General features: G+C 63.9%; 55 protein-coding genes (2 of these 55 cut by a window edge). 26 read left to right on the forward strand and 29 right to left on the reverse strand.

Annotation, left to right across the window (positions count from 1 at the left end):
- The 7 genes from M2267_RS20875 to M2267_RS20905 form a co-directional block, all read right to left on the reverse strand.
- On the reverse strand, positions 1–658 hold the 5' portion of the coding sequence (locus M2267_RS20875) for an ABC transporter permease (protein ID WP_429116736.1). The gene continues 491 nt to the left of window position 1, outside the view; 658 of the gene's 1149 nt are visible here — the first part of the coding sequence; its start codon is at positions 656–658; its stop codon lies off the left edge, out of view.
- Positions 655–2385 (reverse strand): ATP-binding cassette domain-containing protein, encoded by a 1731-nt coding sequence (locus tag M2267_RS20880; RefSeq protein ID WP_429116738.1) that lies wholly within the window; start codon positions 2383–2385, stop codon positions 655–657. The genes M2267_RS20875 and M2267_RS20880 overlap by 4 nt, the downstream gene beginning before the upstream one ends.
- Positions 2382–3389 carry a secretion protein HlyD gene (hlyD, locus tag M2267_RS20885; protein WP_429116741.1) on the reverse strand — a complete coding sequence of 336 codons (1008 nt, stop codon included), beginning with the start codon at positions 3387–3389 and terminating at the stop codon, positions 2382–2384. Before hlyD ends, M2267_RS20880 begins: the two co-directional genes overlap by 4 nt.
- Positions 3386–4087, reverse strand: coding sequence for a CerR family C-terminal domain-containing protein (locus tag M2267_RS20890; protein WP_429116744.1), 702 nt, complete (start codon positions 4085–4087; stop codon positions 3386–3388). Before M2267_RS20890 ends, hlyD begins: the two co-directional genes overlap by 4 nt.
- Positions 4088–4266: 179 nt before the next feature.
- Positions 4267–5433, reverse strand: coding sequence for an HPP family protein (locus M2267_RS20895; RefSeq protein WP_402322241.1), 1167 nt, complete (start codon positions 5431–5433; stop codon positions 4267–4269).
- 146 nt (positions 5434–5579) lie between these two features.
- A complete protein-coding gene (locus M2267_RS20900) occupies positions 5580–6938 on the reverse strand; it encodes a sensor histidine kinase (protein ID WP_429116747.1) in 1359 nt (452 codons plus the stop codon).
- Positions 6935–7609 carry a response regulator transcription factor gene (locus tag M2267_RS20905; RefSeq protein ID WP_043613363.1) on the reverse strand — a complete coding sequence of 225 codons (675 nt, stop codon included), beginning with the start codon at positions 7607–7609 and terminating at the stop codon, positions 6935–6937. Before M2267_RS20905 ends, M2267_RS20900 begins: the two co-directional genes overlap by 4 nt.
- Positions 7610–7880: 271 nt before the next feature.
- Here M2267_RS20905 and M2267_RS20910 point away from each other — a divergent pair, with 271 nt between their 5' ends.
- The 4 genes from M2267_RS20910 (at position 7881) to M2267_RS20925 (ending at position 11782) form a co-directional block, all read left to right on the forward strand.
- On the forward strand, positions 7881–9593 hold the full coding sequence (locus M2267_RS20910; RefSeq protein WP_043613360.1) for a phosphoethanolamine transferase: 1713 nt from the start codon (positions 7881–7883) through the stop codon (positions 9591–9593).
- 142 nt (positions 9594–9735) lie between these two features.
- Positions 9736–10107: a hypothetical protein gene (locus M2267_RS20915; protein WP_429116751.1), complete on the forward strand. Its 372-nt coding sequence runs from the start codon at positions 9736–9738 to the stop codon at positions 10105–10107.
- Positions 10108–10322: 215 nt separating this feature from the next.
- Positions 10323–10994, forward strand: a complete 672-nt coding sequence (locus M2267_RS20920; RefSeq protein WP_205236605.1) for a metallophosphoesterase family protein — start codon at positions 10323–10325, stop codon at positions 10992–10994.
- 113 nt (positions 10995–11107) lie between these two features.
- Positions 11108–11782, forward strand: a complete 675-nt coding sequence (locus M2267_RS20925; RefSeq protein ID WP_429116754.1) for an HAD family hydrolase — start codon at positions 11108–11110, stop codon at positions 11780–11782.
- A gap of 60 nt (positions 11783–11842) precedes the next feature.
- On the opposite strand, the gene M2267_RS20930 is transcribed toward M2267_RS20925, so the two are convergent.
- Positions 11843–13432 (reverse strand): ABC transporter substrate-binding protein, encoded by a 1590-nt coding sequence (locus M2267_RS20930; protein WP_429116756.1) that lies wholly within the window; start codon positions 13430–13432, stop codon positions 11843–11845.
- Positions 13433–13598: 166 nt separating this feature from the next.
- Positions 13599–14285: a GntR family transcriptional regulator gene (locus M2267_RS20935; protein WP_043613592.1), complete on the reverse strand. Its 687-nt coding sequence runs from the start codon at positions 14283–14285 to the stop codon at positions 13599–13601.
- A gap of 239 nt (positions 14286–14524) precedes the next feature.
- Between M2267_RS20935 and M2267_RS20940 the strand changes: the two genes are divergently transcribed.
- From M2267_RS20940 to M2267_RS20955, 4 genes are all read left to right on the forward strand, one after another.
- Positions 14525–15556, forward strand: a complete 1032-nt coding sequence (locus tag M2267_RS20940) for an amino acid ABC transporter substrate-binding protein (RefSeq protein ID WP_192449757.1) — start codon at positions 14525–14527, stop codon at positions 15554–15556.
- Positions 15557–15731: 175 nt separating this feature from the next.
- Positions 15732–16880: an amino acid ABC transporter permease gene (locus M2267_RS20945; protein ID WP_429116759.1), complete on the forward strand. Its 1149-nt coding sequence runs from the start codon at positions 15732–15734 to the stop codon at positions 16878–16880.
- 3 nt (positions 16881–16883) lie between these two features.
- Positions 16884–17990 (forward strand): amino acid ABC transporter permease, encoded by a 1107-nt coding sequence (locus tag M2267_RS20950; protein ID WP_429116761.1) that lies wholly within the window; start codon positions 16884–16886, stop codon positions 17988–17990.
- The gene (locus tag M2267_RS20955; RefSeq protein WP_429116764.1) at positions 17983–19428 is read left to right on the forward strand and encodes an amidohydrolase family protein; all 1446 of its coding nucleotides are present in this window, start codon (positions 17983–17985) and stop codon (positions 19426–19428) included. Before M2267_RS20950 ends, M2267_RS20955 begins: the two co-directional genes overlap by 8 nt.
- A gap of 10 nt (positions 19429–19438) precedes the next feature.
- On the opposite strand, the gene M2267_RS20960 is transcribed toward M2267_RS20955, so the two are convergent.
- Positions 19439–20026, reverse strand: a complete 588-nt coding sequence (locus tag M2267_RS20960) for a YqaA family protein (protein WP_192449761.1) — start codon at positions 20024–20026, stop codon at positions 19439–19441.
- Between the two features lie 129 nt (positions 20027–20155).
- A complete protein-coding gene (locus tag M2267_RS20965) occupies positions 20156–21064 on the reverse strand; it encodes an AraC family transcriptional regulator (protein WP_429116768.1) in 909 nt (302 codons plus the stop codon).
- Between the two features lie 97 nt (positions 21065–21161).
- Between M2267_RS20965 and M2267_RS20970 the strand changes: the two genes are divergently transcribed.
- The gene (locus M2267_RS20970) at positions 21162–21914 is read left to right on the forward strand and encodes an SDR family oxidoreductase (RefSeq protein ID WP_429116770.1); all 753 of its coding nucleotides are present in this window, start codon (positions 21162–21164) and stop codon (positions 21912–21914) included.
- 20 nt (positions 21915–21934) lie between these two features.
- Here the strand turns inward: M2267_RS20970 and M2267_RS20975 are convergent, their stop codons facing one another.
- The 3 genes from M2267_RS20975 to M2267_RS20985 all read right to left on the reverse strand — a co-directional run bounded on the left by M2267_RS20975 (position 21935) and on the right by M2267_RS20985 (position 25967).
- Positions 21935–22744 (reverse strand): phosphate/phosphite/phosphonate ABC transporter substrate-binding protein, encoded by an 810-nt coding sequence (locus M2267_RS20975; protein ID WP_429116889.1) that lies wholly within the window; start codon positions 22742–22744, stop codon positions 21935–21937.
- A 132-nt stretch (positions 22745–22876) separates the two neighbouring features.
- Positions 22877–25156 carry a methyl-accepting chemotaxis protein gene (locus tag M2267_RS20980; RefSeq protein ID WP_429116771.1) on the reverse strand — a complete coding sequence of 760 codons (2280 nt, stop codon included), beginning with the start codon at positions 25154–25156 and terminating at the stop codon, positions 22877–22879.
- A 163-nt stretch (positions 25157–25319) separates the two neighbouring features.
- Positions 25320–25967, reverse strand: a complete 648-nt coding sequence (locus M2267_RS20985; protein ID WP_429116773.1) for a TetR/AcrR family transcriptional regulator — start codon at positions 25965–25967, stop codon at positions 25320–25322.
- 133 nt (positions 25968–26100) lie between these two features.
- On the opposite strand from M2267_RS20985, the gene ligD reads away from it, so the two are divergent.
- From ligD to M2267_RS21015, 6 genes are all read left to right on the forward strand, one after another.
- Positions 26101–28572 carry a DNA ligase D gene (gene ligD / locus M2267_RS20990; protein WP_429116775.1) on the forward strand — a complete coding sequence of 824 codons (2472 nt, stop codon included), beginning with the start codon at positions 26101–26103 and terminating at the stop codon, positions 28570–28572.
- A gap of 26 nt (positions 28573–28598) precedes the next feature.
- Positions 28599–29483, forward strand: a complete 885-nt coding sequence (locus tag M2267_RS20995; RefSeq protein WP_429116778.1) for a Ku protein — start codon at positions 28599–28601, stop codon at positions 29481–29483.
- Complete coding sequence (locus tag M2267_RS21000; RefSeq protein WP_429116781.1) at positions 29483–30568, forward strand: tetratricopeptide repeat protein; 1086 nt, start codon at positions 29483–29485, stop codon at positions 30566–30568. Before M2267_RS20995 ends, M2267_RS21000 begins: the two co-directional genes overlap by 1 nt.
- 1 nt (position 30569) lies before the next feature.
- Positions 30570–31211, forward strand: coding sequence for an alpha/beta hydrolase family protein (locus tag M2267_RS21005; RefSeq protein ID WP_429116783.1), 642 nt, complete (start codon positions 30570–30572; stop codon positions 31209–31211).
- 13 nt (positions 31212–31224) lie between these two features.
- Positions 31225–31998 carry an exodeoxyribonuclease III gene (xth, locus tag M2267_RS21010; protein WP_429116785.1) on the forward strand — a complete coding sequence of 258 codons (774 nt, stop codon included), beginning with the start codon at positions 31225–31227 and terminating at the stop codon, positions 31996–31998.
- Between the two features lie 163 nt (positions 31999–32161).
- A complete protein-coding gene (locus M2267_RS21015) occupies positions 32162–32368 on the forward strand; it encodes a TOBE domain-containing protein (protein ID WP_043613318.1) in 207 nt (68 codons plus the stop codon).
- A gap of 58 nt (positions 32369–32426) precedes the next feature.
- On the opposite strand, the gene tsaA is transcribed toward M2267_RS21015, so the two are convergent.
- Genes tsaA through M2267_RS21035 form a run of 4 tightly spaced genes read right to left on the reverse strand, consistent with a single transcriptional unit; the run spans position 32427 to position 35812 of the window.
- Positions 32427–32948, reverse strand: coding sequence for a tRNA (N6-threonylcarbamoyladenosine(37)-N6)-methyltransferase TrmO (gene tsaA / locus M2267_RS21020; RefSeq protein ID WP_429116788.1), 522 nt, complete (start codon positions 32946–32948; stop codon positions 32427–32429).
- Positions 32923–33747, reverse strand: a complete 825-nt coding sequence (locus M2267_RS21025) for an ABC transporter ATP-binding protein (RefSeq protein ID WP_429116791.1) — start codon at positions 33745–33747, stop codon at positions 32923–32925. Before M2267_RS21025 ends, tsaA begins: the two co-directional genes overlap by 26 nt.
- The gene (locus M2267_RS21030; RefSeq protein ID WP_429116794.1) at positions 33744–34751 is read right to left on the reverse strand and encodes a FecCD family ABC transporter permease; all 1008 of its coding nucleotides are present in this window, start codon (positions 34749–34751) and stop codon (positions 33744–33746) included. Before M2267_RS21030 ends, M2267_RS21025 begins: the two co-directional genes overlap by 4 nt.
- A gap of 23 nt (positions 34752–34774) precedes the next feature.
- The gene (locus tag M2267_RS21035; protein WP_429116797.1) at positions 34775–35812 is read right to left on the reverse strand and encodes an iron ABC transporter substrate-binding protein; all 1038 of its coding nucleotides are present in this window, start codon (positions 35810–35812) and stop codon (positions 34775–34777) included.
- Between the two features lie 224 nt (positions 35813–36036).
- On the opposite strand from M2267_RS21035, the gene M2267_RS21040 reads away from it, so the two are divergent.
- From M2267_RS21040 to M2267_RS21080, 9 genes are all read left to right on the forward strand, one after another.
- Positions 36037–37806 (forward strand): cytochrome c biogenesis protein DipZ, encoded by a 1770-nt coding sequence (locus M2267_RS21040; RefSeq protein WP_429116892.1) that lies wholly within the window; start codon positions 36037–36039, stop codon positions 37804–37806.
- A gap of 141 nt (positions 37807–37947) precedes the next feature.
- Complete coding sequence (locus tag M2267_RS21045; RefSeq protein WP_429116800.1) at positions 37948–38142, forward strand: hypothetical protein; 195 nt, start codon at positions 37948–37950, stop codon at positions 38140–38142.
- 63 nt (positions 38143–38205) lie between these two features.
- Positions 38206–39531 carry an acetamidase/formamidase family protein gene (locus tag M2267_RS21050; protein WP_429116803.1) on the forward strand — a complete coding sequence of 442 codons (1326 nt, stop codon included), beginning with the start codon at positions 38206–38208 and terminating at the stop codon, positions 39529–39531.
- Positions 39532–39866: 335 nt separating this feature from the next.
- Entirely contained in the window at positions 39867–40664 is a 798-nt protein-coding gene (locus M2267_RS21055) for an SDR family NAD(P)-dependent oxidoreductase (protein ID WP_429116806.1), read from the forward strand.
- Positions 40665–40746: 82 nt separating this feature from the next.
- Positions 40747–42090 carry an epoxide hydrolase family protein gene (locus M2267_RS21060; RefSeq protein WP_429116809.1) on the forward strand — a complete coding sequence of 448 codons (1344 nt, stop codon included), beginning with the start codon at positions 40747–40749 and terminating at the stop codon, positions 42088–42090.
- A gap of 66 nt (positions 42091–42156) precedes the next feature.
- Positions 42157–42795: a VOC family protein gene (locus M2267_RS21065; RefSeq protein WP_429116811.1), complete on the forward strand. Its 639-nt coding sequence runs from the start codon at positions 42157–42159 to the stop codon at positions 42793–42795.
- Positions 42796–42883: 88 nt separating this feature from the next.
- The gene (locus M2267_RS21070) at positions 42884–43825 is read left to right on the forward strand and encodes a GlxA family transcriptional regulator (RefSeq protein ID WP_112772191.1); all 942 of its coding nucleotides are present in this window, start codon (positions 42884–42886) and stop codon (positions 43823–43825) included.
- Between the two features lie 152 nt (positions 43826–43977).
- Positions 43978–45030 carry an alpha/beta fold hydrolase gene (locus M2267_RS21075; protein WP_429116814.1) on the forward strand — a complete coding sequence of 351 codons (1053 nt, stop codon included), beginning with the start codon at positions 43978–43980 and terminating at the stop codon, positions 45028–45030.
- A gap of 269 nt (positions 45031–45299) precedes the next feature.
- Entirely contained in the window at positions 45300–45716 is a 417-nt protein-coding gene (locus M2267_RS21080) for an organic hydroperoxide resistance protein (protein WP_429116817.1), read from the forward strand.
- Positions 45717–45898: 182 nt separating this feature from the next.
- On the opposite strand, the gene M2267_RS21085 is transcribed toward M2267_RS21080, so the two are convergent.
- From M2267_RS21085 to M2267_RS21110, 6 genes are all read right to left on the reverse strand, one after another.
- Positions 45899–47227 (reverse strand): HAMP domain-containing sensor histidine kinase, encoded by a 1329-nt coding sequence (locus tag M2267_RS21085; RefSeq protein WP_429116820.1) that lies wholly within the window; start codon positions 47225–47227, stop codon positions 45899–45901.
- Positions 47224–47964 (reverse strand): response regulator, encoded by a 741-nt coding sequence (locus M2267_RS21090; RefSeq protein ID WP_043626678.1) that lies wholly within the window; start codon positions 47962–47964, stop codon positions 47224–47226. The genes M2267_RS21085 and M2267_RS21090 overlap by 4 nt, the downstream gene beginning before the upstream one ends.
- Positions 47965–48174: 210 nt before the next feature.
- A complete protein-coding gene (locus tag M2267_RS21095) occupies positions 48175–48414 on the reverse strand; it encodes a tautomerase family protein (RefSeq protein WP_429116822.1) in 240 nt (79 codons plus the stop codon).
- 64 nt (positions 48415–48478) lie between these two features.
- A complete protein-coding gene (locus tag M2267_RS21100) occupies positions 48479–49192 on the reverse strand; it encodes an SDR family NAD(P)-dependent oxidoreductase (RefSeq protein WP_429116824.1) in 714 nt (237 codons plus the stop codon).
- 143 nt (positions 49193–49335) lie between these two features.
- The gene (locus tag M2267_RS21105; protein WP_429116826.1) at positions 49336–50268 is read right to left on the reverse strand and encodes a LysR family transcriptional regulator; all 933 of its coding nucleotides are present in this window, start codon (positions 50266–50268) and stop codon (positions 49336–49338) included.
- A 97-nt stretch (positions 50269–50365) separates the two neighbouring features.
- Entirely contained in the window at positions 50366–51394 is a 1029-nt protein-coding gene (locus tag M2267_RS21110; RefSeq protein WP_429116828.1) for an NAD(P)H-dependent flavin oxidoreductase, read from the reverse strand.
- A gap of 226 nt (positions 51395–51620) precedes the next feature.
- On the opposite strand from M2267_RS21110, the gene M2267_RS21115 reads away from it, so the two are divergent.
- Entirely contained in the window at positions 51621–51815 is a 195-nt protein-coding gene (locus M2267_RS21115) for a hypothetical protein (RefSeq protein WP_043626665.1), read from the forward strand.
- Positions 51816–51828: 13 nt separating this feature from the next.
- Here M2267_RS21115 and chrA read toward each other — a convergent pair whose 3' ends face one another.
- The 4 genes from chrA to M2267_RS21135 all read right to left on the reverse strand — a co-directional run bounded on the left by chrA (position 51829) and on the right by M2267_RS21135 (position 55553).
- A complete protein-coding gene (gene chrA / locus M2267_RS21120) occupies positions 51829–53235 on the reverse strand; it encodes a chromate efflux transporter (protein WP_429116829.1) in 1407 nt (468 codons plus the stop codon).
- Between the two features lies 1 nt (position 53236).
- Positions 53237–54058 carry a chromate resistance protein ChrB domain-containing protein gene (locus M2267_RS21125; protein ID WP_429116831.1) on the reverse strand — a complete coding sequence of 274 codons (822 nt, stop codon included), beginning with the start codon at positions 54056–54058 and terminating at the stop codon, positions 53237–53239.
- Between the two features lie 286 nt (positions 54059–54344).
- Positions 54345–55103 (reverse strand): alpha/beta hydrolase, encoded by a 759-nt coding sequence (locus M2267_RS21130; protein WP_429116833.1) that lies wholly within the window; start codon positions 55101–55103, stop codon positions 54345–54347.
- Between the two features lie 183 nt (positions 55104–55286).
- A complete protein-coding gene (locus M2267_RS21135; protein ID WP_429116835.1) occupies positions 55287–55553 on the reverse strand; it encodes a hypothetical protein in 267 nt (88 codons plus the stop codon).
- 154 nt (positions 55554–55707) lie between these two features.
- On the opposite strand from M2267_RS21135, the gene M2267_RS21140 reads away from it, so the two are divergent.
- Positions 55708–56037: a YciI family protein gene (locus M2267_RS21140; RefSeq protein WP_429116838.1), complete on the forward strand. Its 330-nt coding sequence runs from the start codon at positions 55708–55710 to the stop codon at positions 56035–56037.
- On the opposite strand, the gene M2267_RS21145 is transcribed toward M2267_RS21140, so the two are convergent.
- Positions 56034–56044, reverse strand: the 3' end of a protein-coding gene (locus M2267_RS21145) for a sulfate/molybdate ABC transporter ATP-binding protein (protein ID WP_429116840.1). Its footprint extends 1138 nt past the window's final position; the window shows 11 of its 1149 coding nt (coding positions 1139–1149); its start codon lies off the right edge, out of view; the stop codon is at positions 56034–56036. The genes M2267_RS21140 and M2267_RS21145 overlap by 4 nt on opposite strands.

Raw genomic sequence — 56044 nt, forward strand, 5'->3', positions numbered from 1 at the left:
CCTCCATCGTTCCGCGCTCCCATTCGCGCGCAACGACGAGGGAGGTGAGCAGCGTTCCGACCAGCGTCATGACGATGGCGATCGAGCCCGGCACCAGGAAGTTCCGGCTGGTGAGTTCCGGATTGAACCAGAAACGCTGCTCGGCGGAAATCGCAGGCGGCCGGCCGGCGCCATCGCTCAGCCGCTGGCGCTCCCAGTTGGCAACGGTCGCCTGCGCATAGTTCTGGACGAAGTTCGCCGTATTGGGATCGGAGCCATCGACGAGCACTTGCAAGGCGGGGTGCCGTCCTGCCGTGTAGTCGGCGACGAAGCTCTTGGGGATGACGACGATGCCGCGCACCCGGCCTAGCACCAGGTCTTCCTCGAACTCGCGGCGATCCCGACCGATCGCCACCGTGAAATAACGCGAGGCCTGGAAACCGGCGGCGAGATCGCGCGTCAGCGGCGCTTCTTCCTCGACGACGAGGCCGATGCGGGTCTGCGTGGTGTCGAGCGAAACGCCGTAACCGAAAAGAAACAGAAGGATCATCGGCAGCACGAAGGCGATCAGGATACTACTCGGGTCGCGAACGATCTGATAGCTTTCCTTGCGCACCAGCGCGGCAAAGCGTCTGGCTCTCGTGGCCCGACTTTCGGTCGTTGCGGCGCGCGCGCTCATGCGGCCTCCTTCTCCTCCGAGCCCTGAACCAGGGCGATGAAGGCATCCTCCATCGTCGGGTCCGGATGCTCGGGGCTGGCGACCTGCGCCTTCAACTCGTCCGGAGAACCCAGCGCGATCGACCGGCCGCGATAAATCAGCGAAATGCGGTCGCAGTACTCGGCCTCGTCCATGAAGTGGGTGGTGACGAGGACGGTCACGCCTTTCTCGACGAGGCCGTTGATATGGGTCCAGAACTCGCGTCGGGTGATGGGATCGACCCCGGAGGTCGGTTCGTCGAGAAACAGCGCTTCCGGTTCGTGCAGCACGGCGCAGGCGAGCGCCAGCCGCTGCTTGAGGCCGAGCGGCAGATCTTTCGCCGACATGTCGAGCAGGCGGGCGAAGCCGAAGATTTCCGTCATCAACTGGATGCGCTCGCGTTTGCGCGCGCCGGATAACCCGTAGACGCCGGCAAAGAAGCTTAGGTTCTGGCCGACACTCAAATCGCCGTAGAGCGAGAATTTCTGCGCCATGTAGCCGAGCCGGTTGCGCGCCTCGGCGGCATCGCGGCGCAGATCGAAACCGGCGACGCGGCCTTCGCCGGCGGTTGGCTTCAACAGCCCGCACAGCATCTTGAAGGTCGTGGACTTGCCGGCGCCGTTCGGACCCAAGAGCCCGAAGATCTGGCCGCGTGGTATGTCGAAGGTGATTGCGTCGGCGGCAGTGAAATCGCCGAAGCGTTTCGTCAGTCCGCGCGCTTCGATGACCGGGCGCCCGTTGTCGGTCGGGAAGGGCGTCTGGGTTTCCGCGAGCTTCGAGCGGCCGCCGGGGCCGCCGCCGAGCATGTCGATGAAGGCATCCTCGAAACGTGGCGTGGTGGTCGCAACGCCCGCTGCTGCGGAATGTTCGGCCGGGGCCGGCGGTTTGGTCCCGGGCTTCATGACCAGACGGATCGCTTCGCCCTGGATGACGCCGTCGACGACATCGTCGCCGTCGAGATAGCTTGCGAGCTTCTGACGCCGCCCATGCGTAATGCCGGAAACCTTGAAGACGCGATCAGCGACCCTGGCGGTCAGTTCGGCGGGACTGCCCGTGAACAGGAGCTTGCCCTCGTTCAAGAGCAGAACGCTGTCGCAGGCCTCCGCCTCGTCCAGATAGGCCGTGGACCAGACGACGCCGATGCCTTCCTTCGTCAGGTTCTCGACCATCTTCCAGAGATCGCGGCGCGAGATCGGGTCGACGCCGACGCCCGGTTCGTCGAGCAGCAGCAGCCTCGGCTTGCGCAGCAGGGCGCAGGCAAGGCCAAGCTTCTGCTTCATGCCGCCAGAGAGCTTGCCGGCAAGGCGCGTGGTGAAGCGCTTGAGGTCGGTGAATTCGAGCAGTTCGTCGAAGGTTGCCGCACGCTCGCCAAGCGGCAGGCCGCGCAGGTCGGCGTAGAGATTGAGGTTTTCCTGAACGGAAAGGTCCTCATAGAGGCCGAAGCGCTGTGGCATGTAGCCGATGGCCGCCTGGATATCGGCGGCATTCGTCACCGTGTCGAAACCGAGAACCTCGACCTTGCCCTCGTCCGGCACCATCAGCCCGGTCATCAGTCGGATCAGCGTGGTCTTTCCGGCACCGTCAGGGCCGACGAGCCCGGTAATCCGCCCGCCGAGGATCTCGCCAGCGATATGGTCGAGCGCTGGCGGAGCATCGCCAAAACGCTTGACCACATCGGCGATGCGAACGAACGGCGCCTCGTCACTCATGGCGCCGCTCCAGCCTTTTCCGGCAGATGCACGGTCACCGGCATGCCCTGCCGCAGATCGGCCCCCGGCTTGTCGACCACGATGCGCAGGCGGTAGACGAGATCGGTGCGCAGTTCCGGTGTCTCCACCGACTTGGGCGTGAATTCGGCGACCGGCGAGATGAAGCCGACCGTCGCCTTATAGCGGTGATCCGGAGCACTGTCGGAGGTGACCTCGACGGCCATGCCGGGATGCACGCGGCCAAGGTCCGGTTCCGCCACATAGGCGCGAACCCAGACAGGCTCGTTCAGCGAAACGACGTAGACGGTGTCGGAGGGCGCGACGATGGCGCCGGCTTCACGCACCCGCGACAGGACCGTGCCGGCGCTCGGCGCAAACAGCTGGGTATCGGCAAGCGAGGTGCGGGCGCTTTCGAGCTTGGCTTCGGCGGCAAGCACCTGCGCCTGGGCCGCTTCGATATCCTCGATCCGGCTTCCCTCTTCGATGAGCGCCAGGGCCTCGCGGGCGGAGGTGGCGCGCGCAGCGGCCGCAGCCCTGTTGGCGCTCGCCTCGTCGAGATTGGCCTGGGAGATGGTGCCGTTCGGGCGCAATTGCCGGGCACGCTCATAGGCGAGATCGGCGTTTTCGAGATCGGCCAGGCGCTCCTCATGGGTGGCGCGCGCCTGGGCAATTTCGGTCGGGCGTGCGCCCGCCCTCAGTTTTGCAAGGTTGGCTCTGAGCGCGCCGAGATCGGCCTGCGCCGCGGCGACCGCCTGCTCGAACGGGACGGCGTCCAGCGTCGCCAGAACGTCTCCGGGCTTGACCGTGTCGCCCTCGTCGACGCCAAGGCTTGCGATGCGGCCGCTGACGCGGAAGCCAAGTGAAACCTGTCGGATGTCGACGTTGCCGTAGAGCACCGAGATCTGCTCCTTGCCGATCCAGCCGAGCCGCTGGGGAACGTCGAACCACCAGGCGCCGGCCGCGGCGCCGGCGATCAGGATCAGCGCTATTGCTGGCTTGTTCATGACCGGTCCTCCCGCTTGCTTTCAATGGCCGCGACCAGTTCGGCGGCATGCCGGCGCAAGAGGTCGAGCTCGTCGGGGCCGATCGCCTGCCATTTCATCTGCCGAAGAACGGCTGCGTGGGCCATGCGGAAGACGAGGATGCTACCGACGAAGGATAGGGTCTTCAGCCGGACCTGTTCCGATTGCGGTGCGTCGCCAAGGATGGTGGCAACCAGTCGGCCGGCCATGCCGATCATCGGGCCCATGACATTGGCATAGACGCGCTCGAAGGCTTCCGTCGGCTCCATCTGCTCGCGGATAATGAAGCGCGCCCAGCTTTCGGACTGACGGCTGACGAAGAGGGCGACCATGTGCTGCGCCAACTGGCTGAGCATGTCGCGGGCTTCGTGGGCTCCCAGCGGCTGGCCCTGGTTGTCGAGATGGGCAAGGCGGGCAAGAACCGCGTTTCGGAGGTCCGCGACGTGGTCGATGATGATCGAGGCAAGGTGCTCGGCAGCGGCGATATAGAGGCCTTCCTTGCCGCCGAAATAGTAGGGGATCGCCTGGAGGTTCACGCCGGCCGTTTCGGCGAGCATGCGGGTGGTGGCGCCGTCAAAGCCATAGCGGCCGAAGACGTCGATGGAACTGGTCAGCAGTTTCTCGCGGGTGGCATCTCCGCGGTCCTGCTTCGTCGGGCGGGGCGAGGTTTCTTTTTTCATGGCATGCTGAAATTACATCATTCCATTGATTAAGTCAATCGAATGATTTTTGTTGGAGACGACGACGTGCCTTGGGCCGATAGGGCAGTATTGCCGAAGACAGGTCGTGCAAAGTTCGCGCAGCCGGTTCGTGCAACCGGCCGCTGTGCTGGCGAAGGATTTCAGGCCGGCCCTGCTGCTTAAGCGACGTCGCGCTCTTCGCCCCGTTCGAGGCGGCGTTGGAAGAGGGCGGCGATGAGGTCCGATTGGGTCACAACGCCGAGCAGCCGGTTATCTGGATCGACCACCGGCATATGGTGCAGCCCCATGTCGGACATCGGCGGCACGAGTTTGGCGATCATGGTTTCCGGCAGGGCCGATTGCACCTTGCGGGTCATGATGTCGGACACGAGCCGCGGCGTTTTCGGGCCGAAACCGATGACGTTTCCGAGCCGCTGGCGGATGCCGCCCTGCGGCGTGACCATCGCGTGCTTCATGAAATCGGTTTGCGTAACGATGCCGACGAGCCCATCCTTTTCGGTCACGACCGGCAGCGCCTTGATGTGATGCTTGATCAGGGTCTGCCAGGCCTGGCGCAGGGTCGTCTCCGGCGTGGCCGTGGCGACGTCGCGCGACATGATCTCGGCGCAGGTGATTTCGCCGGAGCGGCGGTTGAAGGCGCGGATCTGCGCCTGGTGGATCAGCGCGTCGAGCTCGTCCGGGCTGACGTCGACCACTTCGCCATATTGGGCGAGGACGGCCTGCAGGTCTTCGGGAACGATGCCGAGCCTGTGCGTCGGCGCGGGGTCGCTTGTTCCATGCAGCGTCGGCGCCTGCGCGAGGTGCGGATAGCGACGGCCGGTCACGTTGTTGAACGCCAGCGCGATCAGGAGAATGACGACCGAATTGATGGCGACCGGCGAGAGGACGAACCAATAGCCGGCCTCATGGATCGCCGGGCCACCGAGCACGGCGGTCAGCGCCACAGCCCCGCTCGGCGGATGAAGGCAGCCGAGCAGCAGCATGGTCGCGATGGCAAGGCCGACGGCGACTGCGGCAGCAATGACCGGATCCGGGATCAGCAACGCCGCGGTCACGCCGATCAGGGAGGAGACGGTGTTGCCGCCGACGATCGACCAGGGCTGGGCGAGCGGGCTTGCCGGGGCGGCAAAGAGAAGCACGGCTGAGGCGCCCATCGGTGCGATCAACAGCGGCAGGCTGGCGCCGGCGCCCAGCGCATAGGTGCTGATCAAGCCGGTAAGCAGGATGCCAAGAAGCGCGCCCAAAGACGCACGCAGGCGCTCCAGATGGCTGATCGGAACGAGCGAGGGAACGAAACGCTTGATGTAGGCGCGGGCCTTCGACATGGAGCCTCTCGGGAGGGGAGGTGCAAACTTGGGCAGCCCAATAGCACATGGCACGGCGTTGGGCATGAAATCCGCATCCAAAAACCGGCGTTGGATTGAAATATATGCATCGCGCCTAAAAAATGTGCGCTGCACACGCGGGCGCGTTAGCCCGACACGGCGGCGGAAAAATCGATCGAGAACCGAGTGCCGCGGCCGGGCGTGGTATCGACAGCGACGGTTGCCTGGTGCAACTCGCTGATGCGCCTAACGATCTTCAGGCCGAGGCCGAGCTGGCCGGAACTCTTCACAAAGCCGAGGTCTTCGTTGTGTTCCGGCAGGTCGATCATCCCCTTGCCGTCATCCTCGACGGAGACGACCGGGCCGGGGCCGCAGGTCAGGACGATGCGGGTTCCCGGTGGGTTATGCTTGACGGCATTCTCGATGAGGTTGCGCAGCATGTTTTCGACCAACGCCGGGATGGCGGTGACCGTCGGCGTGCCTTCGTCTACGAACTCGAGGGACTTGTCGTGGTCGAAGACAAAAGGTGCGATGGCCTCCGCAACTGCGGCGCCGATTTGAGACAGGCTGGTGCGCTGGTAGGCGGAAGGATCGACGGCGTCGGCGCGCGCGAGCGAGGTCAACTGTTCCAGGATATGGGTAAGCGCGTCGAGATCGCGCTCCGCGTTGCGCGCCCGCGGGTCGTCGATGCGGCTCAGCTCCATCTTGGCGATCGACACCGGGGTGCGGATTTCGTGGGCGATCGACGACGAGAACAGCTTCTGCGACTGAATGAGATCGGCAACGCGGGCCAGCATCCGGTTGACGGCGGTGACGAGAGGGGCGATCTCCTGCGGCATTCGTGTCAGCGGCAGGCGCGCATTGCCGTCGCGGGGGTCGAGGGCATCGGCGGCCTGGGCGGCCATGGCGACCGGCCGCAGGGCGCTGCGGACCGACCAGATGGTCGCGCCGACCACCAGGCAGAACATCAGCGTCATAGGCACGATCATCGAATCGAACATCTCGTGCAGCAGGGCGCCGTACATGAAACCGTTCGGGTCGTTGAGGATCGCGAGTTCGACAAGGACGACCAGGCCGCCCCGTTCGAAGGTCTGACCGCCGGCAACGCTGAAGGGTTTGCCCGGCGCGATCAGGCGTTTCCAGAATTGCGGCGCGTCGACATTGAGCGGCAGGAAGTGCTGCGCACATTCGGCCGTGCAGTTCGAATGGATCATCTCTCCGGACGCGGTGCGGATGCGTAGGAAAATTGCGCCGTTATCGTCCGATTGGTCGAGATAGCGTTCGCGTGCGTCGCGAACGGGCTCGTAATGCGCCACGCCGTCGCGCACATGGACATACTCGATCAGCTTTTCGGTTTCCTGCTGCAGCATGAGCACGCTGAGTTTGTCGTCGTCGAACCAGTAGTCCGCGAAGACGACGCCGATCTGGATCGCCATGGCCAGCAGCGAGAAGGCAACGATGCGGCGGGAGACGATACCGATCAGCGAAGGGTTTCGGCGCCTCATGGGGCTTGCCTGAGGAGATAGCCGATGCCCCGGACCGTCTCGATCTGCACGCCGGTTTCGAGCGGCTGCAGACGCTTGCGCACCCTTGAAACCGCCAGTTCCAGGGCATTGGGCGTGACTTCCTGGCCATATTCAGAAAGGGCCGTTTCGAGCTTTCGCTTCGGCACGACACGGCCGACCTCGCGCATCAGGATCTCGATCAGCGACCGCTCGCGCGGCGGTAACGGCACCACCGTGCCGTCGCAGGTGAGATTGGCGGTCGCCGGGTCGTAGCGCAACGTTCCGGCTTCGAGCACCGGCTGTACGGCCTGAGGGTTGCGCCGGAGCATGGCGCGGCAGCGCGACAGCAGTTCCCGGTGGTGGAACGGCTTGACGAGATAGTCGTCGGCCCCGGCGTCGAGCCCGGCAATGCGCTCGTCGACCGAGCCCTTGGCCGTGATGATCAGCACCGGCAATCCGGGATATTCCTGGCGGACACGGCGAAGCAGCGACAGCCCGTCGCCATCGGGCAGCCCTAGGTCGAGCAGCACCAGGTCGTGCTCGCGTGCCGCGATTGCCGTTTCGGCGTCGGCGACGCTTGAAACCGCATCGAGGCGCCAGCCAGCATCCCGCATGGTTTCACCGACCAGTTCAACCAGTCGCGGACTGTCTTCGACCAGGAGCAGGCGCATTGATTCGTCTCGATATTACAGGGGCCACTACCGACCATATGGACTTTCGCCGGGGCTGCCAACTGCCTGCGCGATACCTACCAGCGCGCGCATAGGCCGGACAAAGAGCAATCTTGACGGGGTTTGGACAGCTTGTCCGTCGTATCTCAACAGCTGAGGGGGAGGCTGCAACCTAGCAGGTGGCCGCCACGCGGTCTCCATCTCGATTGAATGGCCGTGACTGCAACGTCCCTCCCAGACGCTCTTGCAGTCGCCGCAGGAGAGTACAGTTTTGAGATTTTCAGGTATTCGCCGCCCCGAAATCGGCAGTATTTCGCTGAGCGCCCTCGTCAGCGCCTATCTTCTGCTTGCCACCAACAATTCCTTCTGGAAACACACGGTCGCCTATTTCGACGATTCCGTCACGGCGCTTCTGTCCTTCAGCGCCGCTCTGTGTTTGCTGACCCTCGCAGGCCTGACACTCGCCTCCGTCAAGTATGTGATGAAGCCGGTGATGATCTTCCTGATCATGGTGTCGGCGGCCGCCTCCTACTTCATCGACACCTTCGGCGTCATCATCGACAAGGACATGATCGGCAACGCGGCGGTAACGACGCAGGCCGAAGCCAGCCATATCTTGACCGGCAGTCTGGCGACGCACCTGCTGCTTTACGGGGTGCTCCCGTCGCTGGTGGTGATCTGGTTCAAGCTGCGCTACCGGCCCTTCCTGTCCAATGCCGCGATCAACCTGGCAGTGATCATCCCCTGCCTGCTCGTCAGCGGTGGGCTGGTCTACGCGAACTTTGCAAACGTCGCCTACGTGATCCGCGAACACAAGGATCTGATGAAGCGGTTCAATCCGACGGGGCCGGTCTCGGCGGCGGTCCGCTACGCATCCTCGACCTACAAGGAACGCAACATCGTCGTGCAGCCGCTCGGCACAGACGCGCGCCAGGGTGCGCGGATTGCCGCGGCCGGCAAGCCGGTGGTGGTCGTCGTCGTGGCCGGTGAAACGGCGCGCGCGATGAACTTCTCGCTGAACGGCTACGGCCGTGAGACCAATCCGGAACTGAAAGCGCTTGGCGTCGTCAACTACACCGACACCACGAGCTGCGGCACGGCGACGGCAACGTCGCTGCCCTGCATGTTCTCCGTCTACCCGCGCGACGAGTACAGCGACTGGAAGGCGCGCTCGACGGAAAACCTCATGAACGTGCTGACGCGCGCCGGTGTTTCGACCACCTGGTGGGACAACAACACCGGCAGCAAGGGCATCGCCGACCTCATCAATTTCGCCAGCATGACCGACCAGAAGAACAGCCCGCTCTGCAAGAACGGCGAGTGCCTGGACGAGATCTTCCTCGGTGAACTCGACAAGAAGCTTTCGGCGACGAAGAAGAACAGTGTGATCGTTCTCCATCAGCTCGGCAGCCATGGACCGTCCTACTATCTGCGCTACCCTGAGAAGTTCCGGCGCTTCACGCCCGATTGCCGCACGCCCGAACTTATGAAGTGCTCGGTTGAAGAAATCACGAACGCCTATGACAACACGATCCTCTACACCGACCATGTGGTGGCGAGTGTCGCCCGGTTGCTGGAAAAGCATCAGGACCAGATCGCGGGCGCGATGATCTACATGTCCGATCACGGCGAGTCGCTCGGCGAGAACGGCATCTATCTGCACGGGGCGCCCTATTCCATCGCACCGCGCGAACAGACGCAGGTACCGTTCGTCGCCTGGTTCTCGAAGCCTTACCAGGCGGCAATGGGTGTCGACACGGCGTGCCTCGCCAAGGATACGGCGCAGCCGAAATCCCACGACAACCTGTTTCATACCGTGCTTGGCATGATGAATGTCGAGACCAAGATCTACAAACAGGGCCTCGATGCCTTTGCGAGCTGCACCAAGAAGCCGGGCGGCGGGGCGGCGTTCCAGGCCGCGGATACGACCAACGACTTGCCGGCAAGCCCCATGCGTTCCTCAAGGTTTCCAGGCGCCCTTTAGCGGCCCGTAATTTTGCCCGCGGTCGGAACAAAACCTCGCCTCGACGCTTCTTTGAAAAGACACCCGATTTTCGTTCCCGCGACGGCCGAGACCGTCAACACGGCCTCGGCCCTTCGGGACTGCCCAAGGAAGGAGAGGTTCGATGCACATCGTCGGCCTGCAGGTCACTGCCGAAAGAGCTGGTCGCTCAGGCTTCACCGTCGAATTCATAGGCGACGGCGACGAGGTGGTGACAGTGATGTGTCCCCAGGACAAGGCTGGATCCCTCAACCGGTTGAACGCGATTGCGAAGGCCAAGGAAATTCTGCAGGCCGCCATTGCTGCCGACGAAGCGGTCGCGGGTTCTAGCGGCCAAGCAGGGATGCGCCGCGGAACTTTGCCAAACGCGCGCCAAGCGCATGACCGCGATGCGATGGAAGAACAACTCGACGAGGGGCTCGAGGATACCTTCCCGGCAAGCGATCCGGTGTCGATTGCCAGTTCGACCATCGCCAAGGGCCATTCCCGACGCTGAGATCACCACGTCATTGGCGTAGCTGCCACCTCCCGGCCATCTCGCCCGAGGTTGCCGCCCTCACGATCCGCATTCCCAATTGTCGCACGCGTCCGCGTAGCGGCCGAGGCATCTTGCATCCTTTCGGCAAAAGGCATGTTATAGCGCCTTGATCTGGCGATGTTTTCGGCCTCGACACGGCCATCGCCCGCTATCGGAATTTGGAGAGTGAATGCATGGCCGTCCGGCATCTGACGTTCGCCGTCGGCGATATTCACGGCTGCCTCGATCAGTTGCGCGCGCTGCTGGATGAAATCGAAGACTATGCGCCGACGGGGCGGGTGATCTTTCTCGGCGACCTGATCGACCGGGGGCCGGACAGCCGCGCTGTCATCGAGTTGATCATGGCCGGCCCGACCAAGCCCGGCTGGACCTGGCAGACCCTCAAGGGCAATCACGAGGAAATGCTCTGGGGCGCAAGCAGCGGCGAAAGCGACGTCGACTGGTGGCTGGTCAACGGCGGCCGCGAGACGCTGATCTCCTACGACGGCACGGTTCCCGGGCGGCACCTGAAATGGATCAAGGAACTGCCCACGATCCTGGTCGAGCGCTTTCGCATCTTCGTGCATGCCGGCGTCGACGACACGCGGCCACTGGAACAGCAGGACGACGGGGTCTTTCTCTGGATCCGGCCGCCCGAAGACTATTCCGGCGAATACTGGGGCCGGCATCTTTGTCATGGCCACACGCCGAGTACGGCCAACCCGCGAACGGTCGGAAACCGCACCAATGTCGATTCCGGCGCCGTCTTCAGCGGTATCCTTTCCTGCGCCATTTTCGACGACGATCAGCCGGGCGGACCGATCGATTTCCTGACGGCGAGCAAGGCGGCCTGGCGCGTCGAGTGAGCGTTAGCATCGGTGGCGTAAATGGCATTGTGCGGTCGGCTCTGCGGTAGTAGGTGTGGCTTCTCCGCTGGGCGAAGCCTTTGCCGCCCGTCTCATCATCTCAGGGGATTGCCTTGGACGCCGCGCCTTCATCCGTTTTCACGAAGAATTTTGCTGCCCTCCTGTTCGATATGGATGGCACGTTGCTGAACTCCATGGCCGTGGTCGAGCGTGTCTGGGGCGCCTGGGCGGAGCGCAATGGTCTCGACCCGGTCGAGTTTACGAAAACCGTGCATGGCGTGCGCGCCGTCGACACGATCCGCAATCTCGAGCTGCCGAACATCGACCCGGAGAAGGAAGCCTATGACCTGGCTCTGGCCGAGATTGCCGACGTGGAAGGTATCGTCGAGATTCCCGGTGCGGTCGACTTCCTGAATTCGCTGCCGCCGGAAAGGTGGGCGATCGTGACGTCCGCGCCGCTCGATCTCGCCGTGCGCCGTCTCGCTGCTGCCGGCATTCCGACGCCGCGGCTGATGATCACCGGCGAGGATGTTTCCGTCGGCAAGCCCGATCCGCAGGGCTACCGGATGGCGGCTGAGCGGTTGGGCGTGCGTGCGGAAGACTGCCTGGTGTTTGAAGACGCGCCGGCCGGAATTCTGGCCGGGCTCGCAGCCGGTGCCGATGTCGTCGTCGTCACCGGTGCGCATGCGGCCGCCGAAGGTACGCCGCACATGACGCTTGCCCGCTACCACGACATCGCGGTGGAGCGCGCAACTGACGGCACGGTATCGTTGCGCCCGACCGCTTGAAATACCGTCGTTGAGGCCGGGAGGCCGCTTGCCGACCTCCCGTCATTTACGTCGCTGGCCTTAAGCGTTGAGCCAGCATTTCGTCAGTGCGTGCCCGCCCATCAGTTCGCCGTTCGGATCGTCGATCCAGCCGCCGACCTTGTCGTTGGTCGCGTCGATGTAGTTGTTGAACATCGGCACGATGACGCCGCCTTCGTCGCGCAGCATCATCGCCGCCTGGCGATAGAGCGCCTTGCGTTTGCCGTTGTCGAGTTCGCCACGCGCCGCAAAGATCAGCTTGTCGAAGTCTTCCCGGAGGAAGCGGGTGTCGTTCCACTCGGCCTTGGAGAGGTAGGCGATCGAATAGACCTGGTCCTGCGTCGGCCGCCCTGTCCAATAGGACATGCTGAAGGGTTGCTTGTTCCAGACGTCCGACCAGTAGCCGTCACCCGGTTCGCGCTTGAGGTCGATGGTGATCCCGCATTTGGCGGCGCTCATCTGGAAGAGCTGCGCCGCATCGACAGCGCCGGGGAAGGCGACATCGGAGGTCCGAAGCAGAACCGAGCCGCTGTGCCCGGATTTCTTGTAGTGGAACTTTGCCTTGTCCGGATCGAAGACGCGCTGTTCGATATCGTTGTCGAACAGCGGATAGCCCTTGATCATCGGCGTGTCGTTGCCGACGGTGCCGTAGCCGGCAAGCACCTTTGCCACCATCTCCTCGCGGTCGACGGCATATTTCAGCGCCAGGCGCAGGTCGTTGTTATCGAAGGGCGCCGTATTGCAATGGGCGATGAAGACATAGTGGCCCTTGCCCGGCACATTGCGGATGACGACGCCGGGAAGGCGACTGATCAGGGCGACGATCTTGGGCTCGATGCGGTTGATCATGTGGATCTGGCCGCTCTGGAGGGCCGCTGTCCGAGCGGTCGAATCGTTGATGACCGCGATTTCGATCTGATCGGCATGGCCACGCTCGGCCGAGCCCCAATAGCCCTCGTGCCGCTCGGCGATGTGTTTGACGCCCGGCTCGTTGGAAACGACCTTGTAGGGGCCGGTGCCGATGCCCGCCGTCGGGTCGTCCTTGCCGCCGTTCGGCTGGATCATCAGGTGGTAATCGCTGACGATGTAGGGAAGGTCGGCATTGGGCGCGCGCAACGTGATGACGACGCTGTCGCCATCGACCTTGATCGTCTCGAAGTCCTGAACGAAGGGCAGGGCCGCAGACTTGGAGTCCGCGTCGCCATGACGCTCGAACGTCGCCACCACGTCGGCCGGGGTCAGTTCCTTGCCGTTGTGGAAGGTCACGTCCTTGCGGATCTTGAAGCGCCAGGTCTTGGCATCCGGCGTCGCCTCGTAGGCTTCGGCAAGCCGGTACTCGATCTCGCCCGTCGGCGAGACTTCGACAAGCTGCTCACCCCAGCAGCGCCCGAGCGTATAGGGAACCTGGCTTGCCCAGGTTGCCGGGTCCAGGCTGTTCGTCGATTCCCCGCCGACGAGGCCCGCCTTGAGTGTTCCACCCTTGACTGGCCCTGCGGCGCGGGCCGCCTGGCCGAGCAGCAGGTTCGCCGAGGCGGCGGTTATCCCGAGTGCTGCGGCGCGTCCGAGAAACTCCCGCCGCGACAGCCGGCCCGCGGCAACCTGCTTGCTCATGAATTCCAGTTCAATTGGCATGCCTTACTCCCTCCCTTGCAAGACCCACCCGGCGTAACCGGTAACGTTGCAGATATTGGAGGCAGATGCCGCGACTGGTGTGTTGCCGCGCGACAGATGGTGCCGCAGATCGGCGAAAGAAAGTCGTATCCGCGACCGCTTGCGCCGGAAAACGGCGGGCGCAGCGTCAGCCCTTGCGGGCGTAGCGCTGCAGGATCGCGGAGATGTCCGGCTCGGTCTTGTCGGTGTCGAGTTCGGCGCGAAGCTCGACCGCGTCGAGGTGTTCGAGCATGATCCGCTCCGCCGTGGCGGTGTCGCGCGATTGCAGGGCACGGATGATCTGGACATGCTCGTCGACCGCGCATTCCGGCGAATGCAGCCGCGCGAAGCGGGCAAGGATCAGGGAGCAGCGCGAGACGATCTCGCGGACGAAACGCGTCAGCGCCTGGGAACCCGTGAGTTCGGCAAGCAGGATGTGGAATTCGCCGGCCAATCGGATCGAAAGCGGTCCATGGTCGGAAAGTGCAGTTTCCTCCTGCTTCACATGCTGCTGCAGCCGCTTGACGCCGGCAGCGTCGAGATCGGCGACGAGCCGCCGGATCACCTCGGCTTCGAGCATGCGCCTCAGCGCGAAGATGTCGCGGGCTTCCTCCAATGTCGGCTCGGCCACGCAGGCGCCCTTGTTGGCGCGCAAATCGACGATGCCTTCCGCGTTGAGCCGGACCAGGGCCGCCCGGACGCTGGTGCGGCTGACCTTGAAATGGTCGGCGATCGTGTCTTCGGAAAGCTTCGTTCCGGGCCTCAGAGCCTGCTCCAGAATCGCCTGGCGCAAGAGCTTGTAGACCACTTCGCTGCGGCTAGATTTCTCAGACAAGGTTGCCTCCCTCAACGGGCCGATCGGAGACCGGCCGAACATGTCCCCTGTCTTCGATAACGTCCGTCCAAATGGTCGTCAATATTGTATACAATAATGTTGATGTTTGTATTCTCTTGTCGTATGCAATTGCAGGCGCCGACAAACAACGCGGCGCCGGCCGGCTCGGGAGGAGGCGTGCGGAGAGGACCGTGCGACCTGAGGAGGCCTGAAAGGGAACAGCCAATGGGAGGGAATTCATGAACAGCAGGATTCTGCAGCTCTGTGCGACGGTTGCCGGCATTGCCGTCGGACTGGTGGCCGCGACCACTGCCAACGCTGCGACGACGCTCGAAACCGTCAAGGCCCGCGGCAAGCTGATCTGCGGCGTCTCGATGAGCACGCCGGGCTTTGCGACGGCCGATGCCAAGGGGCACATGGAGGGCTTCGACGTCGACGTCTGCCGCGCCGTGGCGGCTGCCGTATTCGGCGACCCGGAAAAGGTCGACTTCGTCCTCACCAACATCAATACGCGCTTCCAGGCGCTTCAGTCCGGCGAGATCGACATGCTGTCGCGCCAGACGACCATGACCTTCTCGCGCGAAACCTCGCTCGGGCTCGATTTCGGTCCGACCGTCTTCTACGACGGCCAGGGTCTCATGGTGCCGAAGTCGCTCGGCGTCAGCAGCGCCAAGGAACTGACCGACGCGGCGATCTGCACGCTGCCGGGCACCACGACCGCCCAGAACCTCAGCGACTTCTTCCGGTCGATCGGCGGCAAGTTCGAACTGGTCGTCTTCGAAAGCCCGGACGAAAACCGCAATGCCTTCTTCTCCGGCCGTTGCGAGGCGATCTCGTCCGACCGTTCGGACCTTGCCTCGATCCGCGCGGTTGCCAACAACCCGGATGATTACGTTGTCCTGCCGGAAACCATCTCCAAGGAACCGCTGGCGCCCGCCGTTCGCCAGAACGATTCCAACTGGCGTGACATCGTCTCCTGGTCTGCCTGGATGCTGATGGCAGCCGAAGAGCGTGGGATCACCCAAGCCAATGTCGACGAGATGACCAAGAGCGAGGATCCGGAGATCCAGCGCATGCTCGGCGTCAGCGAAGAACTCGGCAAGATGCTGAACCTCGACAACAAGTGGGGCTACAACATCATCAAGGGCGTCGGGAACTACGGCGAAGTGTTCGAGCGCAACCTCGGCACCAAGACCGCACTTGGCCTGACGCGTGGCCCGAACACGCGCTGGAGCGAAGGCGGACTGCTCTACGCACCGCCGTTCCGTTGAGAATTGACGGACCCGCGCGTTTCGCGCGGGTCCACGTCTCCACATGGTGCTCCCTAATCGGCCTGTGGAGAGTGCGCGCGGCATGCCGCCCGTACTATAAACGATGGAAATCGATCAGGTTCTGATCTTGGGTCGTGGCGGCCCGAGATCATTGTGCTCCAAGGGACGGGTGCCGATGCCCCTGTTTTATGATGCGCGCATTCGCGCCTATCTTTATCAAGTGATCGCCGTCGGCGTCGTGCTGCTCGTCGCCTGGGTGATGTTCAGCACCGCAAGCGCCAATCTTGCCAAGCAGGATATTGCGACCGGTTTCGGCTTCCTGGCCCGCCAGGCCGGATTTGTCATTACCGAATCCGCCATCACCTATGAGCCGACCGATACGATCGGTCGCGCGATCCTCGTCGGCATCGCCAACACCGTCAAGGTTTCGCTGCTCGCCGCCCTGTTCGGCACCGTTCTTGGGCTATTGGTCGGCATCGGGCGGCTGTCGCACAATCCGGTACTGTCGCGGCTGATGCTTGCCTATGTGGAAGCGCTGCGCAACGTGCCGCTGCTGCTTTACCTGCTGCTCTGGTACTCGCTGATCATTTCCGTCTTTCCGCCGGTCAAGCAGGCGATCGAGATGCTACCCGGCGTGTTTCTGTCGAACAGCGGTCTGGTCACGCCGGCGCTGCACTGGCAGAGTGGTTTCGCCGCGCTGGTCACGGCGTTTGTTGTGGGCGTCGCTGCCGCCTTCGCTACCGCGCGCGTTCTCGGTCGCCGCCGCATCGTCACCGGCAAGGAGCGGCCGATTGCTCTGTTCGCAGCGATCGCGTTTCTGCTGCCGCTCATGGCAACCGTCCTGTTCGCAGATATCTCGGTCACCTGGGACGTGCCGGAACTCGGCCGCTTCCGCCTGAGCGGCGGCTATCATTTGCGCCCCGAATTCGTGGCGCTTCTGCTCGGCCTCACACTCAGCGTGTCGGCCAATGTCGCTGAAATCGTTCGCGCCGGTATCCAGGCGGTCAGCAAGGGGCAGTGGGAGGCCGCGACGGCGCTCGGCCTTTCACGCGCGCGCACGCTGAAGCTCGTGATCCTGCCGCAGGCGCTGCGCATCATCATCCCGCCGCTCACCAACACCTATCTGACCGTGTTCAAGAACAGCTCGCTCGCGATCGCCATCGGCTATCCGGATCTGGTGATGGTCTCAAACACGATTATGAACCAGACGGGCCAGGCGATTGAAGCCATTGCCATTTTCATGGGCGTCTATCTCGGTCTGTCGATCCTGATCTCGCTGGTGATGAACTGGTACAATGCGCGGGTCGCGCTGAGGGAGCGCTGAGCCATGACACAGGTCGACACCCTCGTGAGCAGCGCGGCACTTGCGCCGAGCCGCGAAGCGCCGCCGGCGGCGCGCGGCCGCTGGTTCAGCGCGTATTTCGGCACGCCCGGCAATGCGCTGATCACCATCCTCTGCCTCGGCACGGTCTTTGCGGTCGCCAAGCTCGCGATCGGCTGGCTCTTCGTCGACGCCACCTTTGTCGGCACGCCGGCGGAGTGCAAGGCAACGAGCGGTGCCTGCTGGCCGTTCCTGTCGGCGAAGATGCGCTACATCTTCTTCGGCTTTTATCCGTTCGAAGAGCAATGGCGTCCGCTGACGGCCATGCTTCTGTTTCTCGGCGCCTGCCTCGTCTCGATGGTGCCGAAGGTCTGGGGGCGGGGACTGGTGATCGCCTGGATCGCCGTCGTCCTGCCGGTGCTCTATGTGCTGATGGCGGGTGGCTACTTCGGCCTGACGGTCGTGCCCACGACGCAATGGGGCGGGCTGCCGCTTTCCTTCATGCTCTCCTTCATCGGGCTTGCCTGCGCGCTCCCACTTGGCATTGCGCTGGCGCTCGCCCGTGCGTCGAACCTTCCGGCAATCCGCGTCCTCGGCGTCGGCTTCATCGAGATCGTCCGCGGGGTGCCGCTGATCAGCATCCTGTTCATGGCGACGGTCATGCTGCCCCTGTTCATGCCCAACGGCATCACCATCGACAAGCTCGTTCGGGCGCAGGTGGCAATCATCCTCTTTGCCGCCGCCTATATCGCCGAGATCGTGCGCGGCGGCCTGCAGGCGGTTCCCAAGGGGCAGGTCGAGGCCGGCCATTCGCTCGGCCTGCATTATTGGCAGATCATGCGCAAGATCGTGCTGCCGCAGGCGCTGAAGAAGGTCATTCCGCCCTTGGTCAGCCTGTTCATCGGCTTCTTCCAGGATACGACGCTGGTGACGATCGTCGGCCTGCTCGACTTCCTCGACACCGTCCGTACCGCCATGCGCGACCCGCAATGGCAGGGTATCGCAGTGCTCGAGGGTTATGTCTTCGCCGCTGTCGTATACTTCGTTTTCAGCGCCCTGATGGGGGCTTACAGCCGTTTCCTCGAGCAATATTTCAGGACCACGCATGACTAAAGAGATCCACGTCATCCGCAAAGCGCATACGCTCGTCGCCTTCGACCGCGAGCTTAATGGCCATGTCTATCTCAACGACGCCGACGTCGCCTATGACGACGCGGGTTTCGTGCATGTCGGCGGCCATTATGACGGTCCTTATGCCAGCGAGAGTTCCGGCCGCGACCGGATGATCATGCCGGGCTTCGTCAACGTGCATTGCCATTCCGGTGAGGAGCCGATCTCCAAGGGCATCTTCGAGGACATGGGGACGGCAGCGCTTTGGGGCAACGCGCTGTACGAATACTCCAACCTTCTGGAAATCGACGACGACGCGATCGAGGCGTCGCTGACGGTCATGGTCGGCGACCTGATGCGCAGTGGTGTCACCACGCTGCTCGATATTGCCGGTCCGCATGAAAGCTGGCTGCCGACGCTTGCCAAGAGCGGCGCACGCGCCTTCGTCGCGCCGGGTTTCCGGGAAGCGCAATGGCACGTCGAAGACAGCCATCGTCTCGACTTCCGCTGGGACAAGGCGCGGGGGCGCGAAGCCTTCGCGCGAGCGCTTGAGGTTGTCGATACGGCGAATGCACACCCCTCGGGCCGCCTTGGCGGCGTCGTCGCACCGTCGCAGATCGAAACCTGTTCGCCGGAACTGCTGCAGGATGCGGTGGCGGCAGCGCGTGAACGCGGCATGCCGATCACCATCCACGCCGCCCAGACCATGACCGAGCACGAGGAACTTTTGCGCCGGCACGGGCTGACGGCCGTGCAGTATCTCGAGAAGCTGGGTCTGCTCGGCAAGGACCTGATCCTCGGCCATTGCATCTTCGTCGACAGCCATTCCTGGACGCGGCAGCGCACGGAGATCGATCTGCGCCTGCTCGCCGATCGCCAGACGACGGTCGCCCATTGCCCGGTCACCTTCTCGCGCAGCGGCATGGCGCTGGAATCGGTCGGCCGCTATCGCCGCGCCGGCGTCAACGTCGCGCTCGGAACCGACAGCTACCCGTTCAACATACTTGAAGAAATGCGCCAGGCGATGATCTGCGCGCGGCTCTCGGGCAAGTCCGTATTCGACGTTTCGACCGGCGACATCCTCGAGGCGGCAACCACCGCCGGCGGCCGGGCGCTCGGCCGTGACGACATCGGCCGGATCGCCGTCGGCGCGAAGGCCGATTTCCTGGTGGTCGATCTCAGGCACCACGCTATGCAGCCGGTCTACGACCCCTTGCGCAATCTCCTGCACTGCGCCGCCGAGCGGGCGATCGAGCGTGTCCATGTGGACGGCGCTTGCGTCGTCAGTGATGGCCGCCCGACGTCAATCGACTATGACGGCGCTCTTGCAAAGCTCCAGGAAGCGCAGGACTACGCTTGCCGCAAAGCGGCTAAGAACGACACGAAGGGTCGGGCGATCGGGACGCTTGCGCCCCTCTCGTTGCCGCGCAGGCAGTTTTAGGCGCGATCCGTCAGGACAGGAAGCGGTGTGCGGCGAAGAGGCAGATCAGGACTGTCGCCGCCGCGCCCGCCAGTGCGCCGAGCCGTCTTTCGAGGAAGTCCCGGATCTCTTCGCCGAAACGCCGCAGCAGCCAGGCAAGCAGGAAGAAGCGCGCGCCGCGGGCAATGATGGCCGAGACGATGAACAGGCCGAGATTGATGTTGGCGGCGCCTGAGAGGATGGTCACGACCTTGATCGGCGGCAGATGCGCCAGGCCCGAGGTGACGAGCAGCAACGCCAGCATCTCGCTGTCGACCGAGGCCTTCAGGTGCTCGAACGTGTCGAGCTTTCCGTAGAATTCGAGCAGCGGTTTGGCGAGCGTGTCGAAGGCGTAATGGCCGAGATACCAGCCGGCGATGCCGCCGAGAACCGAGCAGACAGTTGCCACGAGCGCATAACGCCAGGCCCGCTCCGGGCGCGCCAGCGCCATCGGGATCAGCAGAAGATCGGCCGGAACCGGGAAGATTGAGCTTTCGACGAAGGCAATGATGCCAAGCCAGACAATGGCGGTCTCCCGTGTTGCGAGCGACATTGTCCAATCGTACAGGCGTCGGAGCATGAGGTGCGGTTCTCTGTTGGCCCAGGGTCCGTTTACAGGCCCAAAGGCTCGTCTATAGGCCCGAGAGCAGGGTGTAAATGTGGCTGGCTTCTGTATTTGAGATAATTCTCACGAAAAGCCGTGCCGGCGTTATTGGGCGGCCACGGCCAAGCGAGCGTAGCGCCCTGGCGGTTGCCCCACATGGCGGCTGAAAGCGGTGCTGAAGGTGCTTGCCGAGCTGTAGCCGACCCGTTCAGCGACAGCTGCAAGGTCCAGTTCGCGTTGCCGCAGCAGGTCCTTGGCGATCGCCATGCGCCAGACGAGCAGATATTCCATCGGTGGCAGCCCAACGGCGCGGGTGAAGCGCTCGAAGAAGACGGATCGGGACAGTGCGGCCTCGTGCGCCAGTTCCGCCACGGTCCAGTCACGGGCCGGATCAGCATGGAGCTGGCGAATGGCCGCCGCCAGCCGCGCATCTCCCAGCCCGCGCAAGAGGCCGGGTGCAGCGCTCTCCCCTTCGATGGATCGCAGCGCCTCGACGAGCATTACTTCCACAAGCCGCGCCAGAACCAGATCGCGGCCGGGACGTTCGTCGCGTGCTTCTTCGCCCACAAAGTGGACGAGTACCGAAAGCCGGTCTATCCCCCGCAGGTGCATCAATGCCGGCAGCAGCGAAACCAGCAGTCCGGCGTCGGGCGAGTCGAGAACGAAATAGCCGCCGAGCAGGCGCACGTCCGGTTCGCCGTCCTGCCTGCCATGGCGAACTTCACCGACCGGTGAAGGAACCGCCTTGGGATCGATGAAAGCCGGCTGCACCGGCTCAAAGCCCGACATGGTGAAGCCGGGCGTGCGCGGCAACAAAACGAAATCGCCTGCCTGCAGCGTCACCGGCGCCTCGCCGTCGACTGCCAGCCGGCACGATCCCTCGATGACGGTACAAAAACTCGGATGGCCGAATTCCGAGTAACGAACCGCCCAGCGGCCGGCGCCGCTGATGCCCTTGGTGAACACGGTGCGTGGGTGGAGAAGCTGAATGAGTTGCGAGAGGGGATCTGTCATATCAGGACGATAGCAAACATAATCCGGACTTCAAGTCGTAGATCATCCGAAATCGTCGCGGTATTCCGGTTCCATCGCAACCACGAAGGAAAACGTTATGAAGACCGTACTGATCACTGGCTGCTCTTCCGGCTACGGACTGGAAACTGCGCGCCGTTTCCATGCCGAAGGCTGGAACGTGATCGCGACGATGCGCTCGCCCCGACACGACATCCTGCCGCCCGCGCAGCGGCTCCGCCTGCTTGCACTCGATGTCACCGATCCCGACAGCATCTCAGCCGCCATTGCGGAAAGCGGCCCGATCGATGCGCTTGTCAACAATGCCGGCGTCGGCGTGGTGGGTGCCTTCGAGGCGACGCCGATGCCCCATATCCGCAAGATCTTCGAGACCAACACCTTCGGCACAATGGCGATGACCCAGGCCGTGATCCCGCAGTTCCGCGCCCGCCGGTCCGGCGTCGTCGTCAACGTCACCTCGAGCGTAACGCTTGCTTCCATGCCGTTGGCCGCCGCCTATACTGCAAGCAAGACCGCGATCACCGGCTTTACCGGTTCGCTTGCCCATGAGCTTGCGGCCTTCGATATCCGCGTCAAGCTTGTCGAACCGGGTTATGCGCCGACCACGCGCTTCGCCCACAACACCGCGGTACGCGTGGAGGACCTGATCCCCGAGGCCTATGCCGGTTTCGCAGCGCCAATCTTCGCCCAATTTGCAACACCGCCCCTGGTGACGACCGAGGCCGACGTCGCGGAGGCTGTCTGGCAGGCGGCAAACGATGTGTCCGCCCAACTGCATTTCCCGGCTGGCGCCGATGCGGTGGCGCTGGCACAGGCAAGCCGACGCGCCTGACCCCGGCAGCTTGCGCGTGTTCAGGCGATCGCGGGATAGCCGAGACGATGTGCGAACCGCGCGAGTTCCGCCACAGGCTCGTAATCCGCATCCGACAGGACCGCGAAGTCCTTTAGGGAAAGCAGATCGCGCGCCTCAGCCAAGGTGGGCTCCGTGATTACGCGTCCGAGTGAACCGCGCAGCAACAAAAGCGCGTCCTCCGAGGCGTCGCCGCGGGTGATGAGCGGCAGGCCCGGCGTGCTTGCGGTGGTGATCAAGACCCGCAGCCTGGACACCCGTCCCGGATCAAACCTTTGCGTGTTGCCAAAGGTCACGCAGTCGATCGCGGCCACGTCTGCATTGCCTGTTGCAACCGCATCGATGCTTGCCAGATGGCTGCCGGTTTCGACAACAGATGAGAAGAACCGGCCATTTCGGCTGAGAGGGGCGATCGTCGCGCGCAATAGGTTTGCTCCGGAATTGCTGACGGGATCGTTGATGGCAGCCCGTGTCCCCCGGAGATCTTCGAGGGAACGGACCGGGCCGCCTGCTCGCACGATGATGAAGCTGCACATGTCGGCGCCGTCGCAGCCCGGATGCCCGTAGACCGGCGTGGCGACAAGGCGAACCTTGCCGCGCTGGTGCCGGACGTAGGGATAACCGCAGGTCTGCGCGAGCAGCAGCGCCGGATGAAGCCAGGCGTCGGCATGATGGAGGGCAGCGTCCAAGCGGTCGGGCACATCCGTCAGGCCCTCGCGCCGCAGGTCGTCGCGCAGGAACGCCCAGAGCGTTGCTGTTGCTGCCGCGAGCGGCGGAGGGCTGACATACATCGCAAGACTGGCTATCCGCATGATTTCACCGCGCTCGATGAACACTCTCGTTATGGGCGTAAAATGCGTTCGGCAAAGCGTCAAGACCATGGCCGCCGCGCCAAAGCGGGTGGCATGTACGCATGCGGGTGGCGGCCGCCAGAGTGGCGGAGGTCAGGCCGTGCGGCGAAGGTGGACCGGCTCCAGGGCGCGCGTCTCCGATCGACCTCCGTCGGATGCCGTACGGAAACGCTCGACGAGATCGAACAGGCCCGACGCCTGGCTTGAAAGCCTGTGGGTCATGGCCGTGCTGTCCTCGACCATCGCATTGTTCTTTTGGGTCACAGCGTCCAGCGACAACATGGTCTGGTTGATGTGCTGCAGGTCGGTCGCCTGGTCGCGCGCGTCGCCGGCGATCTGCAGCGTCTGCTCGTTGATCGCGTGGATCTGTCCGGAGATCTCGTCGAGCGCCTCGCCGGCGGCCCGTACAAGAGACACACCCTTTGCCACTTCCTCGGCCGACGTCGTGATGATCGCCTTGATCTCCCGGGCGGCCTGCGCCGATTTCTGCGCCAGTTCGCGAACTTCATGGGCAACGACCGCAAATCCCTTGCCCGCTTCGCCGGCGCGCGCCGCCTCGACCCCCGCGTTCAGCGCCAGGAGGTTGGTCTGGAAGGCGATGTCGTTGATCGTTCCGATGATCTGCGAAATGGCGACGGATCCCTTTTCGATCTGGGCCATGGCGCCGACGGCATTCATCACCACCTGACCAGAACGGTCGGAACTCGCCTTGGCGGCGGCCGCGATCGCGGTTGCCGATGTGGCGTGCTCGGCGGTACGGCCGATGGTGGCGGTGATTGCGCCGAGCGCTGCGGTTGCCTCTTCCAGCGTCGCCGCCTGATGTTCGGTGCGCTTGGCGAGCTGGCCGATGGCGTCGCGCATCTCGCCGGTTTCGCCGTCGATCTCGGCACTTCTCGCCTTCACGTCGCCAAGCGTGATCGCGAGGCTCGCCAGCGACAGGTTGAAGTCCGAGCGCAGGCGATCGAAACCGGCGCCGAAGGGGCGGTCGATGCGGGCCGTCAGATCGCCATGGGACAAGCGTTCGAGCCCCGAAGCCAGCATTTCGACGGCGTCGTTGATCTGGCGGGACACCTCCGCCTGCGCCGTCTCGCGGCTGTGCCTTTCCTCTTCGATCATGGTTCGCGTTTCCGCGGCCTCGGTTTCGAGGCGGGCGCGGTCGCGAAGTGCGTCGCGAAAAACGAGGACGGAACGGGCCATGTCGCCGATCTCGTCCCTGCGGGTGCCCCCGACACCATCGATCGTCGTGTCGCCATCGGCAAGCCGGCTCATGTCGCTAACGAGACCGGTGATCGGGCGCGTCAGGCGGCGCGAATACCAGACCGAGACCGCCAGCGCGGCCGCCAGGACGGCGAGTGCCGTTGCAAGCGTCCAATTGCGCAGGGCGGTAACCGCGGCAAAGGCCTCCCGCGAGGTCATGACCGCAGCCATGGTCCAGCGCGTGCCGAATGCATCAAGGCTGGTTGCCGCCATCTGCGCCTCCTCGCCACGGAAATCCGCAAGACTGCTGCTGGCGATACCGTCTTCCGCTGGCTGGTCGGTCGCGATCCGGGCCTTCAGCATATCGTTGTCGGCTGTGGCGGTGCTGTCGGCGAGGAAAAGCCCGCTGGTGTCGAGCAGGATCGTCTCGCCGGTTTCGCCAAGGCCGGTGCGGTTGCCGACGATGTCGCCGATACGCCCGTCCGGCATTTCAAGGATCAGCGTGCCGATCTTGCCGTCGATCGATTCCAGGGGGATGGCGATGAACGCGGCGGGGCTGCCGCCAAGCGGCGCATAGGTCTCATAGGATGCAAAGGCGAGCTTGCTCTTGTCCGTTCCCTCGGCCGTCTCCCGGAAAACGCGGCCAAGGCCCGTATCCTTCCAGGCAGCGTTCTTGAGGTTGACGCCAAAATCGCCCTTCTTGTTGAGAGCGTAGACGACGTCACCGCTGAGATTGGCGAGCAGCACGTCGCGATAGCCGTGGGTTTCCGCAAAGCGCCGGAAGAACGGGTGATAGCGCGCATGCAGCGTATCGTAGTCGTCGATCCCTGCGGAACCGTAGAGCGCGCGCTTGTCTTCGGCGTTGGGGTTTTCCGCCAGATAGCGGCGCTGCAGTTCGCTTTCGGTCTTGTCGCCGAACTTGGCAGCCGCACCATTCAGATCGCTGAGCGCCTTGGCGACGGATTTCTGCGCCTGCAGATTGCGCAGGTCGTTTTCCACGGTGGTAAGGTAATGGCGAAGCTCGTTGCGGCGGGCATCGGCAAGCGCCTCCAGCTTCTCGACCGCCGCGCGTGACGAGAGATTGCCACTGACCGTCAGGCTGGCAAGGCTGGTGGCGGCAATGGAAAAGGCGGCCAGAGCCGCCGCAGCGAAAGGAAGCTTCGCGGACAAACGCATAACAATCACCGGACGTGCAAGGGGGAGGAGGCCATGCTGAAGGCTGGTCGCGACGCCTCATGCGTCCGGCGGAAGGGCTTCCGCGCGGAGAGTTATACGGCCTCACGTTACAGCTTGATGACAGCTGGATGACATCACCAAAGTTTGCAGTGGAGCGCAGGGCTTATCTCGGCAAGGCGCCCGTCAGGAAGATGTCGGCGCAGCTTTCGGCCCGTGCCGTGATCGCCGCCTCGTCGATCGTGCCAAGGCACCCCATCATGACGGCGCGTTGCGGCTCCATCGCCATCATGCCGCGCAGCATGCCCGCGGCCAGACGCGGGTCTGCGACCGCGAGCCGGCCCTCGGCCACCTGTGTCCTCAGCCATCGCTCCAAGGTGGCACTCGTTCGCTGGATCGCCTGTTCCCAGAAGGTGGCGGCAACTTCCGGAAAGCGCTCCGCCTCGGCGAGCACCAGGCGGATGATCGCGATCGTGTCGCGCGAGAGCACGAGATGCCCGTAGGCGGCAAGCAGGTGCACCAGGCCACCCCTCACGCCCAGATCTTCCAGGTTCTCTTCGTCGGCTTCCAGCACGAACTCGGCGATCCGGAGGGAGATGACGCGCTCGAACAGATCGGCCTTGGTCGGAAACAGCCGATAGAGCGTCTTGGTGGAAACGCCGGCGTTCTGGGCGATGATATTGATGTTCGCCGTCTCGTAGCCGAAGTCGCAGAACTGCCGTTCGGCAGACAGGACGATCACCTGGCGCGTCTCGTCGTCCGGCCGGACCTGGGGACGGCCGCGCGAGCGTGGCGTCTTTTGCTTTTCGATCATGGCAGCTTTCCAAATTCATCGAATTTCTAGGCTGACCGAGTTGCGAAAGCAATTGTTTTCCGAAATTTCTGGGCTGCGCGTCCTTGCCGTGACGGATATTGCGACCTTTGCGAACACGTTCTAGCTTTGCCGCATGGCGACGTCGAAACTCACGACCTATCGTGCGAAGCGGGACTTTTCCCGGACGCCGGAGCCTGCCGGAAAAACCGGCGGGCAGGGCAATCGTTTCGTCGTGCACAAGCACCACGCCACTGCCGACCACTATGATCTGAGATTGCAGGTGGGCGACGTGCTCAAAAGCTGGGCGGTCCCCAGGGGGCCCTCGCTCAACCCCGCCGACAAGCGGCTGGCCGTCGAGACCGAAGATCATCCGCTCGACTACATCGACTTCGAGGGCGTCATTCCCGAGGGTGAATATGGTGGCGGGCCGATGATCGTTTGGGACACCGGCGTCTGGGCGCCGATGGACGATATCGAGAAGAGCCTGAGAACGGGCGCGTTCAAGTTTCGTCTCGCCGGCGAGAAGCTCAATGGCGGCTGGATGCTGACGCGGCTGAAGCCGAAACCGGGCGACGACGACAAGCGCAACTGGCTGCTGTTCAAGGAGCATGATCCCGCCGCCGATCCCGATGTCGACATTCTGACGGCGCGTCCGGAGAGCGTGAAAAGCGGGCGGCGGATCGAAGAGTTGGTCGAGCCGCCGAAGAAACCGACGAAAGCGGCAAAGCCGGCCGTCCTCAAGCCCGGTTCACTGACGGGCGCCGTGAAAGGTCCGAAGCCGCAGCGGATCGAGCCGCAACTGGCCAGTCCGACCCCGAAGCCGCCCGAAGGACCATCGGAAAAACAGATCTGGTTGCACGAGATCAAGTTCGACGGTTATCGCACGATGGCGGATATCTCGCATGGCTCAGTGCGGCTGATCACACGCAGCGGGCTCGACTGGACGAAGCGCTACGGCGATCTGCCGGACGCATTCGGCAAGTTGCCCTGTCGGGAGGCGATGATCGATGGCGAGATCGTCGCTCTCGACGACAAGGGCATCAGCCGCTTCTCGCTGTTGCAGGAGGCTCTGTCGTCCGGGACGGATGGCAAGCTCGTTTTCTATGCCTTCGACATCCTCCATCTCGACGGCTGGAACCTTGCCGAAGCTCCGCTGGAAAAGCGCAAAGCGCTGCTGGCGCAACTGCTTCAAGGGCAGATATCGAGCCGCTCAGCCATTCAGTTCAGCGACCATGTGAAGGGCGATGGGCGCGGGCTCTACGATCAGGCGTCCGAGCTGGGGCTGGAAGGAATCGTCTCAAAACGTGCCTCCGCGCCCTATCGTAGCGGACGCACTCAGACCTGGACCAAGACGAAAGCGCTCAAAAGCGAAGACTTCGTGATTGCGGGTTACACCGTCTCGGAGGCGGCCGAAGGCCTTGCGGCACTGGCGCTTGCGGAATGGGTGGACGGAGAGCTGCACTACCGCGGCAAGGTCGGGACCGGCTTCGATGCGGCAACTGCCAAGCAGTTGCTCGCGCGGCTGGAAGCCCTGAGCGGTGGCGAAACGGCGCTCGATGGCGCGCCCAAGGAAATCCTCTGGGTGCGGCCGGTGCTATCGGCCCGCATCCACTACTCCAACCGCACGACCGACAATGTGCTGCGCCACGCGGTGTTCAAGGGGCTTCGCGATGTCGAGCTTTCGGCCCCGGCGACGGCGCCGCGCAAGCGGCTGATCACCGACGCCGACCTGGCGACGATCCAGGTGACCAATGCCGACCGCCGGGTGTTCGGAAGATCCGGACCGACCAAACTCGACATTGCCGTCTACTATGCGCTGGTCGGAGATTTCATGCTGCCGCATATCCTCGGCCGCCCGGTGTCGCTGTTCCGCTGCCCGACGGGAAAGCAGGCCGATTGCTTCTTTCAGCGCCATCCCTTCACTGGCATGCCACCTTCGATCGTCAGCTTCAACGCGACCAATTCCGAGGGCGAGAGCAAGTCCTTCCTTTCGATCGAGGGCACGAAGGGCTATCTGGCGCTCGCCCAGTTCGGGGTGATCGAGCTTCACAGCTGGGGTTCGCGGCGCGCGCGGCTGGAGAAACCCGATCGCGTCGTCTTCGATCTCGATCCCGGCGAAGGGATCTCGTGGCGCGACGTGGTCGAGGCGGCCGTCCACATACGCGGCGAGCTCGAAGCGCTCGGCCTCGTTCCCTTCGTCAAGACCTCAGGCGGCAGCGGCATCCACGTCGTGGTGCCGGTCAAACCGAAGCTGGACTGGAAGAAGACACACCAGGCGACGAGCGCGATTGCCACCCGGTTGGCGGCGACTGCACCCCAGACTTTCACCACGACCATGGGCAAGGAAAACCGCGTCAAGCGGATCTTCATTGACTTCCATCGCAATGCCCGCAGCCATACGGCGGCCGCTCCCTATTCGCTGCGCGCACGCACCAATCTGCCGGCTTCGGCGCCGCTTCAGTGGGCGGATCTGGAGACTATCGACGCTCCGGAGGATTTGAACTATTCTTCGCTGCCTGGACTTCTGGATACTTTCGGCGATCCCTGGGCGGATATCGACGACTTCGCCAAGGAACTGCCGCTTCTGTCCGAAACGAGGACGTAATGCGTTTGGCCGCGTAGGAGACATCAATGGCGCCCAGGGCAAGTTGGAAAGGTTACCTCAAACTCAGTCTCGTCAGTTGCCCCGTCAGGCTCTATCCGGCGACCAGTTCGAGCGAGCGCATCAGCTTCAACCAGCTGCACAAGGACACCCATAACCGGATCAACATGAAGCCGGTCGATCCCGAACTCGGGCTCGTCGAGCGCTCGGATCTGGTCAAGGGCTACGAATACGAGGACAAGAAGTACATCATCATCGAGGACAGCGATCTCGACAGCGTCAGGATCGAGTCCAATCACACGATGAACATCGAGGCCTTCGTCGACGAAGGTTCCGTCGATGTGATCTACCAGGATGCGCCCTACTACCTCGCCCCAGACGGCGCGATGGCTGAGGAAACCTTCGTCGTGTTGCGCGAAGCGTTGAAAAAGAGCGGCAAGGTGGCGATCGCGCGCCTCGTGCTTTCGAGCCGCGAACGGGTGGTGACCATCGGTGCGCGCGAGACCGGCATGTTCGTGTGTACGCTGAGAAACCCGAGCGAAGTGCGCGGAACGGCTGAATATTTCGGCAATGTACCCGTTGGTCACCCGGACCCGGAAATGCTGCAACTCGCCGAAGCCTTGATCCAGCAGAAGATGACGGTCTTCAATCCGAAGAACTATGAGGACCGCTACGAGATCGCGCTGATGAAGATGATCCGCGAGAAGCTCAAAGGCCACAAGCCGATCATTGCGGCAGCCCCTGAGCGTGGCAACGTCATCAACCTCATGGATGCGCTGAAGGCGAGCCTGTCGCAGTCGAAGCCGCCTGCAAAGAGCAAGCCCAAGGCCGAGCCGGCGGCCAAGCAAACCGCCAAAGCGGCGGCGCCAGCCAAGCGCACAGCGGCAAAACCCGCCGCGAAGAAGAAAGCCTGATGGCTGTAGCAGGCCAGACATTCGGTATCGTCGGGGCGCTCTCGGCCTTCCCGCGCCGGCTGGTGGCGCGCGAGGTCGAGCGCCAGCACGGCCACCTGCGTCGCGGCGTCACGCGGCAGACGACCTATCTGGTGTTCGGTCGCAGCCTGCTTGCCAAATCGAGCGAGGCGGAGATCGAAGCCCGCTTCGATGGCGAACGCGAAAGCGGGCGATGGCTTGTCAGCGAGAACGGCTTTCTTCGCCTTCTGGGGTTGATGTCGGTGCCGGTTGCCTCCGCGCTCAGTCGCCAGTCGCTGATCGATCAGGCGAGGCTCTCGCCGCGCGTCTTCGACCTGCTCTCCCTGTTCGACGCGTTCGAGCATGACAGCGAGCCTTATTCGTTCCGCGACCTCATCCTTGCCCGAAAATATGCCGAGCTGATTGCCTGCGGGGCGAGTTGGAGCGCGATCGCACGGTCCGTTCATCGATCCGGACCGGTTGCCTCGCTGACGGCGCTTTCGCTACACCATGGCGGCACCGATGCGATCTACGCCCGCAGCGCCGAGGGCCTGAGCGAGCTGAATGGGCAATTGCTCTTCGATCTCGATACACCGGACGATGGCGCCCTCGAAGATCTCTTCGATCTGGCCGAGGAGGCGGAAGCCAATGGCGACTACCTGGAGGCTGCGGCCTTCTATCAGCGCTATCTTGCCATGGACCGGACGGATTCGGTCGCGGCCTTCAACCGCGCCAATTGCCTGAAGGCGGCGGGGCGCGAGCTTGAGGCCGCCCATGATTACGCCCGTGCCATCAAGCTCGATCCTTCCTTCGTCGAGGCCTGGTTCAACCTCGCGGGGCTGATGAACGAACGCGGCCGGATCGACGCCGCGCGCCGGCATCTCAGGAAGGCGATCGAGATCGACGGCGACTATGCCGACGCCGTCTTCAATCTGGCGAAACTCGAATTCGATGCCGGCGATCTCGCGGAGGCGAAGCGCTGGTGGAGCCGCTATCTGGAACTCGATAGCGATAGCGAATGGGCGCGAACGGCGGAGCGCGGCGTGCAATATGTCGACCTGCAGGACCGCCCGAGAACAGCAGGCTGATATGGGCGACAAATTTCTCTTCGACGGACCCGACGATGCTGCGGTCACCATCCTCCTTGCCCATGGCGCCGGCGCGCCGATGGATTCGGCGTCGATGACCGCGACCGCAGGGGCGCTTGCGACGGCAGGCTTTCGCGTCGCGCGCTTCGAGTTTGGCTACATGGCGGCAAGGCGCACGGTGGAGGGGCGCAAACCACCGCCCCGCGCCGACACGCTTAATCCCGAATACCTCGCCGCCATCGACGATCTGGACGTCAAAGGCCCACTTATCATCGGCGGCAAGTCGATGGGGGGACGCGTCGCGAGCATGGTCGCCGGTCCCTTGCATGCTGCCGGCAGGATCACCGGGCTGCTCTGCCTCGGCTATCCCTTCCATCCTCCGGCCAAGCCCGAGCAGCTGCGCACCAAGCACCTGGCCGACCTCAAGACGCCAACGCTGATCTGCCAGGGAACGCGCGACGAATTCGGCACGCGCGAGGAAGTTCAGAACTACGTGCTTTCCGATGCGATCGAAGTCCTGTGGCTCGAGGACGGAGACCATGACCTCAAACCGCGCAAGAGCATTTCTGGCTTTTCGACCGCCGACCATTTGAGGACCTTGGCCGATGCGGTGGCAGCCTGGGCTGCCCGGCTGACACGCTGATCCGATCGCCGGGATGAAGATCGCCACCTTCAACATCAACGGCATCAACAGGCGGCTCGACAACCTGATCGCCTGGCTGGGCGAGGCGGAGCCGGACATCGTTTGCCTGCAGGAGTTGAAGGCGACCGATCGGCAGTTCCCACGCTCGGCGATCGAGGCGGCCGGTTATGGCGCGGTCTGGCAGGGACAATCCGCATGGAACGGTGTGGCGATCCTCGCCCGCGGCAGCGAGCCGGTGCTGACCCGTGTGGGGCTCGACGACGACCCGTCGGATGCCGAGGCGCGTTACATCGAGGCTGCCGTCAGCGGCCTCCTGGTCGCCTGCCTCTACGCGCCCAACGGCAACCCGCAGCCGGGCCCCAAGTTCGTCTACAAGCTTGGCTGGCACGAGCGTTTTGCCAAGCATGCGGCCGAGCTCTACGCGCTCAATCTGCCTGTCGTGCTTGCCGGCGACTACAACATCGTTCCAGAGCCGCGCGACATCTACCCGACAACCTCCTACGACGACAACGCGCTGGTCCAGCCCGAAAGCCGCGCCGCATTCGGCGAACTTCTCGACCAGGGCTGGCTCGATGCGCTGCGCAAGATCCACCCGAAGGACCAGCTTTTCACCTTCTGGGACTATCGCCGGAACCGTTGGCAGCGCGACGCGGGGCTTCGGCTCGATCATATGCTCCTCAGCCGCAAGCTTTCCCGCAAGCTGACCGGTGCCGGCATCGACCGGGAAGTTCGGGGCATGGAGGGCGCGAGCGATCATGCGCCGGTGTGGATCACGCTCCGCGATTAACATGACAATGCAGCGGGGAGACTGCACGTGACTGCGCGACGATGATACTGTTTCGCCTCGCAGGCTGCTATTCGCATCGCCGATCCGGGATAAACCCCGTCCGGCCTAGCGGATGAATGCGGCAACCGCGACATTCAGCCTAGCCAACACGAAGGAGAACCGCATGAAAATCAGCGCACGCAACCGCCTCAAGGGCAAGATCGTCGAAGTCGTCAAGGGCGCGACCACCGCCCACGTCCGGATCGACGTCGGCGGCTCGATCGTGACGGCTGCGATCACCAACGAGTCGGTCGACGAACTCGGCCTGAAGGTTGGCGGCGAAGCCTACGCGGTCATCAAGGCCTCGGACGTCATGGTCGGCATCGACTGATACGCTTGCGGCAAGGGCGCGCGAACCGACCGTCGCGCCCTGCCAAACCGCGGCCGGATCACGCCTTCTGGCAGTAATGCGCGTTGCCGTCGCCGGTCTCAAAGTCGCCGCGCTGTGGCGGCGCAATTGGCTTGAACAGCGTCCGGTCGGGCTTGAGATCGATGAGCGGCGTGCCGTCGAGGCAGTCGAGACCGCGAACGAGAAGGCTCGAGCCTTCCACGGCTTCGAGCTTGACGATAGAGGTGCCGATCGGGTTTGGCCGAACCGGCGAGCGTAGCGAGAATGTTCCGTGCACTTCGCCGTTGCTGGCGGGGCTCTGCAGCACCAGGTCGCGCCGCGAGCGGTCGAGCCAGTAGAGGATTTCCAGCCGTTCGAACGCCTCCACGCCTTTCAGAGCGAGAACCCAGGGTTCGAAGATTTCGATGCGGCAGACCGGGCCGTCATGCCGCCCCTGGCGTGGGGTTTCCATGCGCGACGTCCAGGGCGTGGAAATGCGGCCAATAAAGACGAGACCGGCGTCGGTTGGCGCGGGCGGCGCCACGGCCACCTCGTTCTCACGGATTTCGTTCTGGCGAACCATGATCTGTTCCTTTCCTTGCAGAGGGGGCGGTGAGGCGCGGAGCACAGAGGCGGGCCTCGCTGCCGTCGATCGAGCCGATCACCACATCGATGTCGTAGAGTTGTTTGAGGGCGGTGGGCGTCAACACGTCCTTGGGCAAGCCGAGCGCGATAAGCTTTGCGGCATGGAGAAGGGCGACGCGGTCCGCAACGAGGAAGGCGTGATCCGGATTGTGCGTCGAAAGCACGACCGAAAGCCCCTGTTCCGCCAGCGCCCGGACATGCGAAAGCACCCGCATCTGGTTGCCGTAGTCGAGATTGGCGGTCGGCTCGTCCATGACGAGGATGGCGGGTTCCTGCGTCAGCGCGCGAGCGATCAACGCCATCTGGCGCTCGCCACCGCTGATCTCTGTATAGGCGCGCAGGGCAAGGTGGGACATGCCAAGGCCGGCAAGCGCTTCCATGGCGATCCGGCGATCGCGGGTGCCAGGCGAGGAGAACGGCGCGAGGTGAGGGGCTCGCCCCATCAAGACAACCTCCAGCACCGTAAAGGGGAAGAGTGCGGCATGCGCTTGCGGCACATAGGCGATCTGCCTGGCGCGCTCACGCCGTGGCCAGGCGGAAAGCGGTCGCCCGTCCAGGAGAATGTCTCCAGCCTTGACTGGCAGGAGACCGAGGACGGTCTTGAACAGCGTCGTCTTGCCGGCGCCGTTGGGGCCGAGCAGGGCCAGAACCTCGCCGGATGCAAGCGACAGGGAGACATTCTCGCCCACCGAGCGTTGGCCATAGCCGAAGGCGAGATTTCTGATCTCCAACGTCATTGCCAGGCCCTCCGGCCGGAGGCGAGCAGCCAGAGGAAGAAGGGCGCGCCAACGGCCGCCGTCAGAATGCCGAGCGGCACTTCGACGAGCGCTATGCTGCGCGCCAGCATGTCGACAACAAGCAGATAGGCAGCGCCGGCGATCATGGACGCCGGCAGCAGGCGGCGGAAGTCCGGGCCGACCAGCATGCGCGCGATGTGCGGGATGACGAGGCCGATCCAGCCGATGACGCCGCTGACGGAGACGGCCGCCGCCGTGATCAGCGTAGCTGCCGCGATCAGCAATGCGCGGGTCGTACGCGTGTCGACGCCCAGGGTCTGGGCTTCCTCGTCGCCGAGTGTCATGAGGTTCATACGCCAACGAAAAAGCACCAGCGGCACCAGCCCGATCAAAAGCGCCGGCAGGATCGAGATGACGTCGAGACGGCTGATCGCCGTCAGGCTGCCGAGCAGCCAATAGGTGATCGCCGGCAACTGGTCATAGGGATCGGCAAGGATCTTGATGAGCGATATGCCAGCACCCACAAGGGCGCCGATGGCAATCCCCGCCAGGACCAAGGTCAGGGCCGGATCGCGTCCTCGGATCGCCAAGCCAACGGCATAGACCGCGGCGACCGCAAGCAACCCGCCGGCAAAGCTGATCGCCTGGATTGCGAGGACCGGCAGCGACAGAAAGATGCCGATGACGGCGCCGAGACTGGCGCCGCCGGAAACGCCGAGAATATCCGGCGAAACGAGCGGATTTCGGAAAAGCCCCTGATAGGTGGCGCCGGCTGCGGCAAGTGCCGCGCCGATCAGCATCGCGCCTGCAACGCGTGGCAGCCGCACATTCCAGAGCACGGTCGAAAGAACGGGATCGCTCGGCTGTCCCGACAGGGCCGCGCGCAGCGCCTCGGCGATTTCCGCAGGGCCGGCATATTTGCCGACCGACATCGACGCCAGGGCCAGCAGCAGGAGGGGGCCGACGAGGAGCCAGAGATTGCCCTTGCGCCCGTCGGCCGTCATTTCCGATGTTTCCTGTCTCCGGTTCATTTCGAAGCCGGCACCGCCCCCTTCAGGAGCGTGGCCACTTGTTCGTCCGTCAGGTCGACCTGGTAGAACAGCTTGTAGAAGTCGCGGGTCTCAGCCTTCAGATCGCCCTTGACGCTATCGGGATAGAACAGCTTCTGCAGCCATGCGACGCCGATCAGACGGTTGATCGCAGGCGGCGAGTCGAACCAGCCGTAGGGCAGGGACGGCGCAGTGAACACCCGGCCGGTGGTGATTGCCTTCACGTCGGCCCAGAGCGGATCCTTCTTGGCCGAGGCCGCAAATTTGCCGCTTGCGGCGATGATGACGTCCGGATTCCAGGAGAGGATCTGTTCGAGCGACACCTGGGTCAGGCTGCCCTTGCCGGCCGCCGCCGCAACATTCTCTGCGCCGACGGCCTCGAGGATCTCGACATTGATCGAGCCGGAAAGCCCTGTTTCCAGCCCTTCCGGGCCGCGTCCATAATAGACGCGCGGCCGCTGATCGGCCGGTATCTTGGCAAGGTTGTCGTTCAGGTCCTTGATCCGCTTGTCGGCATAGGTTGCCAGCGTTTCGGCGCGTTCGGTCACGCCAAGCAGCGCGCCGACGTCGCGCAGCGTCTTGCCGCTGTCGGTGAAGCGGCCGTCGATCAGCACGTAGGGAATGCCGCTCTGCGCCTGCACCTTGTCGGCCAGTGAGCGGTAGGTGTCGTTGACGGTGCCGACGTCGAGAATGATGTCCGGTTTGGCGGCAAGCGCCGCCTCGACATTGGCGCTGCCGCCCTTGCCCGTGAGCTGGCCGTAGGTCGGCAGGTCCCGGACCGACGGCATCAGATATGCCTTTTGCTCCTCCGTCGGCTCCCGTACCCAGCCGGCGAGCTTGTCCGGCGCCAGCACGTAGGTGAGTACCGAGGCCGGCGGGCCGGCAGCAAGCACGCGGGTGATGGTATCGGGAACCTCAACCGTCCGCCCTGCGGCATCGGTGATCGTACGCGCCTCGGCTGCGCCTGAGGCAAGGCCGAGCATGGCGGAAAAGATTATCGCAAGAGATTTCAACATGGAGGCCACGATAGCGAGAGGGATCGGTCGGGCCGCACTATGGCATGCCGTTATATCTCATGGAATATATTGATTGCGCGAATTGCGATGGTGAGCTGCACTCTGATGCATTGAGATACAAATCCGCTCCTGTCGGAAACATCCGCGATACGTCGCGATGGTCCTCTGCCGCACGTGACAAGCGATCTGTGCCTCGGGCATCGATCCCATGCGGAGAGACGATGATGATCCTCTTTGTTGTAGCCTATCTTGCCGGCGTGCTGACGATCGTCAGCCCCTGCATCCTGCCGGTGCTGCCATTCGTGTTTGCCCGCACCGGCCAGCCCTTTTCCACCAGCATTCTTCCGATGCTGCTCGCCAAGATCGTGACCTTTGCGGGTATCGCTTCGCTTGCAGCCCTTGGCGGCAACTGGGCTGTGCAGGCAGACGCCTACGGCCGCTACGCAGCGATCGCGATGCTCGCCGTCTTCGGCGTGACACTGCTCTCGACGCGGGCTGCCGCCCTCGTGACCGGTCCGCTCGTGGAACTCGGCAACCGGCTGTCGCGGAAGGCCGCGACCGGGGAGAAGGGTAGCATCGGCGGCTCGATCCTCCTTGGCGTTGCGACCGGATTGCTCTGGGCGCCGTGCGCCGGGCCGGTGCTCGGCCTGGTGCTAACAGGGGCGGCGCTGAATGGCGCGAATGCGCAGACGACGCTGTTGCTTGTCGCCTATGCGGCCGGTGCAGCGACCTCGCTGGCGCTTGCCGTTCTGGCCGGTGCTCGAGTGTTCGCGGCGATGAAGCGCTTTCTCGGCCTTGGCGACCGCATCCGCCAGGGTCTCGGCGTCGCAGTGCTTGCTGGCGTTGGCGCGATCGCGCTGGGGCTCGACACCGGTCTTTTGGCGCAGCTTTCTTATGCGAGTACGCCGGGCTTAGAACAGTCGATCCTCGATCGCCTGCGCAGCGGTGCATCGCCCGTGAACGTCGCAAGCACGCGCATGACCTTTGCCGCAAAGGATACGCGACAGGCGGCCTATCGCAGCGACCTTCCGGTCGAAGGACAGTTCCCGTCGCTTGACGGTGCAGTTCAGTGGTTGAATTCGAAGCCGCTGACGCCGGCCGAGCTTCGCGGCAAGGTCGTGCTTGTCGATTTCTGGACCTATTCCTGCATCAACTGCATCCGCACCATCCCTTACGTTCGGGCCTGGGCTGAGAAGTATCGGGACCAGGGCCTTGTCGTCATCGGCGTGCACGCTCCGGAATTCGCTTTCGAAAAGCAGATCGGCAATGTCGAGAAGGCGGTACGCGATTTCAAGATCACCTATCCGGTGGCGATCGACAACGATTTCGCCATCTGGCGCGCCTTCTCCAACAGCTACTGGCCCGCCCACTACTTCATCGATGCCGAGGGGCAGATCCGCTACACCCATTTCGGCGAAGGCGACTACGAGGGGTCCGAGCGGGTGATCCAGGACCTGCTGGCGGAAGCAGCCGGCAAGAAAAAGGCCGAAGGCGGTCTGGTCAAGCCGGATGCGAAGGGCGCCGAGGCCTCGCCGGACTTGGCACGCCTCGGCTCAGGCGAGACCTATGTCGGCTATGCGCGCGCGGCACACTTCGTCTCGCCCGAGGGCGTCTCGGCCAATGCAGCGGTACGGTACACAGTCGGCAAACCGGGGCTCAATGAATGGGGGCTGACCGGCAATTGGACGGTTGGCGCCGAAGAGGCGCGGCTCAACGACGCCGGCGGCGGCATCACCTACCGGTTCCGCGCGCGGGACCTGCACCTGGTCCTCGGCCCCGGCGCCGGCGGTAAGCCGGTCCCGTTTCAGATAACCGTCGATGGCGTGGCGCCCGGTGCGGACCATGGCGCGGATATCGATGCGGCCGGCAAAGGTACTGTCACGGAGACCCGCCTTTACCAACTCGTCCGCCAGTCCGGCGAAGCCCGGGAGCGGACCTTCGAAATCCGCTTCCTCGCACCCGGCGCAGAAGCTTTCGTCTTCACCTTTGGATGAGAGCGTGCCGTGGGCGACAGAGACGAACTGCCAGCGCGCAACTGGTTACACCCGCGATACGTCCAAGAAGATCTCTGGCCGCGAGCACGAGCCCTTGGTGACGAAACGCCGCTGCCGACATCAATAACGGAAGGAGCCACCATGCGTATCTTCGCAACAATTTTCGCCATCGCCGTGCTCGCGGCCGCCCCATGCGCCTGGGATAGCGACCCGAGAGAGCCCTCGCTTCTTGCCGCACTCGTCTCGGGTGCCAGACCCGCTACGGTTGCCGAGCAGATAGCAGGATTGGTGCAAGAGGCGCCGCACGAAGAACTTGCCGATCCGTTCCTCAACTGATGATAGTATCGCCGTGACGAGCGGCCTGAACCTTTGACACCAATCAACCTGGAGGAAAGTGACATGCTGGAGAAAACGAGAGAGCGCCAGACGGCCGGGGCTCGGACGGTATTCGTCAACGAATTGACCAACGGGATCCTCGATCCGGCCGAGCCGATGCTGGGGCCGGTTGCGGATGGCGGTGTCATCATCGCCAACACGGCGCCGGGATGTTGGGGGCCGATGATCACGCCGGAGATCCGCGGCGGACATGAGGTGACGCGCCCTGTGGCGGTCGCAGGTGCCGAGATCGGCGATGCCATTGCCATTCGAATCCGTTCGCTGATCGTTACGTCCGCGGCGACTGCCTCGGGCAACGACGAGGTGGTGGCTGGTCGCTTCAACGGTGACCCCTTCTGCGCGGCCGTTTGCCCGGGCTGTGGCACGGAATGGCCGCGCACGCGGGTGGAAGGCATCGGCCAGACGGCGATCCGCTGCGAGAAGTGCGGCGCGGACGCGACGCCCTTCATCTTCACCAACGGCTACACGATCGCTTTCGACGATGAGCGCCAGGTGGGCCTGACCGTCGGCAAGGCGACCGCCGAAACCTTCGCCACGGATGCGGAACGGCTGCTGGCCCTGCCGGACGGCTCGATCCAGCATCCGATCCTGACCTTCGCGCCGGCGGACCTCGTCGGTGTCGCCACAAGGCTTCGGCCATTCCTCGGCCAACTGGGCACGACGCCTTCGAAGCCGATGCCGGACTCGCACAATGCCGGCGACTTCGGCCAGTTTCTGACCGACGCGCCACATGCCTATTCCCTGACCGCGGACGAGCTCGTTCGGCATAAGACCGACGGCCACATGGACGTGAACACCGTTCGGGAGGGCGCGATCCTGATCTGCCCGGTCAAGGTCCCGGGGGGCGGTATCTATATGGGGGACATGCATGCCCTTCAGGGCGACGGCGAAATTGCCGGCCATACCTGCGACGTCGCCGGCACGGTGACGCTGGAGGTCCATGTCATCAAGGGGCTCAAGATCGACGGGCCGATCCTCCTGCCGGTGCTGGATGATGTACCGTTCCTTGCGCGTCCGCTGAACGCGGCGGAACGCACGCGGGTGGCGGCACTTGCTCGCAAGCACGGTGTCCGAGAGGTCGAGGCCGACGCTCCGGTCACCTTCATCGGCACAGGCGCGAACCTCAATGATGCGACCACGAACGGGCTGGAACGGGCGGCAGACCTGCTCGGCCTCAGCGTTCCCGAAGTGATGAACCGGGCGACGATCGCAGGTGCAATCGAGATCGGCCGCCATCCAGGCGTCGCGCGGGTGACGTTCCGCGCGCCCCTCAGCCTGCTCGACGGAAAGGGCATCGGCGCGTTCGCGCGCAGTCTCTACAATCTCTGAGCCTCCTGTATTTTCAGGGAGTTGCTTGCAGACGAATGCGGGGCCGGCGTCATGTCGACCCCGTTTTCGTTTCTGACGCTATGGCGCAGCGGCAGAAAGCCCAAGGGTATTTCGTATCGGTATGCCGCCATCCGCGGCCGTTCAAACATTGCGATACACAGACGCCGCTTCCGAACACATCGCGGATACACCGCATAAGCATGGTCACGGCGAAGTTGGTTCGCGTCCGTCCAGACGGCAAGCCGCTTGTGGCCTGAAAAGACGGAATTACGACATTTGAGACGCGGTCTCTCGGCCGTACCATCGAGGCTCCAACCCAAGGATAGGAGCTTGAAATGAACAACTCAAAAGGCACTGCACTGATCACCGGTGCTTCGTCCGGTATCGGCGCGATCTATGCTGACCGCCTGGCGCATCGCGGATATGACCTCATTCTCGTCGCGCGCAACCGCGGGCGCCTTGACGAACTCGCCCGGCGGCTGGCGGACGAAACCGGCCGCTCCGTCGAAGTCGTCGCCGCGGACCTCGGCAACAAGGATGATGTCAGGCGGGTCGAGAAGATCCTTCAGGACGATGCGAGCATCACGGTGCTGATCAACAATGCCGGGGTCGGCGCGACCGCGCCGCTGCTTGCCTCCGATGTCGACAAGATGGACGAGATGATTACGCTCAACGTCAGCGCGCTGACGCGGCTGACCTATGCGGCGGCGCCCGGATTTGCCGCGCGCGGTGCCGGCACGATCATCAACATCGCCTCGATCGTCGGCGTGGCGCCGGAAGTTCTGAACGGTGTCTATGGCGGCACCAAGGCCTTCGTGCTGGCCTTCACCCTGTCGCTTCAAAAAGAACTTGCCGACAGGAATATCCGCATCCAGGCCGTGTTGCCGGGTGCGACCGCCACAGATTTCTGGGGCATCGCCGGCACCCCGATCGAACACGTGCCGAGCGAGATCGTCATGCGCGCCGAAGACATGGTGGACGCGGCACTTGCCGGCCTCGACCAGGGCGAAGTGATCACTATCCCGGCGCTGCCGGATGCCGCTGACTGGGCAGCCTATGAGGCTGCCCGCCAGAAGCTGTTGCCGAACCTTTCCAGGAAAACTCCGGCCGCTCGCTACCGTATCGGCAGCTAGCGCCCGCTCACCTTCCGGGAACCTCCCAACCCGGACTTTCGAGGCGGTTCCTCGCCTCGCCAATCGAACCAGGAGAATGATGATGTTCAGACATTCTATGCCCATTGTCCAAAACCGCCGCCTGGCCGCCTTGGCATTGTCGGGTGCGATCGCGATCCTGCTTCCTCCGCTCGCCGCTAAAGCGGCGGGCGTGTCCGCCGGCGGCGACGTCCAAATCACCTCGGCTGCCAAACCGGTTGCGGACGAATCCATCCGGCCCTTCCAGTTCCATGCCAGCGATGCCGCGCTTGCCGACCTCAAGCAGCGCATCGCGGCGACCAAGTGGCCGGATCGCGAACTGGTGGCGGACGGCACCCAGGGCGTGCAGCTTGCCACCATGCAGAAGCTCGCCGACTATTGGGCAACAAACTACGATTGGCGCCGGGTGGAGAAGACACTCAACGATCTGCCGCAATTCGTGACCAACATCGACGGCGTCGACATCCACTTCATTCACGTGCGCTCCAAGCATAAGAATGCGATGCCGCTCGTCGTCACCCACGGCTGGCCGGGCTCGATTATCGAGCAGTTGAAGATCATCGACCCCCTGACCAATCCGACCGCCCACGGTGGCACGGAAGCCGATGCTTTCGACATCGTCATCCCCTCGCTCCCCGGCTACGGCTTCTCCGGCAAGCCGACGGAGCGCGGATGGGATCCGGTCCGGATCGCGCGCGCCTGGGCGGTGCTGATGCAGCGTCTCGGCTATTCACATTACGTCGCGCAGGGCGGCGACTGGGGCGATGCCGTTACAGAGCAGATGGCCCTGCAGCAGCCGGCGGGCTTGCTCGGGATCCACACCAACATGCCGGCGACCGTGCCAGCCGAAATCCAGAAGGGCCTGGATGCCGGCCAGCCGGCACCGGCGAGCCTTTCGGCCGACGAGCGCCGTGCCTATGAGCAGCTCGACTTCTTCTACCGCAACGGGCTTTCCTATGCGCAGGAGATGAGCAAACGGCCGCAAACACTTTATGCGATTGAGGATTCGCCGATCGGGCTCGCGAGCTGGATGCTCGACCATGACGCCCGCAGCTACGAGCTGATCGCCCGCGTCTTCGATGGCAAGCCGGAAGGGCTGACGCGCGATGACGTGCTCGACAATGTCACGCTCTACTGGCTGACCAATACGGCCGTGTCGTCGGCGCGGCTCTATTGGGAAAACAAACTTGCCTTCTTCCAGCCGAAGGGCATCCAGATTCCGGTGGCCGTCACCGCGTTCCCGGACGAGCTTTATCAGGCGCCGAAGTCCTGGGCAGAAAAGGCATTCCCCAAGCTCATCCATTACAATCGCCTGGCCAAGGGCGGACACTTTGCAGCCTGGGAACAGCCGGCGGCCCTGGTCGATGAGTTGAGGGCTTCGTTCAAGTCACTGCGTCAACCGAGTTGACAGTAGGAGGCGCGCGAACGCGCGCCTTTCCACCATAACCCCTGTTTCGCTTATTGGAGACGTGTCATGGCAAATGCAGACAATCAGAGCAGGGCGCCTTCGGTCGACCTGAAGTTCGAGGTCGCGGTCATCCCGGTATCGGACGTCGATCGCGCCAAGAGTTTCTACGGTCGCCTCGGCTGGCGGCTGGATGCGGACTTCCCCGTTGGCGATGCGTTTCGTGTCGTGCAGTTCACGCCCCCGGGCTCGCCGGCATCGATCCACTTCGGCACCGGGCTGACCTCGGCTACGCCCGGTTCGACGAGCGGCCTCTATCTTATCGTCTCGGATATCGAAGCCGCGCGTGCAGAACTCGTCGAACGCGGCGCCGAGGTCAGCGAGATCTTCCATCGCGAAGGCCCCGGAAAGCCGCCGATCAGCGGGCGCGATCCCGCGGGCCGCAGCTACCGTTCCTATGCCACCTTCAGCGACCCCGACGGCAACGGTTGGCTGTTGCAGGAGGTGACCGAACGTCTGCCCGGGCGCGTGGATGGCGACGTTGCGGACTTTGCCTCCGTCGGAGACCTTGCGGCGGCCCTGCGCCGCGCGGCTGCCGCCCATGGCGAACACGAGAAGCGCAATGGCGGCGAGCACGACCACAACTGGCCCGATTGGTATGCGGCCTACATGGCGGCCGAACATGCGGGCAAGCCGCTTCCCGAATGAGCCCCGGCCATGACCGTCGCCTTCCCTCTATGGCGCAAATCTGCTATAAGCGGCCATTCCGGACAAGGTCGGACAGAGGTGGTGTGAGATGCACAGGATCGGCTACGTGGTCTTTCCGGGATTTCAGCTGATGGGTTTCGCGGCGGTCACCGCCTTTGAGATCGCCAACCTGACGCTTGGCGAACCGGCCTATGCGATCGAATTGTTGTCGGAGGCGGGCGGCGAGGTCAAGGCGTCCGCTGGCTTCGGCGTGCTCACGAAGGCTTTCGACGATGCGGTCTATGACACCGTCATGTTCGGCGCGGGCACCGTGATCGAGCCGGTAACGCCGGGGCTTGCCGCCTTCGCGCGCCATGCCCTGGAGGTCTCGCGACGGGTGGCCGCCCCTTGCACAGGCGCCTTCATCCTCGCCGAGTCCGGACTGCTCGACGGTCGTCGCGCCACCACCCATTGGGTGTTCGCCCGCCAGTTGCGCGAGCGCTTTCCCGAGGTCAAGGTAGAGGAGGATCGCATCTTTATCGTCGATGGCAGCGTGTGGACCTCGGCCGGGATGACGGCCAGCATCGATCTGGCGCTGGCGATGATCGAGAAGGACCATGGCGAGGATGTCGCCCGTCAGGTGGCGCGCAAGCTCGTCGTCTATCACCGGCGCGCTGGCGGCCAGTCGCAGTTTTCCGCCTTGCTGGAACTCGATCCGAAGTCGGACCGCATTCAAAAGTCGGTCAATTACGCCAAAGCCAACCTGCGAAACGTCCTCTCGGTCGACGAACTCGCTGACGCCGCAGGCTTGAGCGCGCGCCAGTTCAGTCGTGCCTTCCGTTCCGAAACCGGCCAGTCGCCGGCAAAAGCGGTCGAGCATCTGCGGGTGGAAGCCGCGCGCCTGTTGATGGAGCAGGGCCGCCACTCCATGGACGTGATTGCCGAGCAGACCGGTTTTGCCGATAGCGACCGCATGCGCCGGGCCTTCCTGCGCACGCTCGGGCAACCGCCCCAGACGATCCGCCGCAATGCACGCGAGGGCGTTGCCTGACGGCAGCGACCTGCCTCGAAAAGCGATTGTATCGCCGTGTATCCGGTCCCCCCATTTCTACACGTGCTTTCAATAGGGCGCCGCCAGGCACACGCTCCGGATACACCAGCACTTCATTCCTGATGCCAGTTCAGTTCACTGGAGGGTAGTCAATGTCGGACGAAATCAACCACCCGCGCCGCCGTTTCATCGGCGCAATCGCACTCTCGCTGGCGGCAACGCAGTTCGTTTCGGCTGGCGCGGTCAGAGCGCAAGCGGGAGCCGCTGAGGCGCCGCGCCTGCCGGTCGTCGCTCCGGGCACGAACAAGTCCTTCCCGGCCCTCAAGCAGATCGATGCCGGCGTGCTCAATGTCGGCTATGCCGAACTTGGTGCGAGCGACGCTCCGGTCGTCATTCTGCTGCACGGCTGGCCCTATGACATCCATACCTATGTGGATGTAGCGCCGGTGCTCGCCAATGCCGGCTATCGTGTTATCGTTCCCTATCTGCGCGGCTACGGTACGACCCGGTTCCTCTCTGCCGACACTCCGAGGAAGGGCCAGCAGGCTGTGATCGCGACGGATATCATTGCCCTGATGGACGCGCTCAAGATCGAAAAGGCGGTCATCGGCGGCTGCGACTGGGGCGCGCGAACCGCCAATATCATCGCGGCCCTGTGGCCCGAGCGCTGCAAGGCGCTGGTCTCCGTCAGCGGCTATCTCATCGGCAGCCAGGAGGTGAACAGGAAGCCGCTTTCGCCGCAGGGCGAGCTTGCCTGGTGGTACCAGTTCTATTTCGCCACCGAGCGAGGCTATGAGGGCTACAAGCAGAACCGCAAGGAGTTCGCCCGGCTGATCTGGACGCTTGCCTCGCCGAAGTGGAATTTCGACGACGCGACTTTCGACAGGAGCGCCGAGGCGCTTGAAAACCCCGATCATGTCGACATCTCGATCCACAACTACCGTTGGCGGCTCAGCCTGGCCGAGGGGGAAGCACAGTACGACGACCTCGAAAAGCGGCTGGCGCAGTTCCCCACCATTGCCGTCCCGACCATCACGCTCGAGGGCGACGCCAATGGCGCGCCGCATCCCGATCCCGCCGCCTACGCCAAGCGGTTCTCGGGCCGATACGAGCATCGGCTGATTACCGGCGGCATCGGCCATAACCTGCCGCAGGAGGCGCCACTCGCTTTTGCCGAGGCAATTGTCGCTGTCGATCGTTTCTAGTTTTTCTCCCGCAGATTGCGTGGAGGCGCGGGGCTCGGTTCGCCGGCCCCGCGTTTTTTTGTGCGCGGTGATCGTGTCGCGACCCGCCGGATGCCACGGGCGACACGCCCGCTTCGTATCAGCGTGTATCCGCGCCGGCCTCTGGGTAGGTTTCCATACATTTCCGGGCCGCCGGTGAAACATCCGATACACCTTGAAAGCGCCAGATGCGTCTCGACAGCCGCAGGGCAATCGGGCCCGGACGGCAAACCTGTCGAAAGGAAAAGACCATGAGCGCAGCTGAAAAGGTACTCTACACCGGCAAGACCCACACGACCGGCGGACGCGACTGCGCCGCCCGCAGCGACGACGGACGCCTGGACACCAAGCTTTCCAGCCCCGGCAGTTCGCGGCCGGGGACGAACCCGGAGCAACTCTTTGCCGCCGGGTGGTCTGCGTGTTTCATCGGCGCGATCGGTCTGGCGGCCGGCCAGTCGAAGATAGCACTTCCCGCCGACGTGGCTGTCGATGCCGAAGTGGATCTGCTGAACCGCGACGGCGGTTACTTCCTGAAGGCGCGGCTGAATGTCAGCCTGCCGGGGATCGACGCCGACGTTGCGCGACGTCTCGTCGATGCCGCTCACCAGACCTGCCCTTATTCCAAGGCGACGCGCGGGAACATCGACGTGACGATCAACCTTGTCTGATCCGCACCTGCAATCCATCTGGTATACGAGCGGCGGCCATCATGGCCGCCGCTCTTTGCGGCAGGCTTGGATACGGTCAAGTCCCCGTGAACAGCCGGCTTAAGCTCAGTAATCACGTTAAAGAACGTCATTATATTATTGGTTTTTAATATGCTGCAGGGCGGCGCCCCTGGCGCTCAGCTCTACTGAGGACGGATCACCAGCTCGCCCAAAAGGCCGCCGCCGTCGCGATTGCGCAAGGTCAGCGACGCGTTGATGGAGGCTGCCAACTGCTGGGCGATGGCGAGCCCAAGCCCAGTGCCGCCGGTTTCACGATTGCGGGAATCCTCCAACCGGACGAAGGGTTTCAGCACGGCGCCCAGTTGATCTTCCGGGATGCCCGGCCCGTGGTCGAGCACGCTGATGATCACCGTATCGTCGGCAAGCCGCTGCGCCTCGATTTCGGCGCTGCCTGCGAATTTGAGCGCGTTGTCGACGAGGTTGGTGAGAATGCGCCTGAGCGCCTGCGGCCGGGTCGTGATCGTGCCGCCATCGACGTCGCTGGCGCTGACGGACTTGCCGGTGTCCTGATAGTCGTAGACGAGGCTTTCAATGAACGAGGCGAGATCCACGCGCGTCGATTTCTCGACATTGCCGTGGGCGCTACGGGCATAGGCGACGCCCTCCTTCACCAGGCTCTCGATCTGGCCGAGGTCCTGAATCAGCTTCTCGCGATCGGCGAAATCTTCGGCCATTTCCGCGCGCAGCTTCATGCGGGTGATCGGCGTCTGCAGGTCGTGGGATATGGCGGCCAGTATCTGGACGCGCTCTTCGAGGTACTGGGCGATGCGGTCGCGCATGGCGTTGAATGCGGTTGCCGCATAGGCGACTTCCGTCGGACCGGTTTCGCTGAGCCGCGGCGTGTTGCGGTTCGGGTCGAGCGTGTCGGCCGCTGCGGCAAGGTTGACGAGTGGGCGGACCGCCTGGCGCATGGCAAACCAGCTGCAGAAGAGCAGGAGCGCGAGCTGCGCCAGCAGCACGTAAGGCAGCCAGTCGGCGAGCGGCATGACGCCCTTGGGATAGACGTCGATCGTCAGCGGCGAGCCGTCGCTCAATGTCAGATGCGCCTGCACGTGGCGGCGATCGCCGGGGATCGTCTCGACTGTGACCGGATATTTCGGGCCGGTCGCGCGCTGGATGTTGGCGGAGAGCTCCGCTGTGGCCGATTCGACCGAGGGGTTGCCGGGCACGCCCGGTCCGAGAATGAAGCTGTAGTTGTCGCGGCTGAGGCGATTGAGCCAGGAGGCACGCTCGTCCGCGGGCAGGCGGTCGAGGATCGCGATCGAGGTCGCTATGTCGTTTTCCAGCGTGTTGAACATGACGGACTTGGCCGCCATGTAGCGCTCGAAGAACAGAACGGTGAACGACATCACATGTGCGATGGCGAGGCCGGCCAGCAGGATAACAAAGAGCCGCGCCCTGAGCGTGCGCGGCCATAGTCGAAAGCCCCTATCAGCAGCGTTCGCGGTCATTCGCGCGCCTCCACGATCTCGATCGGTACCGAGAAGACATAGCCTTCGCTGCGCACCGTCTTGATGTAGGCCGGCTCGCGGGCGTCGTCGCCGAGCCGCTGGCGGACCCGGCTGACGAGCAGGTCGATCGAGCGATCGAAGAGATCGGCCTCGCGGCCCTGCGTGAGATTGAGCAGCTGGTCGCGGTTGAGCACGCGCTGGGGGTGGTCGATGAACACCTTCAGCAGCCGATATTCGGCGCCGCTCAGCGCGATCACGGTGCCATCGGCGTCGATCAGGTGCCGCGCCGTCGTGTCGAGCTTCCACCGGCCGAAGCGCAGCAACTGCCCGGCCTCCGAAATCTGCAGGTTGGGCGGCAGCATGCGCGCGCGCCGAAGCACGGCCTTGATGCGGGCCAGCAGTTCGCGTGCGGAAAATGGCTTGGAGAGATAGTCGTCCGCACCCATTTCGAGCCCGAGAATGCGGTCCATCTCGTCCGAGCGGGCGGTGAGCATGATGATCGGGATCGCTTTATGTTTGCCGGCGCGCAGTTCGCGGCTGAGCACCAACCCGTCGTCGCCCGGCATCATCACGTCGAGCACGATCAGATCCACGGTGTCGCCCTCGAGGAAGCTGCGCATCTGCCGCCCGTCGGCGACCGTGGTCGTGCGCAGGCCGTTTTTCTTGAGGTAACTCGACACGAGTTCCCGGATCTCACGGTCGTCGTCGACGATCAGCACATGGTCGATATGCTCCATCGAGCAAACTCCTCAAGTCGGTTGGCGGGCGCGCAGCGGCACTTGCTCCGTCCGGTTGACGCTCCGGATATGTCGTCGGTGTGTTCGCAACATCCAGACTTGCATGCGATTGTAATGCAAGCGCCCGCGGATACATTTCGACACAATTTCACAAAGGAAACCCGCCGCTTGGTGTTAAGCGGCGGGTCGCGGGAACTGTGGCTGACGGCGTCAGGCTTTAGCTTTTGCAGCAAGCTGTGCGCGATACTGGGCGGTGGGCAGGCCGCCCCAGCCCCAATTGTCGAGGTCGACTTCCTCGATGACCACATAGGTGGATTCCAGCGGCTTGTTGAGCACGTCGAGTAGCACCTGGCTGACGCCCTTGATGATCTCCGCCTTTTCCTCCGCCGTTACCGCTTGGCGCTCCGGCGTGGTGCCCTCGCGGGTCACCTGAACTGTTACGATCGGCATTGCCGTCTCCTTTCTGGAGCTTGATGGCACCCAAGGTGCCGCGTTTGTTGGGAGAGTTGCGATCCTACCAGCGTCCGGCGTTCTGGCCGCCGTCCACATGCAGGATCTCGCCGGTCACGAAGCCGGCACCCTCCAGGTAAAGAACGGCGTCGACGATATCGCGGATCTCGCCCATGCGGCCGACGGGGTGAAGCGTCGAGAGCGCCGCATGCGTTTCCGGCGCGTGCATCGGCGTCTTGATGATGCCGGGCGAAACCGCGTTGACGCGAACGCCTGACGTTGCGAATTCGATGGCGAGCGCCTGTGTTACCGAATTGAGGCCGCCCTTGGTGATGGAGGCGAGCGCGGCCGGCACGCCGGCGATCGGCTGGTTGACGAGGCTGGTGGTGATGCTGGCGATATGGCCGGAGCCCTGCTTCAGCATCTCGCGGGCGACGCGCTGGGTAATGTGGAAGAATCCGGCGACGTTGACGTTCAAGTTCAGGTCATAGTCTTCCTGGGTGAAATCGGTGAACGGCTTGGCGGTGAAGACGCCGGCATTGTTGACCAGGGTGTCGATACGGCCGAACCGTTCGAGGCCCTGGCGCACGACGCGCTCGGCGGTCTCGGGATCGCCGATGTCGCCTGCAACAGCGAGGATGCCCGCATCCGCGCTCTGCGGAATCGAGCGCGAGGTGGCGACGACGCGGTAGTTGCGATCGCGGTAGGCCTGCACCAGGGCGGCGCCGATACCCTGCGACGCACCGGTGATAATGGCGACCTTCTGTTCGTTGCTCATGGATGTGATCCTTCTTCGATTGCAACGGGCGTTTCGTTCAGCCCGTCCTTCGCCCTCGGCGTTGGTGCAATCAGATTTAGACCCATCCGATGTGTGGGAGAATTGGCGCCATTCGGCACTCAATCAACCGAAATTCGGCATAATCAGCTAAGCGTGCCAGCTTCCTTTGCCATGCGTGCGAACTCGGTCCTGAGACGCGGCAAGGCGAAATCCGCGAAGGCTCGGACCTTCGGAACCGCCATGCGGCCCTGCGGTGCCAGAAGATGAACCGGCATCGGCGGATGCTCGGCATCGGCCAGTACGATCTTGAGCTGCCCGCCATGGACATGGCGCGCGACATGGTAGGAATAGAGCCGGGTAAGCCCGGTGCCCGCAGCGGCGGAATCGACAGCCGCGCGCACGCTGTTGACGATATAGCGTGGCGTGAACTGCACCGTGCGCGGGATCAGCGAGCCCTCGGCCGGCGTGAAGGCCCAGGAATCGAGGCCGAAGTTGGTAAAGGCGACGATCCGGTGCTTGGCGAGGTCGGCGGGCTCGTCGATGCGCGGATGGCTGGCGAGATAGCGGGGAGAGGCGACAACGACGCGCCTTATATCCCCGCCGATGCGTGTCGAGATCAGCGAAGAATCCGCGAGATGGCCGATGCGCAACGCGATATCGACGCCTTCGTCGACAAGGTTCACGAAGCGGTCGAGCAGCAGCAGCCGGGCCGAAACCGCCGGGTAGAGATTGAGGAAGTCGTCGAGGATCGGGCGCAGGATCTCTTCGCCGAGGATCGGCGGGGCGGAGATCGTCAGTGTACCGCGCGGCGCTGCACGCTCGCCGCCCGCGAGTATGTCGGCCTCTTCAAGATCGATCAACACCCGCCGGCAGGCCGCTGCATAGCGCTGGCCGGCTTCGCTGAGTTTCAGCGAGCGGGTCGTCCGGTGTAGCAGTTCGACACCGACATGGGCTTCGAGCAGGTTCAGGGCGCGACTGACGGCGGTCGGAGATCGCTTGAGCCGCCGGGCTGCCGCCGCGAGACTGCCTTCGTCGACCGCGGTCACGAAGACCTTCATCGCATCGATACGATCCATTCTGCCGACTTTCGCAAGAGATGCCGCCAATCAGCAAGAATTCGCCTGCAACGTGGCGGAAGTAAAGGGGCGATGGCGCGCACCGGCACCTTCAGCGCTACGCCGGAAAGAGGCGGGCGATCAAATCGGATGCGGAGCCCTGCCAAAGCTCGCCCTTGCCGGTTCCCGACCACAAGGAGAGAAAGTCTGGTGACCCCTTCGCCGTGGACGCAGCCCTGATGTCACGCGTGAACTTGTTCTGCGCCGGGAAGGGCATCACGGCGGCGGCATCCACCTCGTTCATGAAACGGTTTTCGACGCCGCGCGCAAACCGACCGGAGAAGGCGCGCGTCGTTCGCGTCTTCCGCTCCGCGCCCTCTAGCGCCGTGCGATAGGGCGCCGACGTCCCGGCTTCGGCGGTCGCGAGGAAGGCCGTACCCATCTGTACGGCGCTGGCGCCTTTCGCGAGAACGGCTTGGATATCGGAACCCGTCATGATCCCGCCCGCGGCGATGAGTGGTACCTTGATCCTTCCGAGGCTCCGGGCGAGCAGGTCTTCAAGGCCGGTTTCGCTGTCTTCGGCGGACGGATCGAAGATGCCACGATGCCCACCGGCCTCATATCCCTGCAGCGTAATGGCATCGACGCCGCTCTCTTCGAGCGCCAGGGCTTCCTCGGGCGTCGTTGCCGTGCCGATGATCAACATTCCGGCGTCACGAGCAGCGCGCATGTGCTCGCCAGGCAGGACGCCGAAGACGAAGCTCAGCGCCGCAGGCTTTGCCCGCAGCACCGCCTCGAACTGATGGTCGAAATCCTCTTCGTAGGGCGCTGCAAATTCCGGCGTCGGCAGGCCGAGTTCGGCGCGGTACCCCGCCGTTGCGCGCACGGCGCGCTCGAGCGCCGCGGCGTCGACCTTCGGCTGCGGATGCTGGATGAAGAGGTTGATGGCGAAGGGACGATCCGTGCGGGCGCGCACGGTCTGGACGAACTCTGCGATTGCCGCCGGGCTCGAATAGGCCGCACCCACCGAGCCAAGGGCGCCGGCGGCCGAAGAGGCTGCCACCAGCGCAGGCGACGAAGGGCCTCCGGCCATCGGCGCGACGATCAGGGGATGTCTCAGGCCGAGTTTCGAAAGGGTGCCCTGCATAGTCGTGTCCTCGCTGCGTGTTGCGTGCCATCTGGCAGCGCTGCAGAGGTAGGGTGAGCGGTTACGGACGCAAGGGGAGTTCACCCGAATATCTTGTGGGTCGCTCGCGGCAGTTATGCGGAGGCAACGCCCCCCCGGGACTGCCGATCGCTCGGCAATTGTTGCAACACAGTCGGTTGACTGGCACTGTGGCTCGGTGGCGAGAGACCTTTCCGAGGAGCCCGCGATGTCGCGACAGACGGACAAGCAAGAGACACTTCCGAGCCTTGTCGAACACTACCGGCCCGTGCAGCTGAAGGCCGTGCTTGCGGCTCGCGCGATAAAGCACCGCGAGCCTCCGCCGCCATTGCCGGAGGAGCGCCACTACGGAGCGCAATTGCCGGAGGGGTTTCACCTGCCGCAATCGGTCTACGACGACTGACGCCGCTCCGCCCTCAGCTCGTTGCCAGCGTCCAGGCCATGCCGGCGAGCGCGCAGGCAAGCAGCGTCGTTATCACCGACACATTGAAGCGGCAGATCGCCACGCCGGCCGCAAGCGTCAGCAGCAGCGACGGCAGCACCAGCGACCCTAGAACTGGAACATCGAGCGCCAATGGCCCGAGCGTCCAGGGGGCGACTTCGGCAAACAGCGTGTGCAGGCCGAACCAGACCGCAAGATTGAGGATGACCCCGACGACGGCGGCGGTGATCGCCGACATGGCGCCGGTCAGCGCGACGTTGTTGCGCAGCCGCTCGATGAAGGGCGCGCCGAGAAAGATCCAGAGGAAGCAGGGAACGAAGGTAACCCAGGTCGTCAGCATCGCTCCGAGGGTCGCGGCCGCCATGGGGGACAGCGTGCCGGGATCGCGATAGGCGCCCATGAAGCCGACGAACTGCACCACCATGATCAGCGGCCCGGGCGTCGTCTCGGCCATGCCAAGCCCGTCGAGCATCTCGCCGGGCTTCAGCCAACCGTAGTGCTGCACCGCTTCCTGCGCCACATAGGCAAGTACGGCATAGGCGCCGCCGAAGGTCACCACCGCCATCTGGCTGAAGAAGAGGCCGATCTGGCTGAAGACGTTGCCCGTGCCGAGGATCGCGACCAGCAGCGCCAGCGGCACCAGCCACAGGGCAAGCAGGATCGCCGAGATCCGCAGCGACCAGGCGAGGTTCGGGCGCGCATGCGCGGGAATTTCGTCGCCGAGCACGGAGTCTTCGTCCTTGAGCACCGGACCCGTGCCGGCCTTGTAACCCCCGCCGATGCGAAAGAACTGCGAGCCGGAACGGGCGCCGACATAGCCGAGGACGCCGGCTGCAAGGATGATGAGCGGGAAGGGGACCCGGAAAACGAAGATGGCGATGAAGGCGGCTGCGGCAATGCCGATCATCACCTGGTTCTTCAACGCCCGCCCGCCGATGCGGAAGACGGCCTGAACGACGACCGCGAGCACGGCCGCCTTCAGCCCGAAGAAGAGGCCCTCGACGACGGTGACGCTGCCGAAGGCGGCGTAGATGTAGCTCAAGCCGAGGATCGCGAGAAACCCCGGGAGCACGAAGAGGATGCCGGCAACGAGGCCGCCGGCGGTGCGATGCAGGAGCCAGCCGATATAAACGGCAAGCTGTTGCGCCTCGGGTCCCGGCAAAAGCATGCAGTAGTTGAGCGCGTGCAGGAAACGGTGTTCGCCGATCCAGCGCTTTTCATCGACGAGGATGCGGTGCATGACGGCGATCTGTCCGGCCGGCCCGCCGAAGCTCAGTGCCGCAATGCGCGCCCAAACCCGCACCGCTTCGCCAAAGGAGATGCCGTGGCTTTCCCGTTGCCGTGCCGGTCCCGGCGCGGCCTTGTCTGCGATGTCGGTCATCTTAGGCGTCCTTCTTGGCCGAAGGCCAGTTGTGGGTCTCGTTGGTAGCATCGCGGCACCAGCGATAGAAGGCGTCGTAGAGCAGCATGCCGGCATCCAGCTGTTCCAGATCGTCCGCATACATGCGCGAGAGGCCGAGCGAAGCGGCAAGCAGGCCCGATGCCTCCGGCGCAAGTTCGAGGCGGGCGGTATCGGCTGCACGCACGATCGTGGCGAGTCGCAACAGCGGGGCGGTGGCAAGCCCGAATTCCTCGACCATGACGTCGAAGGTGCAGAGTTCGCCGCGATGGCTCCAACGGATCGGGGCATCGATGTCGAACGGTGTCGCCCGGAAGCGGTCGCCGACCAATTCGACCTCCGACGGTGCCACGTAGAGGAAAACGGCATTCGGGTCGACGAAGCGCCGGATCAGCCAGGGGCAGGCGATGCGGTCGATCTTCGGCCTCGCCCGGGTGACCCAGACGGTTTGCCCATGGGCGTTCCGTTCCGGTAGTGCCGAAGACGGCACGGCGGGGTTGCCGCCTGCGACCCACGCCTCGAACCCGCCTTCGAGCACATCGGCGGAGATGCCGGCATTGCGCAGCCAGGCGGCAACGCCGTGGCTGAGCTTCTTGCCCTGCTGGCAGATGATGATCGCCGACGCTTTATCGACGTCCGGCGTCCAGTCCTGCACGCTTCGATAGTCGCGCCGGACGGATCCGGGGACGAGACGTGGATCGGCGTCGAAGTCCTCGTCGACGCGAACGTCGATCAGCGCGGGACAGTTCGGCGTGCCGATAAGGCGAGCGAGTTTTTCCGATGAGATTTCGAGATATGACGACATGACGCGTCCTCCGGATGAGCGGTTCTGTGGACGCGATGCTTCGGCTGGCGCCTCATGGGGTGATCGCAACCCCATGAGCGAAGTTTGCAGCCGTTGGCCGCAAGCTGTCAAGCTGGGCTTCGGCAGCGACTTAAGGGTATGGCGAGAACGCTTCGCGCTGAGGTGTGATCCCAGGCAAGCTACCGAAGTATTGTTACAGGTCTTTGGCGGCAGATGTCGGTTACCGTCAAGGGAGGCGACCTGAGTGCCGAGGGTTACATTCAGGTCGCGAAGGGCGGCGTTAGGACTATTTGGCGGCCTCCTCGGCTGCGGCCTCGATGACACCGGCAACCTTTTCCGGTTGCGAGGCAAAGACAGCGTGGCTCGCCTTGATTTCGGTCACCTCACTGCCGGCGCGCTTGGCCATGCTTCTCTCCAGGTCCGGGTTGATGGCGCGGTCATCGGTCGCGATGATCGACCAGCTTTTCTTGGTGCGCCAGGCGGGGTCGCCGACTTTGGCGGCAAAGACCTCCTTGGCGGCAAGGACTTGCGATCGCGCCGCAAAGGCCGCCTCCGCCGCAGGCAAATCGGCGGCGAAGTCGGCCGGAAACGCCTTTGGGTCGAGATAGAGATACTTGCCGTCGGTGGTTTCCCGCACGCTCATGGCGGCCGCAGGGTTCGATCCGGCGAGCGTTGCAAGGTTTTCGCCCTTGTCGGGCTGAAAGGCGGCGACATACACCAGCCCTACGACCTTGCCATGGTGTCCGGCCTCGGTGATGACCATGCCGCCATAGCTGTGGCCGACGAGCAGGGTGGGGCCGTCCTGCAGATCGAGGATGCGGTTCGTCGCCTCGATGTCCGCGCCGAGCGACGTCAGCGGCTCCTGGACGACGGTCACGTTGAAGCCGCGGCGCCCGAGGATTTCGGAGGCTTCTCTCCAGCCGGAACCGTCGGCGAAAGCGCCGTGAACGATGACGATGTTCTTGATCTCGGCTGCTTGCGCTGCGAAGGCGACGACGCTTGTCGCCAAGGCAAGCGCGATGGTCGGGAGGATGCGGTGGCTCATGTGATCGTTCCTTCGTCTGTTCGTGAGGCAACGATCGCAATCTGTTCAGGCGAGGTATCCCGGATGTGTCGGTCTTCGCCGCAATATGTATCGCATTGTGACGGCTCAAACTCGCCGGCATGGCGAAGGCCGAAGCGCGGTCTTTCGCCATGCGTGGCGCAGCAGGCGCCGCGCGAAGGGGCGCTACGATTCGACCAGGATCACGAGCGACGACGGTACAACCCCGTCATGGGCCATGGCGTCCGCCGCGGCCTGGCTTTGCATCGCCTGTGAGAGGGCGCCGATATCGGGAACATCCATCATGACGGCCACGCGCGTCGGATCCTTCGGGTCGACGAAGGTCCGGATATTGGTGATGCCGAGCGTGCCGAAGAGTTCCTTGCGTCTTGGCGATTTCAGCCAGTGATCGGCGCCTTTGGTGATGTTGTGATGGGCGATGATGGTCGGCATCGGATCCTCCCTTTTTGTGACGCGAGCACCGAGGTTGTTGCAACTTTCCCGGCGCATCCGCGTTCTCTCAACGGAACGGCCTGAAGGGTCGGCTGTCAATTAGCCCGTCAGAGCTAGGCGCGTTTCTTCTCTGGCGACTTGAAGGAAGAGGTTCATGCCGAAATTCATTACCATCGGATACGGCGATCGCGCCGGCTACGATCGCACGGCGGAAGCGGTGCGCGATGCGGCGCATGCGCATGACGCGCGACTTCAGGCCGATGGCGTGTTGATGGGGATTGCGGGCGTGCCGGTGCAGGTGCGCAATGCGGATGCGGTCCGGGTCGAAACCAAGGAGGGGCCGTTCCTGTCATCCCCGTTGCCGGTGGCCGGTTTTGCGGTGATCGAAGCGGCCGATCTCGACGAAGCCATCGCCCTGGTGTCGCAGACGCCCTGCGCCGTTGCGCACGGCGTGGTCGAAGTCTGGCCGCTTGAGCTTCCTTAAGGGGCCG

Origin of the sequence: Ensifer sp. KUDG1 (genome assembly GCF_050434285.1) — a bacterium.
Classification (GTDB): Bacteria; Pseudomonadota; Alphaproteobacteria; order Rhizobiales; family Rhizobiaceae; genus Ensifer.

Excerpts from the sequence above, each read along its gene's own strand:
- M2267_RS20975 (WP_429116889.1), bottom strand. The coding sequence starts at position 22,744 with ATGCGGATAGCCAGTCTTGCGATGTATGTCAGCCCTCCGCCGCTCGCG.
- M2267_RS20945 (WP_429116759.1), top strand. The coding sequence starts at position 15,732 with ATGCCCCTGTTTTATGATGCGCGCATTCGCGCCTATCTTTATCAAGTG.
- M2267_RS21025 (WP_429116791.1), bottom strand. The coding sequence starts at position 33,747 with ATGACGTTGGAGATCAGAAATCTCGCCTTCGGCTATGGCCAACGCTCG.
- M2267_RS21015 (WP_043613318.1), top strand. The coding sequence starts at position 32,162 with ATGAAAATCAGCGCACGCAACCGCCTCAAGGGCAAGATCGTCGAAGTC.
- M2267_RS21095 (WP_429116822.1), bottom strand. The coding sequence starts at position 48,414 with ATGCCGATCGTAACAGTTCAGGTGACCCGCGAGGGCACCACGCCGGAG.
- M2267_RS21085 (WP_429116820.1), bottom strand. The coding sequence starts at position 47,227 with ATGACCGCGAACGCTGCTGATAGGGGCTTTCGACTATGGCCGCGCACG.
- M2267_RS21105 (WP_429116826.1), bottom strand. The coding sequence starts at position 50,268 with ATGGATCGTATCGATGCGATGAAGGTCTTCGTGACCGCGGTCGACGAA.
- M2267_RS20980 (WP_429116771.1), bottom strand. The coding sequence starts at position 25,156 with ATGCGTTTGTCCGCGAAGCTTCCTTTCGCTGCGGCGGCTCTGGCCGCC.
- M2267_RS21050 (WP_429116803.1), top strand. The coding sequence starts at position 38,206 with ATGCTGGAGAAAACGAGAGAGCGCCAGACGGCCGGGGCTCGGACGGTA.
- M2267_RS20985 (WP_429116773.1), bottom strand. The coding sequence starts at position 25,967 with ATGATCGAAAAGCAAAAGACGCCACGCTCGCGCGGCCGTCCCCAGGTC.
- M2267_RS21115 (WP_043626665.1), top strand. The coding sequence starts at position 51,621 with ATGTCGCGACAGACGGACAAGCAAGAGACACTTCCGAGCCTTGTCGAA.
- M2267_RS21125 (WP_429116831.1), bottom strand. The coding sequence starts at position 54,058 with ATGTCGTCATATCTCGAAATCTCATCGGAAAAACTCGCTCGCCTTATC.
- M2267_RS21110 (WP_429116828.1), bottom strand. The coding sequence starts at position 51,394 with ATGCAGGGCACCCTTTCGAAACTCGGCCTGAGACATCCCCTGATCGTC.
- M2267_RS20940 (WP_192449757.1), top strand. The coding sequence starts at position 14,525 with ATGAACAGCAGGATTCTGCAGCTCTGTGCGACGGTTGCCGGCATTGCC.
- M2267_RS21135 (WP_429116835.1), bottom strand. The coding sequence starts at position 55,553 with ATGCCGACCATCATCGCCCATCACAACATCACCAAAGGCGCCGATCAC.
- tsaA (WP_429116788.1), bottom strand. The coding sequence starts at position 32,948 with ATGGTTCGCCAGAACGAAATCCGTGAGAACGAGGTGGCCGTGGCGCCG.
- M2267_RS20960 (WP_192449761.1), bottom strand. The coding sequence starts at position 20,026 with ATGCTCCGACGCCTGTACGATTGGACAATGTCGCTCGCAACACGGGAG.
- M2267_RS21130 (WP_429116833.1), bottom strand. The coding sequence starts at position 55,103 with ATGAGCCACCGCATCCTCCCGACCATCGCGCTTGCCTTGGCGACAAGC.
- M2267_RS21040 (WP_429116892.1), top strand. The coding sequence starts at position 36,037 with ATGATCCTCTTTGTTGTAGCCTATCTTGCCGGCGTGCTGACGATCGTC.
- M2267_RS20955 (WP_429116764.1), top strand. The coding sequence starts at position 17,983 with ATGACTAAAGAGATCCACGTCATCCGCAAAGCGCATACGCTCGTCGCC.
- M2267_RS21100 (WP_429116824.1), bottom strand. The coding sequence starts at position 49,192 with ATGAGCAACGAACAGAAGGTCGCCATTATCACCGGTGCGTCGCAGGGT.
- xth (WP_429116785.1), top strand. The coding sequence starts at position 31,225 with ATGAAGATCGCCACCTTCAACATCAACGGCATCAACAGGCGGCTCGAC.
- ligD (WP_429116775.1), top strand. The coding sequence starts at position 26,101 with ATGGCGACGTCGAAACTCACGACCTATCGTGCGAAGCGGGACTTTTCC.
- M2267_RS21035 (WP_429116797.1), bottom strand. The coding sequence starts at position 35,812 with ATGTTGAAATCTCTTGCGATAATCTTTTCCGCCATGCTCGGCCTTGCC.
- M2267_RS20965 (WP_429116768.1), bottom strand. The coding sequence starts at position 21,064 with ATGACAGATCCCCTCTCGCAACTCATTCAGCTTCTCCACCCACGCACC.
- M2267_RS20905 (WP_043613363.1), bottom strand. The coding sequence starts at position 7,609 with ATGCGCCTGCTCCTGGTCGAAGACAGTCCGCGACTGGTTGAACTGGTC.
- M2267_RS20880 (WP_429116738.1), bottom strand. The coding sequence starts at position 2,385 with ATGAGTGACGAGGCGCCGTTCGTTCGCATCGCCGATGTGGTCAAGCGT.
- hlyD (WP_429116741.1), bottom strand. The coding sequence starts at position 3,389 with ATGAACAAGCCAGCAATAGCGCTGATCCTGATCGCCGGCGCCGCGGCC.
- M2267_RS21065 (WP_429116811.1), top strand. The coding sequence starts at position 42,157 with ATGGCAAATGCAGACAATCAGAGCAGGGCGCCTTCGGTCGACCTGAAG.
- M2267_RS21005 (WP_429116783.1), top strand. The coding sequence starts at position 30,570 with ATGGGCGACAAATTTCTCTTCGACGGACCCGACGATGCTGCGGTCACC.
- M2267_RS21000 (WP_429116781.1), top strand. The coding sequence starts at position 29,483 with ATGGCTGTAGCAGGCCAGACATTCGGTATCGTCGGGGCGCTCTCGGCC.
- M2267_RS20920 (WP_205236605.1), top strand. The coding sequence starts at position 10,323 with ATGGCCGTCCGGCATCTGACGTTCGCCGTCGGCGATATTCACGGCTGC.
- M2267_RS21070 (WP_112772191.1), top strand. The coding sequence starts at position 42,884 with ATGCACAGGATCGGCTACGTGGTCTTTCCGGGATTTCAGCTGATGGGT.
- M2267_RS21060 (WP_429116809.1), top strand. The coding sequence starts at position 40,747 with ATGTTCAGACATTCTATGCCCATTGTCCAAAACCGCCGCCTGGCCGCC.
- M2267_RS21055 (WP_429116806.1), top strand. The coding sequence starts at position 39,867 with ATGAACAACTCAAAAGGCACTGCACTGATCACCGGTGCTTCGTCCGGT.
- M2267_RS21045 (WP_429116800.1), top strand. The coding sequence starts at position 37,948 with ATGCGTATCTTCGCAACAATTTTCGCCATCGCCGTGCTCGCGGCCGCC.
- M2267_RS20950 (WP_429116761.1), top strand. The coding sequence starts at position 16,884 with ATGACACAGGTCGACACCCTCGTGAGCAGCGCGGCACTTGCGCCGAGC.
- M2267_RS20890 (WP_429116744.1), bottom strand. The coding sequence starts at position 4,087 with ATGAAAAAAGAAACCTCGCCCCGCCCGACGAAGCAGGACCGCGGAGAT.
- M2267_RS21140 (WP_429116838.1), top strand. The coding sequence starts at position 55,708 with ATGCCGAAATTCATTACCATCGGATACGGCGATCGCGCCGGCTACGAT.
- M2267_RS21030 (WP_429116794.1), bottom strand. The coding sequence starts at position 34,751 with ATGACGGCCGACGGGCGCAAGGGCAATCTCTGGCTCCTCGTCGGCCCC.
- M2267_RS20995 (WP_429116778.1), top strand. The coding sequence starts at position 28,599 with ATGGCGCCCAGGGCAAGTTGGAAAGGTTACCTCAAACTCAGTCTCGTC.
- M2267_RS20915 (WP_429116751.1), top strand. The coding sequence starts at position 9,736 with ATGCACATCGTCGGCCTGCAGGTCACTGCCGAAAGAGCTGGTCGCTCA.
- M2267_RS21090 (WP_043626678.1), bottom strand. The coding sequence starts at position 47,964 with ATGGAGCATATCGACCATGTGCTGATCGTCGACGACGACCGTGAGATC.
- M2267_RS21075 (WP_429116814.1), top strand. The coding sequence starts at position 43,978 with ATGTCGGACGAAATCAACCACCCGCGCCGCCGTTTCATCGGCGCAATC.
- M2267_RS20970 (WP_429116770.1), top strand. The coding sequence starts at position 21,162 with ATGAAGACCGTACTGATCACTGGCTGCTCTTCCGGCTACGGACTGGAA.
- M2267_RS20930 (WP_429116756.1), bottom strand. The coding sequence starts at position 13,432 with ATGCCAATTGAACTGGAATTCATGAGCAAGCAGGTTGCCGCGGGCCGG.
- M2267_RS20895 (WP_402322241.1), bottom strand. The coding sequence starts at position 5,433 with ATGTCGAAGGCCCGCGCCTACATCAAGCGTTTCGTTCCCTCGCTCGTT.
- chrA (WP_429116829.1), bottom strand. The coding sequence starts at position 53,235 with ATGACCGACATCGCAGACAAGGCCGCGCCGGGACCGGCACGGCAACGG.
- M2267_RS21080 (WP_429116817.1), top strand. The coding sequence starts at position 45,300 with ATGAGCGCAGCTGAAAAGGTACTCTACACCGGCAAGACCCACACGACC.
- M2267_RS20900 (WP_429116747.1), bottom strand. The coding sequence starts at position 6,938 with ATGAGGCGCCGAAACCCTTCGCTGATCGGTATCGTCTCCCGCCGCATC.